47 protein-coding genes and 1 other RNA gene (1 of these 48 only partly in view) are annotated in these 48,551 nt (G+C 51.6%); 7 read left to right on the plus strand and 41 right to left on the minus strand.

What is annotated here, in order from left to right; genetic code table 11:
- The 30 genes from B3007_RS01340 to ybfE all read right to left on the minus strand — a co-directional run.
- A protein-coding gene (locus B3007_RS01340) for a DNA-binding domain-containing protein (RefSeq protein ID WP_301378975.1) crosses the window boundary here: on the minus strand, positions 1–127 show its 5' end (the start). The gene continues 596 nt to the left of window position 1, outside the view; 127 of the gene's 723 nt are visible here — the first part of the coding sequence; it begins with the start codon at positions 125–127; the stop codon falls past the left edge of the window.
- Positions 120–986 (minus strand): DUF692 domain-containing protein, encoded by an 867-nt coding sequence (locus tag B3007_RS01345; protein WP_068436270.1) that lies wholly within the window; start codon positions 984–986, stop codon positions 120–122. Before B3007_RS01345 ends, B3007_RS01340 begins: the two co-directional genes overlap by 8 nt.
- A gap of 8 nt (positions 987–994) precedes the next feature.
- Positions 995–1,375, minus strand: coding sequence for a hypothetical protein (locus tag B3007_RS01350; RefSeq protein ID WP_301378972.1), 381 nt, complete (start codon positions 1,373–1,375; stop codon positions 995–997).
- 139 nt (positions 1,376–1,514) lie between these two features.
- Complete coding sequence (gene hrpA, locus B3007_RS01355) at positions 1,515–5,414, minus strand: ATP-dependent RNA helicase HrpA (protein WP_301378971.1); 3,900 nt, start codon at positions 5,412–5,414, stop codon at positions 1,515–1,517.
- Positions 5,415–5,482: 68 nt separating this feature from the next.
- A complete protein-coding gene (locus B3007_RS01360) occupies positions 5,483–7,162 on the minus strand; it encodes an AMP-binding protein (protein WP_301378969.1) in 1,680 nt (559 codons plus the stop codon).
- 133 nt (positions 7,163–7,295) lie between these two features.
- A complete protein-coding gene (locus tag B3007_RS01365) occupies positions 7,296–8,261 on the minus strand; it encodes an AgmX/PglI C-terminal domain-containing protein (protein WP_297533950.1) in 966 nt (321 codons plus the stop codon).
- Positions 8,261–8,755, minus strand: coding sequence for an ExbD/TolR family protein (locus tag B3007_RS01370; protein WP_068441194.1), 495 nt, complete (start codon positions 8,753–8,755; stop codon positions 8,261–8,263). The genes B3007_RS01365 and B3007_RS01370 overlap by 1 nt, the downstream gene beginning before the upstream one ends.
- The gene (locus tag B3007_RS01375; RefSeq protein ID WP_068441198.1) at positions 8,752–9,261 is read right to left on the minus strand and encodes an ExbD/TolR family protein; all 510 of its coding nucleotides are present in this window, start codon (positions 9,259–9,261) and stop codon (positions 8,752–8,754) included. Before B3007_RS01375 ends, B3007_RS01370 begins: the two co-directional genes overlap by 4 nt.
- Positions 9,262–9,275: 14 nt before the next feature.
- Positions 9,276–9,932: a MotA/TolQ/ExbB proton channel family protein gene (locus tag B3007_RS01380; protein WP_068443141.1), complete on the minus strand. Its 657-nt coding sequence runs from the start codon at positions 9,930–9,932 to the stop codon at positions 9,276–9,278.
- A gap of 102 nt (positions 9,933–10,034) precedes the next feature.
- On the minus strand, positions 10,035–10,349 hold the full coding sequence (locus B3007_RS01385; protein ID WP_068443138.1) for a hypothetical protein: 315 nt from the start codon (positions 10,347–10,349) through the stop codon (positions 10,035–10,037).
- Entirely contained in the window at positions 10,346–11,188 is an 843-nt protein-coding gene (locus B3007_RS01390) for a tetratricopeptide repeat protein (RefSeq protein WP_068443135.1), read from the minus strand. Before B3007_RS01390 ends, B3007_RS01385 begins: the two co-directional genes overlap by 4 nt.
- Positions 11,169–13,976, minus strand: coding sequence for a tetratricopeptide repeat protein (locus tag B3007_RS01395; protein WP_301378965.1), 2,808 nt, complete (start codon positions 13,974–13,976; stop codon positions 11,169–11,171). Before B3007_RS01395 ends, B3007_RS01390 begins: the two co-directional genes overlap by 20 nt.
- Positions 13,976–15,943 carry a hypothetical protein gene (locus B3007_RS01400; protein ID WP_301378963.1) on the minus strand — a complete coding sequence of 656 codons (1,968 nt, stop codon included), beginning with the start codon at positions 15,941–15,943 and terminating at the stop codon, positions 13,976–13,978. Before B3007_RS01400 ends, B3007_RS01395 begins: the two co-directional genes overlap by 1 nt.
- Before the next feature lie 4 nt (positions 15,944–15,947).
- Positions 15,948–16,445, minus strand: coding sequence for a hypothetical protein (locus B3007_RS01405; RefSeq protein WP_301378961.1), 498 nt, complete (start codon positions 16,443–16,445; stop codon positions 15,948–15,950).
- Between the two features lie 3 nt (positions 16,446–16,448).
- Complete coding sequence (locus B3007_RS01410) at positions 16,449–16,943, minus strand: hypothetical protein (protein ID WP_301378959.1); 495 nt, start codon at positions 16,941–16,943, stop codon at positions 16,449–16,451.
- Positions 16,913–17,521: a hypothetical protein gene (locus B3007_RS01415; RefSeq protein WP_301378957.1), complete on the minus strand. Its 609-nt coding sequence runs from the start codon at positions 17,519–17,521 to the stop codon at positions 16,913–16,915. Before B3007_RS01415 ends, B3007_RS01410 begins: the two co-directional genes overlap by 31 nt.
- Positions 17,518–18,228 carry a hypothetical protein gene (locus B3007_RS01420; RefSeq protein WP_301378956.1) on the minus strand — a complete coding sequence of 237 codons (711 nt, stop codon included), beginning with the start codon at positions 18,226–18,228 and terminating at the stop codon, positions 17,518–17,520. The genes B3007_RS01415 and B3007_RS01420 overlap by 4 nt, the downstream gene beginning before the upstream one ends.
- Positions 18,229–18,306: 78 nt before the next feature.
- Entirely contained in the window at positions 18,307–19,488 is a 1,182-nt protein-coding gene (locus tag B3007_RS01425) for a vWA domain-containing protein (protein WP_068443118.1), read from the minus strand.
- 2 nt (positions 19,489–19,490) lie between these two features.
- Positions 19,491–20,333, minus strand: a complete 843-nt coding sequence (locus B3007_RS01430) for an AAA family ATPase (protein ID WP_076514808.1) — start codon at positions 20,331–20,333, stop codon at positions 19,491–19,493.
- Between the two features lie 160 nt (positions 20,334–20,493).
- Positions 20,494–22,689 (minus strand): VWA domain-containing protein, encoded by a 2,196-nt coding sequence (locus B3007_RS01435; RefSeq protein WP_301378953.1) that lies wholly within the window; start codon positions 22,687–22,689, stop codon positions 20,494–20,496.
- Positions 22,690–22,749: 60 nt separating this feature from the next.
- On the minus strand, positions 22,750–23,418 hold the full coding sequence (locus B3007_RS01440) for a YEATS-associated helix-containing protein (protein ID WP_068443108.1): 669 nt from the start codon (positions 23,416–23,418) through the stop codon (positions 22,750–22,752).
- Between the two features lie 263 nt (positions 23,419–23,681).
- The gene (locus B3007_RS01445; RefSeq protein ID WP_301378951.1) at positions 23,682–24,101 is read right to left on the minus strand and encodes a hypothetical protein; all 420 of its coding nucleotides are present in this window, start codon (positions 24,099–24,101) and stop codon (positions 23,682–23,684) included.
- The gene (locus B3007_RS01450) at positions 24,089–24,532 is read right to left on the minus strand and encodes a YcgN family cysteine cluster protein (protein ID WP_301378949.1); all 444 of its coding nucleotides are present in this window, start codon (positions 24,530–24,532) and stop codon (positions 24,089–24,091) included. Before B3007_RS01450 ends, B3007_RS01445 begins: the two co-directional genes overlap by 13 nt.
- Positions 24,529–24,822, minus strand: coding sequence for a YcgL domain-containing protein (locus B3007_RS01455; protein ID WP_301378948.1), 294 nt, complete (start codon positions 24,820–24,822; stop codon positions 24,529–24,531). Before B3007_RS01455 ends, B3007_RS01450 begins: the two co-directional genes overlap by 4 nt.
- A 3-nt stretch (positions 24,823–24,825) precedes the next feature.
- Entirely contained in the window at positions 24,826–25,968 is a 1,143-nt protein-coding gene (rnd, locus tag B3007_RS01460) for a ribonuclease D (RefSeq protein WP_301378947.1), read from the minus strand.
- Positions 25,965–26,492: a toprim domain-containing protein gene (locus tag B3007_RS01465; protein WP_301378945.1), complete on the minus strand. Its 528-nt coding sequence runs from the start codon at positions 26,490–26,492 to the stop codon at positions 25,965–25,967. Before B3007_RS01465 ends, rnd begins: the two co-directional genes overlap by 4 nt.
- 3 nt (positions 26,493–26,495) lie before the next feature.
- Positions 26,496–26,822, minus strand: coding sequence for a YbaB/EbfC family nucleoid-associated protein (locus B3007_RS01470; RefSeq protein ID WP_068442809.1), 327 nt, complete (start codon positions 26,820–26,822; stop codon positions 26,496–26,498).
- A 43-nt stretch (positions 26,823–26,865) separates the two neighbouring features.
- Positions 26,866–29,088, minus strand: coding sequence for a DNA polymerase III subunit gamma/tau (gene dnaX, locus B3007_RS01475; protein WP_301378943.1), 2,223 nt, complete (start codon positions 29,086–29,088; stop codon positions 26,866–26,868).
- Positions 29,089–29,199: 111 nt separating this feature from the next.
- Positions 29,200–29,296: signal recognition particle sRNA small type (gene ffs, locus B3007_RS01480), an RNA gene on the minus strand.
- 90 nt (positions 29,297–29,386) lie between these two features.
- Entirely contained in the window at positions 29,387–29,656 is a 270-nt protein-coding gene (gene ybfE, locus B3007_RS01485) for a LexA regulated protein (protein WP_297533933.1), read from the minus strand.
- Between the two features lie 208 nt (positions 29,657–29,864).
- Between ybfE and B3007_RS01490 the strand changes: the two genes are divergently transcribed.
- Positions 29,865–32,288: a Lon protease family protein gene (locus B3007_RS01490; protein WP_297533931.1), complete on the plus strand. Its 2,424-nt coding sequence runs from the start codon at positions 29,865–29,867 to the stop codon at positions 32,286–32,288.
- 129 nt (positions 32,289–32,417) lie between these two features.
- Here B3007_RS01490 and B3007_RS01495 read toward each other — a convergent pair whose 3' ends face one another.
- The 4 genes from B3007_RS01495 to B3007_RS01510 form a co-directional block, all read right to left on the minus strand.
- Complete coding sequence (locus B3007_RS01495) at positions 32,418–34,046, minus strand: response regulator (protein WP_297533929.1); 1,629 nt, start codon at positions 34,044–34,046, stop codon at positions 32,418–32,420.
- Between the two features lie 47 nt (positions 34,047–34,093).
- Complete coding sequence (locus B3007_RS01500) at positions 34,094–34,669, minus strand: chalcone isomerase family protein (RefSeq protein WP_297533927.1); 576 nt, start codon at positions 34,667–34,669, stop codon at positions 34,094–34,096.
- Between the two features lie 125 nt (positions 34,670–34,794).
- Positions 34,795–35,259 carry a DMP19 family protein gene (locus B3007_RS01505; protein WP_084188703.1) on the minus strand — a complete coding sequence of 155 codons (465 nt, stop codon included), beginning with the start codon at positions 35,257–35,259 and terminating at the stop codon, positions 34,795–34,797.
- Positions 35,260–35,336: 77 nt separating this feature from the next.
- Positions 35,337–36,248, minus strand: coding sequence for an alpha/beta fold hydrolase (locus B3007_RS01510; RefSeq protein WP_068443079.1), 912 nt, complete (start codon positions 36,246–36,248; stop codon positions 35,337–35,339).
- A gap of 123 nt (positions 36,249–36,371) precedes the next feature.
- Here B3007_RS01510 and B3007_RS01515 point away from each other — a divergent pair, with 123 nt between their 5' ends.
- Positions 36,372–36,551 (plus strand): hypothetical protein, encoded by a 180-nt coding sequence (locus tag B3007_RS01515; RefSeq protein WP_068438634.1) that lies wholly within the window; start codon positions 36,372–36,374, stop codon positions 36,549–36,551.
- Here B3007_RS01515 and B3007_RS01520 read toward each other — a convergent pair.
- Genes B3007_RS01520 through B3007_RS01535 form a run of 4 tightly spaced genes read right to left on the minus strand, consistent with a single transcriptional unit; the run spans position 36,548 to position 40,158 of the window.
- Positions 36,548–37,165, minus strand: coding sequence for a tRNA-(ms[2]io[6]A)-hydroxylase (locus tag B3007_RS01520; protein WP_068439593.1), 618 nt, complete (start codon positions 37,163–37,165; stop codon positions 36,548–36,550). The two genes, B3007_RS01515 and B3007_RS01520, sit on opposite strands and share 4 nt — an antisense overlap.
- On the minus strand, positions 37,162–37,578 hold the full coding sequence (locus tag B3007_RS01525) for an acyl-CoA thioesterase (RefSeq protein WP_068439594.1): 417 nt from the start codon (positions 37,576–37,578) through the stop codon (positions 37,162–37,164). The genes B3007_RS01520 and B3007_RS01525 overlap by 4 nt, the downstream gene beginning before the upstream one ends.
- Positions 37,579–37,624: 46 nt before the next feature.
- Positions 37,625–38,386, minus strand: coding sequence for a 5'-3' exonuclease H3TH domain-containing protein (locus B3007_RS01530; protein WP_273087354.1), 762 nt, complete (start codon positions 38,384–38,386; stop codon positions 37,625–37,627).
- A complete protein-coding gene (locus B3007_RS01535; RefSeq protein ID WP_301378938.1) occupies positions 38,386–40,158 on the minus strand; it encodes an ABCB family ABC transporter ATP-binding protein/permease in 1,773 nt (590 codons plus the stop codon). Before B3007_RS01535 ends, B3007_RS01530 begins: the two co-directional genes overlap by 1 nt.
- An 89-nt stretch (positions 40,159–40,247) precedes the next feature.
- Here B3007_RS01535 and B3007_RS01540 point away from each other — a divergent pair, with 89 nt between their 5' ends.
- The 3 genes from B3007_RS01540 to B3007_RS01550 are packed head-to-tail and all read left to right on the plus strand — an operon-like array spanning position 40,248 to position 42,859.
- Positions 40,248–41,318, plus strand: coding sequence for a DUF2817 domain-containing protein (locus tag B3007_RS01540; protein WP_297533921.1), 1,071 nt, complete (start codon positions 40,248–40,250; stop codon positions 41,316–41,318).
- A 59-nt stretch (positions 41,319–41,377) separates the two neighbouring features.
- Complete coding sequence (locus tag B3007_RS01545; RefSeq protein ID WP_068435880.1) at positions 41,378–42,094, plus strand: TorF family putative porin; 717 nt, start codon at positions 41,378–41,380, stop codon at positions 42,092–42,094.
- 12 nt (positions 42,095–42,106) lie between these two features.
- Positions 42,107–42,859, plus strand: coding sequence for an alpha/beta fold hydrolase (locus B3007_RS01550; RefSeq protein WP_068435882.1), 753 nt, complete (start codon positions 42,107–42,109; stop codon positions 42,857–42,859).
- Here B3007_RS01550 and B3007_RS01555 read toward each other — a convergent pair.
- The 3 genes from B3007_RS01555 to B3007_RS01565 are packed head-to-tail and all read right to left on the minus strand — an operon-like array spanning position 42,824 to position 45,283.
- Positions 42,824–43,309 carry a hypothetical protein gene (locus B3007_RS01555; protein WP_068435884.1) on the minus strand — a complete coding sequence of 162 codons (486 nt, stop codon included), beginning with the start codon at positions 43,307–43,309 and terminating at the stop codon, positions 42,824–42,826. The two genes, B3007_RS01550 and B3007_RS01555, sit on opposite strands and share 36 nt — an antisense overlap.
- Before the next feature lie 15 nt (positions 43,310–43,324).
- The gene (gene rhlB / locus B3007_RS01560; RefSeq protein ID WP_302473635.1) at positions 43,325–44,695 is read right to left on the minus strand and encodes an ATP-dependent RNA helicase RhlB; all 1,371 of its coding nucleotides are present in this window, start codon (positions 44,693–44,695) and stop codon (positions 43,325–43,327) included.
- Positions 44,696–44,707: 12 nt separating this feature from the next.
- On the minus strand, positions 44,708–45,283 hold the full coding sequence (locus B3007_RS01565) for an elongation factor P hydroxylase (protein WP_068435889.1): 576 nt from the start codon (positions 45,281–45,283) through the stop codon (positions 44,708–44,710).
- Positions 45,284–45,361: 78 nt separating this feature from the next.
- Between B3007_RS01565 and B3007_RS01570 the strand changes: the two genes are divergently transcribed.
- Together B3007_RS01570 and B3007_RS01575 are read left to right on the plus strand one after the other, a co-directional pair.
- Positions 45,362–46,762, plus strand: a complete 1,401-nt coding sequence (locus B3007_RS01570; RefSeq protein ID WP_068435891.1) for an MATE family efflux transporter — start codon at positions 45,362–45,364, stop codon at positions 46,760–46,762.
- A 123-nt stretch (positions 46,763–46,885) separates the two neighbouring features.
- A complete protein-coding gene (locus B3007_RS01575; RefSeq protein ID WP_068435893.1) occupies positions 46,886–48,487 on the plus strand; it encodes an aldehyde dehydrogenase family protein in 1,602 nt (533 codons plus the stop codon).
- The last annotated feature ends 64 nt before the right edge of the window (positions 48,488–48,551 follow it).

Here is a 48,551-nt window from a genome sequence, read left to right on the forward strand (position 1 = left end):
AGCCACAGACACTGTTAAAAAAGAGCTCCCGATAAATTTTGAGGCCCGGCTGTTCACCGAAGCTTTCATCACCATCAGTGCGAATGTCCTTGGCAAACGCCCTTTGCATCTTCGCCAGATCAGACATGCAGTAGCGCCTCCTGGAGAGTCTTAATCTGCGAGACCTCTGCAAACATTTCGTCGAGGTCAGGAAAATTAAAATCCCGTTCCAGAAGCGTTGGTCTCATCCCGTGTGCATCATAAGCCGCTGATAGCAGTGCCCAGACGGGCTCAATAACATCTGCACCATGGGTGTCTACCAACAAATTCGAGGAAGGATCAGCATCACTGGCGTCCGATGTATCCTGATAGTGGCCAGCGACATGGTAATACCGGATTTTATCGCTCGGCATACTGCGAATGTACTCTTCAGCGTTGTACCCGTGATTTGTTGAATTAACGTAGACGTTATTCACATCAAGGAGTAACTCGCAGTCGGCAGCTTCAAGCACCGCTTTGACGAATTCTGGCTCTGCCATTTCGCGTCCGGGCTCAACATAAGCCGAAACATTTTCTATCACCAGGCGCTCACCAAGAATGTCCTGCACTCTCATGATTCGCTCACTGACGTACTTGACAGCTTCTTCGGTAAACGGAAGCGGCATAAGGTCGTACAGATGGCCATCGTCTGAGCAGTAACTCAGGTGCTCGCTATAGACCGCCACCTTATGCTCTTTCAGAAAGTCTTTTACGTCACGGACGAACGCTTCGTCCAACGGAGCAGGGCTACCAATAGACAACGACAGTCCATGGCAAGCAAATGGATAGCGTTCAGTAAAATAGCGGAATTGGCGGCCCAGACGACCACCAACCCGTAACCAGTTCTCGGGCGCGACCTCAAAAAAATCGACGGGGACTTCAACGCCGTTTTCTATGCGGGACTGCAATTCTGAGATAAACCCTCGGCGCAGACCTAATCCTGCGCCCGTGATCTGGTGGCGATTCATATCAGCGCTCAGCTCTCTTTTTTACCGCCGCACTTACCTTCACCGCACTTGCCTTCTTTTTCAGACTTAGCACCGCACTTACCTTCGCCACACTTGCCTTCTTTTTCAGACTTGGCACCGCACTTACCTTCGCCACACTTGCCTTCTTTCTCAGACTTAGCACCACACTTACCTTCGCCACACTTGCCTTCTTCATCGGCCTTGGCGCCACACTTACCCTCGCCACATTTGCCTTCATGGTGCGCAGCCACTTTGTAACCCTGATTCAGTTCTGCAGAAGCAAACGGGTTTTCAGCAGCATTAACGCCTGCAGCTGAAACAGCGGTAACAAACGCCGTTCCGAGAACAGCAGACATCAGCTTGTTGGTATCTTTGGTAGAGTTTTTCATAGCAGTTTCCTTTTCAGTGTTAGGGGCAAAAGGTGCCCGTATGTATCCTGTACGTTCCAAAGCACAGGTTGGATTCAGTATGTCAGACGATTTTACTGTTACACACCGCATTTTTTGAGCCAACAGTCAGTTATTACGCTCAGAGACCCGCCTGAACGATCTCATGCCAACGTTTGTTAAGGCGCTTAAGCGATACCGGCTCTTGTGTACCCAGCGGTTGCGCGAATAACGACACTCGCCACTCCTCAAGCAGCCACCGGAACTCCTCAAGGGCTTCCTGATTTGCACCGCCACGATCTACCGCTTCTTTCCAAGGCACATAGACCGACTCGAACTCAACCATGGACTGACGATCACGCGCAAGGTTCCCTTGCAGCTTATCAATCCGATACTCCATAGCCCGCAGATAGCGGGTGAAACACTTCAACCTTGGCCATGGCACTTCGACAAGAAACCCCGGAGCCAACAGGCGTTCCAGATGGGCTTTGGTATCACTGAACGCCATGGCCTTATCCATTGTTACGGCGCCCCTGAGGCTCTTAAGCACACCATGCCGAATCTTCAACCACTGAACAAACTGGGTAAGCAGCTCTTCCAGATGTTGATGTAGTCGGCTACGTCGCTGAATTCTTACATCAAATTCTTCAGGCGTCCGCGGCAGAGCCTCATCAAGAGGTAGCATGATATGGGTATACACCGCATCAACAAGCTCGCGAGTAATCTCTCCTTCGGACCCCATACCTTTAGCCAACAGCCAGTGTGGTTTCATTTGCGTCTGGATAGATTGGCGGAGGTCGCGATCCATTCCTGCAAGCTGCTGGCGAATCAGGGCCAACACCCCTTCACGATGCGAAACCTCGGCCTGAGATTCACTATTCTCTGTTGTCAGGACTACCGTGTCGCCGTCGCTCTTAAGGCATGGGTAAGACCTCACTGGCAAGCCGGCCACTTCGGCCTCGGTTGACTCCGGCAATGCGCCGAAATCCCAGTCATTAACCGTATGTCCGGCAAACCGGTCATCAAGAAGGACGTATTCAGAAGTCTCTCCGCTAACATCAACACTCTCAATAAGCGCGGCCAGGTCTCTGCTTTCGGTGATAACATCATCGCCGTTGAGAACCCTGAAGTTCATTTTCAAGTGAGACTCCAGCGCATCACTCATCAGCTCTTCTGGCGTTACACGCTCGGGCCTTAAGGTCTGATTCAGAAATTCCGCCAGCTGGATATAGAGTCCACCCTTGGAAGCTGTAGCCTGATTCAGAAAGCGGGTTGCCGTATCTGGCACAGGTACAAACTGCTTCCGCACTGGCTTTGGCAACGCTTTAATAATGGCTACAACTTTTTGGTGAATAAATCCCGGAACCAGCCATTCTGTCAGCCTTTCATTAACCTGAGGCAGCATCTGAGCAGGAACGGTTAAGGTCACCCCATCGTCGGAACTTCCAGGAGCAAAGGTGTATGACAACGGAAAATTTATGCCATTAATTTCCAGCTCGGCGGGGTAATCTTCACTGGATATTCCGCGAGCAGCATCCGACAGAAGAAATTCACGAGTAAGATACAATTGCCTTTTATCGGCGCCTGACGCACGTTTAAACCAACTTTCCAATGCTCTGCGGGAAAAAACACCCTCAGGAAAATATCTCTCGTAAAAATCAATCAGCGCATGATCATCAATCACAAGATCACGCCGGCGCGATTTTTCTTCGTACTCAGTGACCTCTGCAATCAGTTCAATGTTTTTGCGATAAAATTCAACATCAGATTTAAGCTGCTGCGCGACGAGCGCTTCTGTAATAAGAATCTGTCGACTTTCTTCAGGGTGAGTTTTCGAATAATCGACACGTTTTTTCGGGTTTACAACCAGGCCGTACAGCGAAGACTGTTCAGTCGCTACAACCTGACCTCGCTGCTGTTGCCAATGTGGTTCGAAGTACTGATATTTAAGTAATTCCCGACCACATTCTTCGATCCACTCGGGCTCCACCCTGGCAACCATGCGCGCAAACAGCTTACTGGTTTCAACCAGCTCGGCAGCGACAAGCCATTTGGGCGGTTTCTTATAACCGGCACTCCCCGGCGCCATCACGAAACGTCGGTTACGAGCGCCTATATATTCCTTCTGCTCTGCCCTGAAACCGATATGACTTAACATCCCTGAGAGAATGGCTTTGTGCAACGCGTCATAAGAAGCAGGCTCGGAATTTGTCGATATATCCATATCACGCAGCATCAGATGCAGCTGGCGATGAATATCCCGCCATTCCCGCATCCGCATATATGACAAATAATTCTTCTTACACCACTTGCGAAGTTGATTCTGACTCAATTCCTGGCGCTGTGTCTCGAAGCCATTCCAGAGATTAATCAGCGTTGCAAAGTCGGAATCATCATCCGCCCATTGCCTGTGTTTTTCAGCAGCCGCCTGTTGTTTTTCCTGCGGTCTTTCTCTTGGATCAGCAACGGTCAGGGCTGCGGCGACGATCATCATTTCAGTCGCACAATTTCTCTGCCCTGCGGCAATCAACATGCGCCCGATACGTGGATCGACCGGTAACCGGGCCATGGTCCTGCCCGTGCTGGTAATTTTTCTTGCGTTATCGACGGCACCGAGTTCGGACAGCAATGTATATCCGTCTTTTACAAAACGATCGTCAGGTGCATCAACAAATGGGAATTTCCGGATGTCACCCAAGCGAAGATTCAACATCTGCAATATCACGGCTGCAAGATTAGTTCGACGAATTTCCGGATCGGTAAATTCTGAGCGCGAAAAAAAATCCTGCTCGTCATAAAGCCGGATGCAGGTTCCGGGCTCTATACGGCCGCAACGCCCTGCCCTTTGATTTGCACTCGCCTGAGAAATCGCTTCAACCGGCAGACGCTGCACTTTGGTGCGGTAGCTGTAACGACTGATTCTCGCGACACCGGAGTCGATAACATAGCGAATGCCGGGGACCGTCAGAGAAGTTTCAGCCACATTGGTACTGAGCACGACGCGCCGCCCGCCATGAGGGCGAAATATTCTCTGTTGATCAGCAGAACTCAACCGTGCATACAGCGGTAGAATATCCGTCGCGGGCAATTGCTGACGTCTGAGGAATTCAGCACACTCCCTGATTTCCCGCTCTCCGGGCAGAAACACCAGGGTGTCACCCGGACTACCCTTAGCCTTGTCGATTGAGCGCAATTCTTCGAGCGCCTCAGCTATCCCTTCGAATAAAGAGCGATCTTCCTCGTCATCGTCATTCCGAACCAGTGGACGATAGAGAACATCAACAGGATGTGTCCGGCCCGACACCTGAATCACCGGAGCGTCATCAAAGTGCTGAGAGAAGCGCTCAACGTCAATGGTTGCAGAAGTAATGATGACCTTAAGGTCTGGACGTTTGGGCAGTAACTGTTTGAGGTAACCCATCAAAAAATCGATATTCAGGCTACGTTCGTGTGCTTCATCGATAATGATGCAGTCGTATTCATTCAGGAAGCGGTCGTGCTGCGTCTGAGCCAGTAGAATACCGTCCGTCATGACCTTAATACGGGTGTCATCGCTTGACTGGTCTGTAAACCTCACCTGATAGCCCACTGTCTCACCGAGCGGGCTGTTTAATTCATCAGCAATCCGCTGTGACACCGAACGCGCAGCAAGGCGTCGCGGCTGTGTATGGCCAATCCGTCCATACACACCCAACCCCGCTTCAATACACATTTTCGGTAACTGAGTCGTCTTACCCGAACCTGTTTCACCGGCAATGACGACCACCTGATTTTCAGAAATCAGAGACAGAATCTCTGACCTCTTCTCACAAACAGGCAGGTTCTCAGGGTAATTAAGTGCAGGATTAGTACTTCGGGCTGCAACCGCTTGCTGACTTTTTTCTATTCTGGAGACCAGCTTAGCCAACTGCGTTTGCTGTTTATCAAGGGGTTCTTTTTCAATGCGACGAAGTGCGTTACGGACCGGGTGCCGATCGCGAATAAGACAATGCATCAGGGATTTTTCGAGTTCAGAGAACATCTTGGTTACTTCGGTAGACATGTATCCCGCCAGTCAGAAACAAAAACGCCCCGGAAACCGGGGCGCTCAGTGTAACACGTCGCAAAGCCTTATTTGTGCTTGGCCAGCTCCTCGTCACGAAGCTCACGACGCAGGATCTTACCAACATTCGTCTTCGGCAGCTCGTCACGGAACTCAACGATCTTAGGCACTTTGTACGCGGTGAGATTCTCTCGACAGAAGGCAATAACATCTTTCTCCGTGAGCGATGGGTTGCTCCGGACAATAAACACTTTCACGGCCTCAGAGCTTTTAGGGTCTGGTATACCAATAGCAGCTGCTTCAACAATGTCTTTATGGGAAACAATAACGTCCTCCACTTCGTTGGGATAGACATTAAAGCCAGAGACGATGATCATATCTTTCTTACGGTCAACGATTTTGAGGTAGCCATCGTCGTTGATAACGGCCATGTCACCCGTCTTCAACCACCCGTCTTTGGTCATTGTTTCTTCAGTCGCTTCAGGACGCTGCCAGTAGCCCTTCATGACCTGAGGTCCTTTCACACACAGTTCACCAGCTTCTCCGAGGGGCAACTCATTACCTTCTTCGTCGATCACCATGCAGGCTGTATTCGCAACAGGCATACCAATGGTGCCCTGCTTGATGCGTGTGGTCGGGTTAAAGGATACGACTGGCGAGGTTTCGGTCATGCCGTAACCTTCAGCCACTTCACACCCTGTCACCGCTTTCCATTCATCAAAGGCAGCTTTGGTCAGCGCCATACCACCTGACACAGTCAGCTTGAGTTTACTGAAGTCCAGAGCACGGAAATCTTCCTGAGCGCAAAGCGCCACAAACAGAGTGTTAAGCCCCACAAATCCAGTGAAGTCTGTTTTCTGCAGCGTCTTAATAAAGCCCGGGATATCGCGAGGATTCGGGATCAGGATGCTGTGATTGCCAGTCTGGAGAAGCACCATGCAGTGCATGGTAAACGCGTAGATATGATAAAGAGGCAAAGGACAGATTACCGTCTCCTCACCCTCGTTCATAACCTGTTTGAATACACCATATGCCTGGGCCATATTAGCCATCAGGTTGCCATGGGTAAGCATTGCGCCTTTTGCGACGCCTGTAGTGCCCCCCGTATATTGCAGTACTGCGATATCATCAGAAGTTGCGGGGGCGCTGGTGTAAGGCTTGCCCTTACCTTTGCTGAGCGCTTTACGCAACGGAATGGCGCCTGGGATATTTGCTGCAGGCACCTCCTTCTTCACGTACTTAAGCACTGTGTTAATCAGAGTTCTTTTCAGTGGGCAATGCATATCGCCAACATTAGTCACAATAACATGCTTAATGCCTGTTTTAGGCAGAACACGTTCAACTTTATCGCCAAAGTTCGCTAGAACGACCAAAGCTTTCGCGCCAGAGTCGTTAAACTGGTGTTCCATTTCACGCTCTGTATACAGCGGATTGGTATTCACCACGGTAATCCCTGCACGCATGGCACCAAAAACGACGACCGGGTATTGCAGTACATTCGGCAGCTGAACCGCAATACGATCACCTGCCTGAAGGGACGTTTCATTCTGAAGGAAAGAGGCGAACGCAGCACTTTTTTCATCCAGCTGGGCATACGTCATAGTCTGCCCGAGACATGTAAACGCTGGCAGTTCAGCGTACTTTTTAACGAAACCATCAAAGATTTCGGTAATGCACGAAAACTCATTAACGTTGACTGTCTTTGGATACCCCTCGGGGTAACGCTCCTGGAAAAACTGTTCGTTCATCTCTATCTCCATTCACTGAAATTATCTGCGGCGTAAACCGACATCGTTGCATTCGAGTTTAGCGGCATTGCGTCAAGTGGGCCAGTATCCGATACGGATAAAAAAAGCCCGGCATCTGCCGGGCTTCTGGGTATCAAGGGTTAAAGCGGATTGGATATTCCACCTTAGTAACCTCGACGTTAGGTCGACTTTCAAACGCCATTTGCTGACATTTGAGTTCAACACTGCGGATCAGTCGAGCGTCTTTAATTTCGCTCTTCGCAGCTTTACAGGAAGTCACTGAGCCATCCGGCTGAATCGTCAGCGCAAGAGTTACAGAGCCCTCGAGCGTTGGATTCTTACGTAAAGCCCGGCGATACAACCTGTCATAGTGTACGTTGTATGCCTCAAACACCAGCCTGAGCTCTTCCTGGCTACGTTTCTTCGACTCTTCTGCTGCGGCAACCGCCTCTGCGGCCACCTCAACCGTCGTTGTCGCGCGATCACCAAGGTTCTCTCCTGACGTAACATTAGTCAGCGATGCTACATCAACACCACCAGAACCCCGGCTCGCCGCTGTGCGATCCACTACTGAGCCGACGTTAGTCGCCTGAGTTCCTTTGGTACTGAGCGACGAACTTGAAGTGCTCAGTGCCGTGGTAGGAATCGCCGAACGCAAGTCACTCAAAGCCTGAAGTGCCTCGGTACCCACTGCATCACGTGCTTTCTGCTTGGCTGCCTGACGCTGCTGCTCTGTTGCTTCAACTTTCGGCTTAGGCTCGGGTTTAGGTTTAGGTTCCGGCTTTGGCTGAGGTTTTGGCTCAGGCTTAGGTTCAGGTTTCGGCTCGGGCTCGGGTTCCGGCTTAGGCTCGGGTTTAGGTTGAGGCTTCGGCTCGGGCTTTGGTTTAGGAAGCTCGAGCTTCTTACGCTCAATGACCTTGGCCAGTTGCGGCGGCAGCTCCTCAAGTTCAGACCTGTCTTTTTCAGGCAGATCAATAAACGGAACCACGACACCAACCAACAACATCAATGCCAGCAGGACGCCCAGGATCATCCACAAGCGGCGACCATCTTCGCCATCGGTCCACGGCAACTCAGGAGTGCGATAAATACTACTCATCACGCACCTCCCGGCTGCTTCTGGTTTACCGCCAGTGAGATATTGGCAAAGCCAGACTCGGCACAGGTACTCATAATTCTTTTAAGAACTGAGTATTCCGTTGCCTTGTCACCCACAATCGTTACCGGACGGCTGTCTTCCCCTTCCGCGATTGGCGTACGGCTGGCCTGATATTCAAGTTCAGAGAGCAATGAAGGAATAATTTCTTCTTCACCCTGTTTAATCGCTGACAGTTGCGCTACTGAACGTCCCTGCACAAGCAGATCTGTATCCGTCACCAGAACTGTCAGTTGCTCCTCAGGCTTGTTCTCTGACACAGAAACAGGGAGCTCGACGCTATCCGTGTTCTGCACTTCCACCTCTGACTGATTCACCATGAGGAAGAACACCAGAATGGTGAAAATATCCATCAGGGCTGTCAGATTCAGACCGTTTTTATTGGCATTACGTTTATGGTTACGCTGCATGCGCTTAGCGCGACGTGACATTTTCATGGTGCCACCTCCTGCGCTTCTGCTTCACCCAGAGAAATATCCGGGAACAGCACAGCATCAACCAGGGACGCAGCTACCACGGCAGGGTAAATGCGAACCGTGTCCATCACAGTCACCAGTGTCTGGTAATCCGTATTGGGCTCTGCGAGCAGTGTAATATCTCTTTTTTCTGCAAACTCAGGATTCTTCTTGGCGTTCTGAAGGGCCTTTGAAAGACCTTCGTAGTCAAGTTCTCCGGACTGAGCAGGAATAGAAGCCAGTTCAACTGTCTCTTCCTGATAGGTCCGGGAGAGAGTGAATCCTGTCTTCCTGATCGTCACTTCAAGCGTGACATCCTCCGGGTTAACGGCACCTGGCTCATCGCCAGAAGGTAACCTGAGATCCAGTACGGCCAGCTGTGAAAAAACCATGTTCATCAACAGCACAGGTACCAGTACGATCATCAGGTTCATGAAGGATGTTACGTTGAGTTCCGCCTCTTCTCTGATTTTCTTATGGCGTCTCATCGAACGACTCCTGATTAACCGTTATTTGAAGGAGTGCCGTTTTGTCCTGCCTTTTTATCCGTGATGGTATTTAGGAACTTAACGCCCGCCATCTCGATGCTGTCGACGATTTCAGATGTTTTGGTCTGCAGGTAGCTGTGAAGCAGAATCAGTGGAATGGCTGCAATCAGACCAAATGCTGTTGTGTTCATCGCAACGGAAATACTTTGCGATAGCAGTTCAGCCTTTTCCGCAGCCGGTGCGCTGGCTACTGCGGTAAATGCCGCAATAAGACCCATAATGGTACCCAGCAGGCCCATCAGGGTTGCAATATTAGCAAGTGTCGCGATGTACGGCGTACGCTTCTCCAACTGAGGAATCGCTTCCATCAGACCTTCTTCCAATGCGTACTCAACCTCTTCACGACGTTGAGCAGTCGGGATACGCTGGATGCCAGCGGCAAAGATATTAGCGATATGAGTATCAGAGCTATTGGCGTAGTTGAGTGCTGAGCGCAGATCACGTTTCTGCAGCATAGGGTACATCTCATCGAAAGCACGACGGTTACCCGACTTTTCTTTTGCGAGGACGAGCAAACGCTCAATTGCGACAGCGAGACCGATTACCATGATGATTGCAATCGGGTACATAAACACACCACCTTCCTGAAGGAAGCGAATGATGGAATCCATTGGATATCTCCGGTTCTGATACTATTGTTGTTCTGATAGGCAGCTCATTAAGCTGCACACGGGCTGATTTAACCATTATTTCTCTGCAGAAAAAACCGCAGCTCACTGTATTTCGAGGACTTCGTTTAGCCTTGTGACGTGATCCTCTTTTTCGTTGTAACGCTTACCATAACGTATCTCTCGTTTCAGACTGTCACGGGTTAATGGTCGAAACCAGTGACGGTTGAAGCTGGTAACTGGTTCATACAGCCGCCCCGTTCCGGGAGGCGGCTGCCAGGCATTAATATAGAGGACATTCGGGTTTTCGCTATTTCCACGAATTGTCATGCCCTGTAGACGGACAACATCGTCATCAGCAGAGAGCACTTCTGTACTTATAAGCATCAGAGGTATGAGCAAAGCTATCAGATATCTCATAATGCCTCCTCTTCGACCGTGCCTTGATCAGGAGTTGCTGTTTCAGGGGAGGCAGGGGCTTCACCCGCCTCTTCAGGCATAACCGCATCATCAGCGGGTGCTACTTCCTGAGAGTCTTCTGCATCAATAACACCCTCTGAAGCATTAATGTCGGTTACCTGGCCTTGTATAACCGCATCCGTAGTTTCGTCGGCGGGTGCTTTTAACGAGCTATACCACTCATCAACACTCGCCGGATCAGCCTCGTCGACACCGACTCGACGCGCAAGGTCTATCACCCAGATATTTAACTGCTCGTTATCCGGCATTAATCGACGCGCCTTGCGATAAAATTCAAGCGCGCTTTCAAGGTCGTTACGATACAGATCCAGAAGAATACCTAGATTATAATAGTGACGCCCGTCATCGGGATCACAATCAATGGCGGCGTAATAACTCGCTTGAGCATCATCAAAACGCCCCAATTCACGATAAGCTACACCGCTCAACGCATGAACCGGGCAAAAAGTCGGGTCTATAGTTTCAACCTGCTCATAAGCAGAGACGGCCTCTTCATAATTGCCTCGCTGATAATGCGCGAGTCCCAGGTTACTCCACACTCCCGGATACTGACCAAAAACAACTGACATATCTGCCCAGTGCTGCAAGGCCTCATCAAAGCGTTCGTCTTCCATAAGCGACAAACCATTACGGTATTCGTTTTCAAACCCCTCTGGAAGAGGTTCAGCAACGGGCTGACCATCAGGGCCAAATTCTGCCGAATCCTGGATTACAGGCCTATTCGACGCACAGGCGCTCAATAATAGAATCAGTAACGCACTAGCGAATCTGATCAACATAGGTCACCGCTTTTTCTTGTTTGTCGTATTGGCCCGGCATCAATCTAGCCATAGACCGGAAACTTTTCTTAACCCATTCATCATAGAGGCCATCATAGGTCCTGCTGATATTGGTCTGATGAATATCAATCGCAGCTTCTTCCAGAGGAAATGCCTGATCCTCGAGCAGGAAGGTGTATTCTTCTTCTTCGAGTTCGTCCATGCCCGCTGGACGTTCAGATTCCATCAAACCGCGACTGAACTTGGCATACATATCACCAATATGGAAAGTCGCAGGCGTAGTAAATTCCAGAACTTCCATCTCAACGGCCTGGGTATAACGTTTAAGCGCCCCTTGCATAGCGTTGTTCTTACGCACAATACTTTTCGCCAGAGGCAGAGTTATTTCTATATCGTCGAAGCGGCGCCGATCAAACTCACCCAACTCAAAGGCCGCCTTAGAGGCCAGATAACGAGATCGATCTGTTCTATCATCGCCAGCACGAGAATGGAGACTGATAATTTTGTCTAACCAGAAACGGCGTTTTTCTTCTTCACCTAGTTTTGCGTATATCTGATCAAGCTTATAGTGGGCTTCAATAGCGGGATCAAAAGGACGTTTGTACGTATGTGCATAGCGTCGATACATTACGATAGCGTTATCGTAATCCTCGGCCTTCTCGAAATACTCCGCCGACTGGAAAGCGGCGATTCGTTTCTCCTCATCATCCGTGCCAGAGTCCGAGATAGTCTTCAGTTCAAAGGCTGCCTGTCGCCACTCGCCCTGACCTTCATAAGCAATAATTAGTTTGCTACGAATATCGTTCGAGAATTTACTGTTCGGATGATTTTCACGGAACCCAAGAAGCACCTCTTCAGCTCGGGCAAAATCTTCGATCTGCATCAACAGTGTGGCGGCATCGTATTCCGCATTCTCACGGAGGTCACTCTCTGGCACAACTTCCGCCAGCCGCAACCATTGCGCTACGGCTTCTTCTGGATTTTCTTCCCGCGCAGCTTCGCCCTGTTTATAAATTGCAGCCGCTGACTTCTGGCGAAGATCAGCGCGCTGCTTACGATTCAACTCTGGATACTCAGAGGCAGCAAGAAGCGCTGCTTCTGCTTCTTCAAACTTCCCTAGCTCAAAGGCTGAATGCCCCTGCACCAATGACGCTCCGTAAGAATAGCGCGGAGGCAGTTCAACACCACTTTCCTGTGCAAGCCGGGCCGTAGTTAACGCCTGGCCATAATATTCATCCGCGAGAAGCATCTCTGCAGTATTCACCAAGACGGTTCCACGTCGTTCATCCTGCGGAAATTCGAGCACAAAACGTTTTGCACTGGCTACAGTCAGCTGGCGCCAGCGCGCCTCTTCCTCTGGTGTAGGCTTGTATTTGTTATAAGCCAACAATGCTGCATAACCAGCCTCTGCCGCGTTTTCGTAGAAAGGATACTGATAAGCAACGATTTCAAAGTTATTGCGCGCGTCATCGTAATTGCCGATTTCGTATGAAATTTCAGCCAATAAAAAATGTGCTTTTACAGCATCCGGCGCCTTGGGAAATGAGCGGATATATTCACGATACCAGCCAGCGGCCTGCTCCAATCGCTCGCGTTTGTCACTCGCTGATTTCGTTTGCTGCCCCCAGCCGTGCGCAAATGTAGCGAGATCCCAGATATAGTCGCCCAAAGCAACGGTGATCAGAGTGCGTACTTCTTCACCATGCGTTTCCCAATAAGGTGAACCAACACCGAAACGTTCGATAAAGACCTCTTTGTGCTTTCTGCGCAGCATCGGATAACCGGCTTTTTCATATCCTGAAATCAGACGACGATAATAAAGCGGGGCTCGATCGTCATCTGGGAAACGATCTACAAATGCACGAAGGGTTGATGCCGAGCTTTTGAAGTATTTCTTTTCGTAATACTGATTAGACAGTTCGGCATAAATCCGATATTCGAAATACCGGGTTCCATGTTCATCGTAGAAACGAGCAATTTCGTTCCAGTCGCCGAGATAATCAAACATCAATGCCATGATCCGAAGCGTATCATTCAATACTTCCAGTTCGGCTCCGTCTGCGGCCATCAGCGTTTCATCATCCGGGAAGTGTTCATCAATCATTTCCGTAAAGGAGAGCAGACTATCTTCCAGTCGATTTTGCTTAAACAATGCCCAGCCGCAGAAATACTGCGCATCAAGGTAATACGGATTACCTTCGGGACCGAACTCTACGACCTGGGTGAAGCGACTTTCCGAAGCTTCGAAATCACTAACGTTATAAAGCATTCTTCCCAGTCGGAATTGCGATTCAAGATAGTAAATAGACTCAGGGTAGCGCTCAGTTAATTCTTCCAGCACAGCGATGGCCTGATTCTGTCGACCAGCCAACGAATACGCTTTCGCCAGCTGATAGTAGATGGTGTCGTTGTCTATGCGGTCAGGATAGAGCTCAAGAAGAGTTTCATAGTCACCAATCGACGCCTCTGCCATTTCCCGGTCTTCTTCGACCATTGCATCGATATCATCACCAAACTGATCCATTCGGATCTCGTCCCACTGCAGTTTCAGGCCGGCAATGCGGTGCGCCACACGAACCCGCAACTCAGGATCAGTCGACACTTCGAGATAGGATTTATAGCTGCGAATTACATCACGATGATCAACTCCAAGAGGTTCATCGGACGCTGTGCGAACGGTAAGCGTACCAATGTCTGACAGGTACTTACGTTCGTCTTTTTTACCAAACCAACTACAGCCAGAGCTGACTACTACGAACATTACTAACAGTATGAAACGGTGCAACATTACTTAACCGCCTCCTGTTTTTCATTTTCCGGCTCATATTCGAGTGAGCCAAATTCATTCTGTAGTGAATCGTCGTAGAGCCGAGCCAGCGCCAGGCGTGCCTGTGCGAGATAAAGCGTCAGGCGTTCATCGAGCTCTGTCAGATGCTGTTTTGTCATTTCTGTGAGAAGTGCTTCCTGATCACGCTGGATCCCGGCGACATCAGAGTCCAGCGCGGCAACTCTTTGCTGCAACTGACCGACACGTTCAGGAAATCCGCGCCATGAACTGTCAGCCCAGATCAGGGAGGTACGCGTATTCTCTAATTGACGGAATAACTTGTCAGTTTCAGAGCGCAATATCATATGGTCGCGCTCGGTATCCCATTTACGTTGAGGCTGCGCTTCATATATCGACCAGAGCTGCAGCCCCCTCATTCGCCGCCAGCGCTCTTTGTATGGCGCGAGATCACGGGTCGGCGTACCTATTTTCTGGAGCAGAGTAACCGCAGGAACGACACTTCTTAAACGCTCGATTCGCGCTTCATCACTTCTGGATGCGTAAGAGAAAACCGTTTCATCCTCGTCCAGGAGTCTGTCCTGAACAGCAAGAATGCTCCGAAGAACATCCATCTGACGCTCTTCCAGTTGTTCCAGCAGAGCCTCCCCCCCCATCGCTTCAAGATTTTCCCGGCGCTGGACGAGGATATCTTCCCACAAGGTCAACTCACGCATCGCTTCTGCGAGGTCAGCGCGGATACGATCAAGGTCATGAAGGCGCGCTAACTCTTGCGTAAACGCCTCTTCTTTCAGTAACCCCTGAGCAAAACGCGTTACCTGGCTCTGTGGCAGATCACCAAGCGCCTGTCTCTGCCAGCCCCAATTCTCAGCTTCATTTGACTGGCGCCACTCATGTAGCCAATTTCCCAGTGACTCTTCCTGATTGAGTTGTTTCAGCTCCCCGACCATCTCAGTCAAGCGTTCCTCAACACGTTCATATGCAAGCACAGACTGATTGACAGCATCGACCAGCTCAAGTGTGTGAGGTACTGCAAGGTAGGATTCAACAACCGCAGGATGATATTCATCGTAAAGCTGCTGCAGGATACGCCATGGCTGAATAGCATCTTCATAGCGCCACTGAGCCAAAAGATTCCATCCGTGGTGCAATAAGGCGGGCGGAGTAAATACAGATTCCAGCGTCACGTCCGAAAAATAACGATTAGCCATTGCGTGCTTATCCCGCTCCATCGCAGCTATACCAGAAATCAGCAGAATACGATCACGCAGAGCCGTGCCTTCTTCGTTGTCTGGTAAGTAGAAAATTGCCTCATCGATGGTCGCTTCGATGTCGCGACTTCTGAAATTCTGACGAACCATCGCCAGAATAAGGTTGTAGCGCGCGTAACCCGTCCAGATACTCGCGTCTTCCATGCTCTTAACTACAACCTGAGCTTCTTCTACCCGGTCCTGCTCACTGATACTACTGGCCAGGAGGTAAGAAAGCTCCTGATCATAACGTCGGCTGAGAGCAGGCGATGCAGCAAGTGCATTCCGTGCAGCCTGCTCTGCACGACCATAAAAACCTGCGTTGAAAAGACGTTGCGTCAAAAAATACCAGGCGTCTCCAGATGCACTTCCGCCCTCTTCAAATACAGCGTAAAAGAGATCTTCTGCCTGATCCTCCAACCCCAGCGACAGATAGACGGCAGCCCTCATAACTTCAGCTTCAGTCTCTGGCGTCGTGTCGCTACCAATAAGCTCTTTCCATTCGCGTAGATAGTAAAGCGTCTGGTAATACTCACCGATGAGATAGGAATAATAAAAATTACCGCGCAGAAGTCGTTTCTCAGCGTCTTCGTTGACACCGATACCTTCGATATCATCAAGATCAAAATCGATATCGTCTTCTGACAAGCCCTCTGCGTATAGGCCCACACTGAACAAAGCCAGCGGAGCCAACAGAAGTAGAAGAAATAGTCTCTGCATCAAATTACCAGTACTTCAGCTGTAATCGTGCACTCTGCAGGTCATCCCGGTCGACGATCAGGAGTTCTGTGATAAGCGGTTTACCGGTTTTGCTGATCATTTCAGTGATCGCAAGTTCACGCCCCTGACCCTGGTGGTCGACACCACGAATAGTTACAGACACTTCATGTTTGCCCGGTGCAAGGTTGAGATCACCCAGCGGCTGTACCGCGCCCATACGCAAGGCCTTTACCTGACGTTCAGTATACAGATGCTGAAGTTCAAGCTTGCCATCTACCGAGAGTTCAACTGACAGAGGTTCAAAATATTCACCATGGTTAAGAGTCACATGAAACGCCGCCCGAGTCGTAGCTGGGCTCAGAAGCTCCCGCTCCAGCTCATAGAGGTCACGATTTAGCTCAAGCACCGCTTCTTTTGCTGTCATCACCTGTTCACGTACCGCTGCGTCTTCCGCCATGACGGCAGGGGCAAACAGCATGCTCAGAACTAACAGAAATTTCATTGTCTACTCCGGTTGCTGATAGTCACGGCCCTGGCTCATCCAGCGCATAACCACCCGCTCAGTTTCCTGATAATTATCATTGAGATCACCTGTAATCAGGTGATCAAGGCGCCCATCGGCATTAATTAACATTACCGCTGGTCGCTCATCAAACACCCAACCCTGACGCCATTTCGGCTCGTACTTCAGAACTGGAATACGCATATTGGGCGGTTGCCGCTTTCCTTTCGGGGTCCAGACAAACCATCCTTTCAACCCTTCAATTTCCAGACTCTCAGCAAGAAGCTGATATCTGACGAGACGCTCGGAACATTCATCACAGTCTCCAAGCCATATCAACATCAGATAAGAACCACGGGCTTCCTCGAGTCTTTGACCAAATCCGTTCGTCGCCGGTAACGTAAAGTCCGGAACCATATCCCCCGGTTTCAGACTTTCAGACGCCTGCAGATGCAGGGCCAGACCGATCAGTAATACAAACCGAGTGAGATATCCCACTGTGTGCCCCCATCAGATTCGAGAGACTGAAGGCGCTCATCGTCGACCAGAAACTCACGCACGCCTATCCCCGTCCAGATCCGGTCACCATGAAACTGAACGCTCATGCCTAGCGATGCATAACGACCACTGGTATCACCGGAATGTTGTTCACCTGCATTAAGTTCCGCTGAGAGCACCCACGGCACGGCACGGACTCCGCTGGTGCTGGCGGTCCCCTGAAGGAGCGCGTAACCCGCTCCCGCAGAGTAACGAAGCAGCTCTTCGTCATCGCTTCGTATTTCCTGGCCGTCATTAATCACGGCACGCGTACTGAACTGACCAATCTGAGCCTCACCCAGCAAATACCATTTCTCACCGGCAAAATAGCGCGCCGTGAACAGAATTCCCGGCTGCGGATCATTGTTGTAGGCCAGAGCATTGGAATACCCTACGCTGAAGACACCGTGTTCGACTTCAGTCTCACTCAGATCATCGAGACCGTTCCTCTGACTGCCCGGACTGAACACCTCTGCCGCAGCGCTGAGCGAACACAACGCCATACAAGCAAGCCCCACCGTCCGCAAAAAAGAAGTCATAAACGTAATCTCCAAACTAATGACATAGACCTGTGGGTTGTCATTTCACTGTCAAGTGCTGTGCCTACTTCGCCGCGAGCACCAAAGTCAAAATACCGGGCAACACGCCACATTGATTCAACACCTACCGCACCAACCCAGACAGGCTCAGCCGTGTCAGACCAATGTGTATTGCCTCGCTCACTCTGGGCATAACCGGCAAACGCGCTCCAACTGAAGGTTAAGTAATCTGCTGGTTGAGCGAACTGAGTAACGATGCCAACATCCAGCATTGACCACGCCGAATCACCCTCTGGAGCGCGAGTGTAACGCACAGAGCCATACTCTCCGAGGACAGGAAACAACCATCCGACGGAATAGGCGCTCGCGGTTGAAAGGGTCACTTCGAGTCGATTTTTCCCGGGGCGCGCGTCATTAACTAGCTTCCAGAGTTCATCGCGGGGAAAGGTTTCGAGCAGATGAAGGTCATCGACATGCAGCCAGCCGCTATTCCGCCCATCAGTCGCCTTGACCCAGCTACCGCGACGAGCGACTACCTCAAGGCGACGATATGGGGTGACTTCGTAGATGACAGGAAAGGCCTCAGACGGCCCATTGCGCAGGCCTATGTAGACCTGCTCAGCAGCAACCGGCTTAACAACGCCAAGAGTGATTCCTGTAGCAATCAGCAATGTCAGCAGTGGTGAAAACAAGCGTATCGCCTGCATGTAAAACATCCTGCATTCTTTATTATTTTCCGGGGAAACCTGCCCTCTCTGACAAGCTCCTCCGACTTCTATTTTCAGCTATTTGCTGAGAAATCTCATAGCATCCTCAAGACCTGAAAGGGTCATGGGATACATTTTATCTTTGACCAATGTACGAATCGCCCCCAGCGAGCCGCCATTCCCCCAATGGTCTTCCGGCGCTGGGTTCAACCAGACCAGTTTATCGAAGTGATTCGCCATGCGTTCCATCCAGACCGCGCCCGGCTCTTCATTCCAGTGTTCGACGCTTCCTCCCGCATGAGTTACCTCATACGGCGCCATCATGGCATCGCCCACAAAGATAACGCGGTAATCCTGTCCATACTTGCGCAAAATGTCCCATGTTTCTGTGCGCTCGTTCATACGGCGGATATTATTCTTCCAGACGGATTCATACAGGCAGTTATGGAAGTAAAAGGTTTCCATATGCTTGAACTCGGTACGAGCAGCCGAGAACAGCTCTTCGCACACACGAACGTGAGGGTCCATAGACCCACCGACATCAAAAAAGAGCAGTACTTTCACAGCGTTATGCCGTTCTGGAACCATTTTAATGTCGAGCATACCTGCGTTGCGCGCGGTAGAACTGATGGTGTCATTCATATCAAGTTCATCGGCTGCACCCTGGCGCGCAAACCGACGAAGACGACGCAACGCTACTTTGATGTTCCGTATACCGAGCTGCACATTGTCATCGAGATTTTTGTAATTTCTCTGTTCCCATACTTTCGCCGCTTTTTTATGACGGGAACGATTCTGATCAATACGAACCCCTTCCGGGTTGTAACCTTCAGCACCAAACGGTGATGTTCCGCCTGTACCGATCATTTTATTTCCACCCTGATGGCGCTTTTTCTGCTCTTCGAGGCGCTCCTGCAGGGTTTTCATCAGTTCATCGAAGCCGCCCAGCGATTCAATCTTCGCCATTTCCTCTTCAGAGAGCAGCTTCTCCATCTCTTTGCGCATCCATTCAGCAGGGATACTGGCGTCATCGAACAATGAAGGCAGTGCTTCAATACCCTCAAAGTAGGCGGCAAAGGCCTTGTCGAACTTATCGTAGTGCTTTTCGTCCTTTACAAGGATCAAACGTGCAAGCGCGTAGAACTCTTCAAGGTCTGCAAAGGCTACCCGCGCCTGAACCGCCTCAACGAGGTCAAGGTACTCGCGAATCGAGCAAGGTACTTTTGCGCGACGAACCGTATCGAAAAAGTCGATCAGCATGATCAGCCCCGACGGCGACTCATAAACGCAAGACGCTCCAGCAAGTGCACATCCTGCTCATTCTTCACCAGAGCACCCGCCATGGGTGGAATTGCCTTGGTAGTATCGTGATTACGTAATAACTCGACGCCGAGTTCATCGGCCATCAGCAGCTTCAGCCAGTCAACCAGTTCAGAAGTTGACGGTTTTTTCTTCAGCCCCGGTACTTTGCGCACGTCAAAGAAGACTTCAAGCGCGTCATTGACCAGCTCCGCCTGAATATTCGGGAAATGCACATCAACGATCGCCTTCATGGTTTCGCGATCAGGGAAGTCGATATAATGGAAGAAGCAGCGGCGCAGGAATGCGTCAGGCAATTCTTTCTCGTTATTGCTGGTAATCAGAATAATTGGGCGGTGCTTAGCAACGATGCGCTCCTGAGTTTCATACACGAAGAACTCCATCTTATCGATTTCGAGAAGAAGGTCGTTCGGGAACTCGATATCCGCTTTATCAATCTCGTCGATCAGCAGAACAACAGGCTTATCCGCTTCAAAAGCTTCCCAGAGCTTACCTTTAACGATGTAGTTCGAAATATCATTGACACCATCAACACCAAGTTGCGAGTCGCGCAGACGACTGACGGCATCGTACTCATAGAGCCCCTGATGAGCCTTGGTCGTACTCTTGATGTGCCATTGGATAAGGTCAGTGCCCAATGAAGTGGCCAGTTGCTCTGCCAGCATTGTTTTACCGGTTCCTGGCTCACCTTTCAGCAGGAGTGGTCGCTGCAATGTAATTGCTGCGTTGACTGCCATTTGCAGCTCAGGTGTCGCTACGTATTCACCGGTACCCTGGAATTTCATCAGGACTTAACCTCTCGATCTCTGATTCTTGACTGGCCAGAGTATAAGGAGGCCGCTTTAGTACAGCAAGGCAGGACCAGAAAAAGGCTTTAAAATCAGACAGAAAGGGATAATTGTACAGAAGCCGCCTCCGGTACCGGAGGCGGTCATAATATAAGCGCTATTCTTTTTTGTCGTCCGGGAGGTCGAATTCCCCCCAGTCATCGTCTTCATCGGCTGAATCTGCTGCATCCGCTGCGGGTTCAGAACTCCCCATATCGGTGTCTCCTCCCATAGAAGCAGTGACCTTGCTTTCTTCCTCCGCTGCAGGAATTTCTTCCTCCTCCGCACCGTCAAAGTTATCAAAGTCAGCGGAATCCAGATCGGCGTCATCAAGCTGCCCTGTCTCCAGATCCAACGCTTCGCGTGCGGCTACGTCTTCCGCGCTCTCAGATTTTCCTTTGCGCCTCCCCAGCCACCACCACGCCAGCCCACCTAGAAGTGCCAGATTTGCCACCCCAAGCAGGACGTATACCCACCAGGCAACACCCGACTCCTCTTCTGGCCCAACTTCTTCGACAGCAGACTGCTCACTGTATCTCGCCGCCAGATCAGGAACAATTTCATCAGATACAGGCACGACCTCAGGTTCCGCAGGTGCCTCTTCAGACGAATCAGGTTGTGCTGCAGCAGTTTCACTCACAGTAGGCTCTGGTGCGTTCTGAACAGCCGCTTGCTCACCCCTGATATCAGGTTCCCTGACCTCTTCATTCACCGGCTCTGGATCTGGCGCTTCGGTAACTGGGGTACTTACTTCAGAGACCAAAGGAAAGATCACAGGAATGCTTTCTGGTTTACTCTTAAATGTCTTACCGCTGGCCGACACTCCACGGATGTTTAGCATAACCTCGTAACTGCCTGGGCCTTTGTCGGCGACAAGCGCGAGTTCCCAGGCGCCGCTGCCTTCTGAATACTCCATAGCGTTAATCACCGAGCTACCATCCGGGCTGGATATTCTGGAAATCACCCGCGACAGAGCAGTATCTACGAGGTCACTTTGTGGGTACACACGCACGTTAAGTATCTGCTGCCCGACATCAGGAGTAACATCGACCCGCATCGGCTCAGCCAGCGTTGCCGTCAGAACCTGCTTGCGCTCGAATGTACGCCCCTGAGCATTAATCTCCAGCCTATATTCTCCGGGCTGATTCAACCGACTCAGGGTCTCTCTGAATATCCCATCAACAGGCAGGCTCTCCGGGTCAGACAGCAACTTGCTCCCTGTACGGCCATCCGGTGCAGTGACCTGAAGGCTGACATCCGTCAGTTGCAGAATGGTCTCTTCATTTACTGTTTCGCCTTCATTCTCAAGAGACATTTCAAGCTGCACCGGCACACCAGAAAAAAGGCTTCCCGGCAGGCCAGACACTTTTAGTTTGAGATCAGACAAAATCTGCACCCGACTGTCAGGAGCGACGTCGGCATCGGCGACCCAGTCTCCGGTTTCAGGAGACTTCACAGTAATCAGGTCGAAGTTCAGGTCATGATGCCAGCGGACATCAGCAGATGTCGCTGCAGAATCCTGAGAGATACGCACACCAGAGGGCGACACCAGTTCCGTAGGTTTGCTGGAAGCTGCCCTGAAAATCAGCGCAGTAAATTCGTTAACACTCGGGTCAATATTGAAGGTATTTCCAACAAGCGGAACCTGCTCGCTTGGTACGGCACGATCAAATGCTTTAAGAAATGCTGGCATCAGCTCGTCATTGGTATGCGCTTTCAGCGCGAGACCGTCTGTTTCCATAGCAAGCTGCCCAAGCATAGTAACGTCTGCGGCATCGGACAGGGCAAGAGTGTGAATACGGACATTCTTTGACATGTACTCAGGAAGAACCGTGCTGATAAGCCTTTCGCGAGCGGCTGTATTCGCCGGCGTGTCAGGGGCACCACCGGAGGTATCCATATCAATCCGACCATCGGTCAGGAGAATGACTGTCTGATCAAACTGACTGTTCTGAGTCGCCTCATAAAGGGCTTTATCGAGGGCTTCAACGAGGTTGGTATTGAGACCGACAGAGCTGATATCACCGCTGGCTGCGCGCGCTTTCTGGCGCCAAGCTTCATCTACGGTAGCAAGCGGCACCAACATATTCACGTAGCGCCCGAAGGTCCAGACACCGGCGCGGGCCCCTTCAGGTAATAATTCTGTCAGCAGATTAAGTGCCGGACGTCTGAGGTTTTCAGGATCTGTCTCCTTCATGCTACCGGAGATATCGATCACGATTCTTACGTCCGGAGCCTGAGACTCTTCAGCCCGGACGCTGAGGGTTAAAGCGGTGAAGAACACCGCCAGAAAAATCGCTCGGAAAAGCAGCATAAAAGCTCCGACTCCCTTTAACTCAGTCACCTTCAAGCTCAAGTTCAAGCTCAATCAGAATCAGAGGCTATTTTCGAGAACACGACGACCTTTCTCTGTGATGTGCCAGCGCACACCATTCTTACCACTCACCTTGCCTGCAAGGCTACGTGTAGTCAGTACGTGCAGTGTTTTCAGTACTGTCGACTCTTCCTGATTGCACTCACGACACACCCCTGCCAGTGAGCGGAAGATATACCGACCGTTGGACAGAATTTTGAGGATTTGGGTAGAGGTTGTGTCCAGCTCTTCTGACACATTCGCCATCTGCGGATCGTAACCACTCATGTCTTTTTCGGTTTCAGTATCAATCAGAGGGAGCAGCTCATTCTGAATAATACGAAGATCCTGCTCGACTTCTTCAGAACGCTGACGAGCAACATTCGCTTCGTTGAGAATCCGATCCGACATATTGTCGATAACAAAGCGACTCAGCAGCGCTGAAACCAGACAGAAACCGGTGAAAATGAGTAGCTGAGAGGGGTCGCCCTGACTTTCAAGAACCAGCTCGCTGTTCACCATATCCAGAACAACCGGTACCAGGAACGATGCGCCCACACCTACAACCAGAAATCGCGGAAGACTTGCCGAATCCGGATCTTTATCACCGTAGAGGTAAAAGTTCACCAGACCGCCGAAGATCCCTGCAAGAAGCATTACGGTAGCAAGAATGAATATATGGTTAGCCATTTTCTAAACCCTCAGTAGCACCGCCAGGTGCCTGTGTCACTAATCAGACATGCGTTTTTAATTCTGTGCCCAATCTGGGCACGGTATGAATTAAAACTAGCAAAGTTTTGAGAGTTAGCCAGAAATGTACGTATCAGCTTGTAAGTCACAGCAGAACAAAGATACAGGAGGGACATGGAAGTATGTTCCGTTGTGCCAAAACAGCACGATCACAGCTGCAGATAGAGATTGACAGACAAGCAAGACAGCAGTCCTTGCACCGTTCAGCGGAAAGGGTTTCCCTTAACTGGAGCCGCGTTTTTAGCGCGCAGAGGGGGCGTTTCGCGATCTTTTTCCTGCACGTTTGGCTTGGGCGCAAGCCCTGCTACCAGACCTACCAGAGTCACCAACAGTGCTATCCCTGCCGAGACTGAAAACCAGGTAACAAACTGCTCCAACCCGGCCAGACCCTCCGATATTAAAGCGAATGGTACCGCGATAAACCCCGGCGAAAGCACTTCAACACTGGCATCAGGAACCGGCACTGGCGTGAAGATGATAATGGCACCCACCGCACTGTAAATGTGATAAGCAACTCCACGCTGTTTTACCCAGAACGCCATTTTCCCCCAACACCAGAATGCGAGCAGACCAGCCAGAATATAAATGGCCCAGAAGGCGTAATAATCAGTCAGGCTTTCCATATAATGTGATCTTCCCAATCCTCTTCATTCACAAGATTATCAGCAACGCCTTTCCCTTTAAGGGATACACCAGCACGATGAACGGAGTCTGCATCCCCAGTTAATAGCGGGTGCCACTCTTGCAGTGGCTTACCTTCAGCAACAAGGCGGTAAGCACAGGTCTCTGGCAACCAGTGAAACTCAGAAGCCTGCTCTGGTGTTAACCAGACACAGTGAGGCACGTAGGTCTGCCGCTCCTTATAAACTGTGCATTGGCAGTTGCTCTTATCCATATAGCGGCAGTGAATATCGGTGTAATAAACATCACCACTGTCTTCGTCTTCCAGCTTATGCAGACAGCATAAAGCACAACCGTCGCAGAGGGATTCCCACTGCTGCCGACTCATCTCTTTTAAAGGTGTCGTTTCCCAGAAGCGCCGGTCCGCACTCATTCGTCGTCCTTTCGGCAGAAGAGATCCAGCATATAGGGTTCTTTTGCCGGAGGCATCTGTAGATAAAAGCCCTTCTCTTCGATATCAGCGAGAACCTTTTCAGCATCTGCCCGACCAAGATTTTTCTCTGGCGTCAGCAACAGGGTTAATGCCAGTTCAGGTTTACCAAACATTTCTTTCAACTCATCCGGTACACGAGCCAACCCCTCTTTCTTTTCAACGTAGAGGTACATCTCATCCTTGCGACGTGTTTTATAAACGTCACACAAAACGCGCTTAGTCGCCGTCATAATTTATTGCCTGATCTCTTTCAGGTGCGCCAAGAGGGCATCACCTATTTCTGATTTTCTCCACCCAAGGAGTATGGGTGGCAATTCATTGTCCGGGGTGCGCATTAACGCCTCCAGCGCTTTTTTGTTGGCCAGCACTTCCGGCGGAATATTGAGCGATTCCGCTTTTTTAATTACGCCTTTTTTCAGAAGCTTCATCAGATTACCGTCATCAACAGAAAGCGGCCGTTGCAACAACTCCGGCCATTCATCAGAGTCAGTACTCTGTGCCTGCTGAATAATCTGCAGAACCTGTTTGCCACACTCTTTGATGATGTTTGCCCGTAACCCTGCTTTGAAAAGCTGATCGCGGTTACGTGCTTTAAATCTGGATAAATTCCACAGCGCTGGATCATCCGCCACTTTATTTCGCGGGACATCACGCGCCCGCGCCTCTTCCTCACGCCAGACAGCCAGCTGTTGCAGAATGCTCTGTTCCTGCGGCCTTAGCTTCCAGCCTGACTTCACTCGCTGAAACGCACCTGTGAAGTCTGTATCAGGTTGACTCGCGGCGACTACAAGACGTTCGCACTCTTCCTCAACCCACGCTTCTCTTCCGAGACTCTCGAGCTTTTGTTTCAACCGTGGATAAATCTGAAAAAGATAAAACACATCTGCGGTCGCGTATTCCATCTGCACCGGAGTCAGTGGCCTCTGAAGCCAGTCCGTTCTGGTTGCTTCTTTAGGAATATCCAGATCTAGCAATTCACTGACGGCTCGTTGAAACCCTACAGAACCACCATACCCCGACAGCGCCATCGCTATCTGTGTATCAAACAAGGGGCTCGGTACGGCATCAAAAATACGCTTACAGACTTCAAGATCTTCGGCGCATGAATGGAATACTTTCACAACATCCGGGCTCTGCATAAGAGCTTTGAACTTGCTCCAGTCGTTGATTGCCAGAGGGTCAATCAATGCGCACGCATGTTTATCCGCGACCTGAATTAAGCCAGGTTTGGGATAAAACGTACTGGTTCTGACAAACTCAGTATCCACCGCGAGAAAATCCGCCGAAGACCACCTGATGCAGGCATCGTTAAGTTGCTGATCCGTCGCGATCCATTCCGGCACCGGCACTTCAGTCTGTACTCTAGGTTCAGTCAATCAAGACCCCTTAATATCTCACTCGCACGGTCAACACTGACACGCTCACCAGCCCGCCCCGAGCGCCGGAAAATATATTCTGCGGTCGTCCGCCCCTCAACGGAATCACCGCTGAGTATCAACAACGTCGCCTCTGGGAAGCGCTCAACGGACGCAAGCAGATCATCCATATTTATTTGAGAGGGGCCGACCCCGCTTGCTGGCGACAACTCACCGTGCAAAACAAACAGCGGCCCCTGATAATCAACAATATCAGACAACCGATTGAGTACCGCTTCCGTCGATGCCACCAGAAAGTAATCGGCGCAAGCGCCATTGGCCTGGCACTCCGATTGGCACTGAATACGATTACAGAGCCGACAGAGCCCCGCTTCGTTAATGCGCGTCAGGACCTCCGCCAGCTGCCTGCTATCACCGTGATAGACCAACCATTCCGCCAGCCGCTCTGCTGCCTGCGCACCGATACCGGGCAAGCCATCGAATGCTTCGCAAAGTAGCTGATAGTCACGCGGTCGGCTGGCCATGAATCAGAACGGCAGCTTCATGCCTGCAGGAAGCCCCATGCCTGATGTCAGCTTCGACATATGCTCCTGATTATTCTGTTCGATTTTACGAACGGCATCATTCACAGCAGCAGCAAGAAGATCTTCTAGCAGTTCTTTTTCTTCTTCCATGATGGAATCATCAAGGTCGACGCGCTTAACATCGTGACGGCCAGTCATAACGACTTTCACCAGACCCGCGCCGGCTTCGCCTGTCACTTCTGCAGAAGCCAGTTCTTCCTGAGCCTTCGCCATCTGCTCCTGCATCTTCTGAGCCTGCTTCATCAGGTTGCCCATTCCACCTTTAATCATGCGTACCTCTCTTCAATTCTTCAGGTCAATTCTTTATTAAACGTCAGGTATTCGGGCGGACAGTGTCTTCGATGACCTGCCCGCCTAATTCATTAACTATCTGGTCCACCAGAGGGTCGCTGTCGATTGCCTGACGCGCTGAATACAGCGCATCGGCCAGCAGCCGCTGCCTGCGTTGCTCCGGTGTCTCTCCACGTGTTGCAGTGAGAGTCATTCTGAGTGTCACACCTGGCAGAAATTCCCTCAGAGCCGTTGCGATTCTCTCTCGCTGGGTATCGTTGTACAACGCGCCTTGTGCGGGATCGACATCAAACTCAAGCACAGTGCCTTCCGGCGCCTCTTCACGCTGAATAAGTGCACTGTTTCGGGCAATTGCCATAGGTAATCCAGCGAGCGCCAGATGATCAACCCACATATGCCAGGTATGAGGAGCCAGCTCGGGCAACTCGTCGACACTCGCCATGGCAGACGACTCGGCTTCAACATCTGCCGCTGGCGATGAGCCTGACACTTCCGGCTCACTCACTGGCTCAACCACGGCCTGCGGAACCGGGTTCTCCATAAGGTCGGCCAGAGAGCCATCGCGACGTTCCTGCGTCTCATCACCAGGCATCACTGGTGCCAGCGCAGACTCATATTCGACAGGGACATCTTGTTGGACAGGGATATCGGCTGGAGCCTCAACAGGAGCGCCAGTGGAGCTGCCGGAATGCGCCTCTGCAGGGGTATCAACAGAAGCATCAGCGGCCGTTAAATTTTCCGCAGAGACAGCATGATCTGTAATGATTGGCGTCGCGGATGGTTCCGGTTGTTGGGGCGTAGCTACCATTGATTCTGGCGCCTGCTTTGAATTTACAGGCTCTGAATTTACAGGCTCTGAATTTACAGGCTCTGAATTTACAGGCTCTGAACCCATAGGCTCTGCAGCGGAAGGCGTCGCAATCTGAGGTTCTGACTTTTCTGGCTCAGCAATAGCGGGCTCAGAAGCAGGCGAAACAGAACCGAGAGATTCGAACTGCCCTGCAGGCTCGTTCGGCTCTGATGCAGTACCTGCAGCAGTCTCTGAATCAGACTCCGGAACGACCCCACTACCAACCCCAGAAACAGCTTCAGCCGCTGGAGCTGTCAGTGGCTTTTTTTTTTCGAGCGCCGACGCCAGGTCGAGTTCAGGTACGACATCAGGTGCCGGACGGAATGCCAGCATGCGCAGCAATATCATCTCAAAGCCCTGACGAGGCTCTGGTGCCATCGCGAGGTCCTGTCGCCCCTGAAGCGCGATCTGATAACACAGCTGCAGATCTTCGGCGGGCATCGCCATCGACAACTGCAGGATCGCTTCACGATCGCCTTCGGCATTATCAATGGCATCAGGAACAACCTGAGCGAGTGACGCACGATGCCAGATGTGCAAAAGCCCCTGCAGAATCTCGTCATAATCCGGAGAGTGCTCCGCCATCGAAGCGGTCTCCGCCAGGATTTCGCTGGCATCGGCCTTAGCCATCACTTCGGCCAGCCTGAAGAGCCTGCCGCGATCCATACTGCCCAACATGGAGTTGACCTGCGACTCATGAACCTCACCTTCACCGAAGGCAATGGCCTGATCTGTCAGGCTCAACGCATCCCGCATACTGCCCTGCGCAGCACGCCCCAGAGACCAGAGCGCCGGCTCGTCGTACGGCACAGACTCCGCCTGCAGCACTTTACCCAGATAACCAACAATACGTTCAGGCGTCATATTTTTGAGGCTGAACTGCAGGCAGCGCGAAAGGATAGTCACGGGGAGCTTTTGTGGATCGGTCGTCGCCAACAGAAATTTAACGTGTTCCGGCGGCTCTTCGAGCGTTTTCAGCAAGGCGTTAAAACTGTGGGTTGAGAGCATATGAACTTCGTCAATCAGGTAGACCTTGAAGCGGCCTCTTGTAGGCGCGTACTGAACGTTATCAAGGAGCTCTCTGGTATCTTCAACACGGGTACGGGATGCTGCATCGACTTCAATCAGGTCAACGAAGCGGCCTTCTGCAATTTCACGGCAAGAAGAGCACTCGCCGCAGGGTCTTGCGCTGACGCCCTGCTCGCAGTTGAGGCATTTGGCCAGAATCCTGGCAATCGTCGTTTTACCAACACCGCGGGTGCCGGTAAACAGGTACGCATGATGGAGACGCCCTTCATTCAGCGCATTGATGAGCGCGCGCAGAACGTGCTCCTGCCCGACCATTTCATCAAAGAAACGCGGACGCCATTTTCTCGCAAGTACCTGATAACTCATGAAAATCTATTCGGCCTGAATACCTGTATTCAGCTCGCATAATAACTGGATAAGCGGGTAAAGTCAGTGACAATCTGGAAAGGAAAATACGGAAGAGAAACTGGAGATGACCTCTGCCAGCCACACCCCGGCACACGAGTCGACCACTACCGTTGCTTCCTTCCGGACCTGGCGGGGTTCGCGGTGTATCGTTGCGAGGGGACCGACAAAGGCCACCATAACGCCCCGCGATCAGCGGGGAGGCGTACATTAGCCAAAACCCGCTTCAGAATCAAGGTCTTATGAACAATTCATTGCGTCAGATGTGGAGCCACTGCTCCAGTGCTTTGGTGATTACTTCCGCACGGGACAAACCTAACTCGTCAGCAGCGCCATCCAGAGCGGCTACGACGTGCGCAGGCAATTTCACTTCCAGACGATGCAAGCCAGCATGCTTGTCGCGCAGACGCTGACTGCGTTTATTAAGGCGAGACTGCTGAGTTCTGTCATAGGGGTTACTGCGAGGGCGGCCCGGCCCTGACGAGCTGAACATATCTATCGTTGTTCTGTCTTCCGGCTGGACCGACATGGAGCTACCTTAACTGCACATTCTGAATACTGCGATGACACTTTGTTTGCAACAGATGCCAACAAAGCGTGAATTATCCCCGAGAACCGCACAAAAGCAACTGACAGAGCTTACCAGTGTGCGCTTTTCTCTAATCAGACTTGTCATACTGCGGCGAGCGCAATACTGTAACTGGGTACCTCATTAAAGAAGCGACATCAGAGCGACAATGACACAGAAGCCCCAAGCGTTACCCCACTCTCTTGCCACACAGACGATCCACCCCGATTCTCTCGACTTCAAAACAACTGCGGATATTGAGCCCTTTCACGGGGTTCTGGGTCAGGAGCGAGCCGTCAACGCGATCCAGTTCGGCGTTGCAATGGAACGCCCCGGTTACAACATATTCGTTATGGGAGACACCGGAACCGGTCGCTCGTCCTACGTGCGCGACTATCTGAAAAGCGAGGCCAAGCGTCAGAAGACCCCAGACATCTGGTGCTACGTAAACAACTTCAATAATCCGCGCGAGCCCAAAGTTCTCGCCCTGCTCCCACAGGAGGCCAGTGACTTCCGCGGGCTTATGACCGAATTGATTGATCAGCTGATTGCCAGCTTTCCAGCCGTTCTGGAGCACCCGACCTATCAACAGAAAAAGTCGGCCATTGATTACACATTTAACCGTCGTTATGACCGGGCGATCGAAACGGTAGAGCGGGAAGCGCACAAGCGCGGGGTTGCCGTATACCGGGATTCAAACGCTATCAGTTTCACCCCAATGCGCGAAGGCAAAGCACTGGATGAGACCGAATTTGCTCAGCTCTCCGAAGAAGAGCGGGAAACCTTCCACAATGACATCGCTGAGCTTGAACACATGCTCAGTGAGCAACTTGCAGAACTGCCACAATGGAAACGCGAAAGCAGCAACGAGCTTCGTCGCCTGAATCAGGAAACGATTCGCGAGGCGATCACTCCCTTGCTCGCTCCGATTCGCGAAGCCTTTTCTCATCATGAGCCAGTGATGGACTACATCACGGTGATGGAAGAGCACCTTCCGTCCGTTGTTCTGGAAGAGCTGGTCGAAGAGCGCCTGATGGACCTGCGTGAAGAGTACGCGAAACGCAGCAGCCTTGAAGATTCACTGCTGCCAAATATTGCCACGCATCATGCGCCTGACAGTGGCGCGCCGGTGATCTACGAGCCCCACCCGTCGTACGCCAACCTCGTCGGACGCATAGAGTACGTCAGTGAGCAAGGCGCCTTGGTCACCAATTATCAGAAAATCGCCCCAGGTGCGCTGCACAAAGCCAACGGCGGCTACCTGATTCTGGATGCCGAGAAAGTGCTGTCCGAACCCTTCGTGTGGGACGCGTTGAAACGTGCACTGCAATCCAACGAGCTCAAGATGGAATCGCCCTATTCCGAGGTCGGCCTGCTGAACACAACATCACTCGTGCCAGATGTTATCCCCCTCGATTTTAAGCTGGTGCTTATTGGCTCTCGTCAGATTTATTACCTGCTTCAGGAATACGACGAAGACTTTAAGCGTCTGTTCCGCACACTGGTCGATTTCGACAGTGATATCGAACTGACTGAACCCCACGTTCAGGCCTACGCTCAACTGTTGAAGAGCCGGATCGAAGAGCAGCAATACGCCGACCTCGACAAAGCCGCCGTTGAGCGCATGGTCCGACACAGCGCCCGCCTTGCTGAACAGCAGGATACTTTAAGCGCGTTAATTGGTGATCAGTTTGACCTACTCGCTGAAGCCGACTTCATTCGCAAGCTGGCGCAGGACGAATTAATCACCACAATTCATATCGATCGTGCGCTTAAGGCCAAACAGGAACGTACTGGAAGAGTCTACGACAAGCTTTTTGAGCAGATGCTGGACGGCACAGTGCTTCTCGAGACCACCGGCACCGCCATCGGTAAAATTAACGGACTGACCGTGATGTCACTCGGCGACACCAGTTTCGGCTCACCTGCCAGAATTACAGCGTCGGTATATCCGGGTTCAAAAGGTATTGTCGATATCGAACGTGAAGTCGCTCTGGGTCAGGCGATTCACTCTAAAGGTGTTATGATTCTTTCAGGCTTCCTGGGGAACCGCTACGCACAGAAATTCCCTCTCGCTATTTCTGCTCATATCGCAATGGAACAGTCTTACGGTTACGTCGATGGTGACAGCGCCTCTATGGCTGAACTGATTTGTCTTATTTCGGCTCTGATTCACTCGCCGATTGATCAGAGTTTTGCTATTACAGGTTCGGTCAACCAATACGGTGAAGCCCAGGCCATCGGTGGCGTGAATGAGAAGATCGAAGGCTTCTTCCGTCTTTGCAACGCTCGGGGACTGACCGGCAAGCAAGGGGTAATTATCCCAGCAGCCAATCAGCGTAATCTTGTTTTACATGACGATGTACTGAAGGCCGTCGAGGCCGGTGAATTCCATATTTACTGCGTGCGCCACGTCGACGAAGCCATCCATCTGTTGCTGGACCGGGAGCCTGGTATCGCAGATGCAGAGGGCAATTTCCCAGAAGGTAGCGTAAACGGAGAAATCATCAAACGCCTTGAAGCCATCGCCCGCATGACTGACCCTTCTCGCAAAGATGGGGAGTCGCCGGAAGATGACGCTTCGGTAAAATAAACCGACAGGTGACCGCGGGATTCAAATGGGTTGAAATAGAAGTACAGATACAAAGCGACAGAAATAAAAAGGGCTGAGTTTTCAGCCCTTCTTCTTATCAAGATCAGACGTCACAGCAACACGTCAGCGTCAGGCAATGCGCACCGGGTGACGCCCCTTAATAATTAGCGAAACCAGTTGATCATAAAGCATTGAATAATCCACAGGCTTACTGATAACACAATCCATACCAGCCTCCAGACAGTCCTGCCGCTCGGCGTCAGACACTCCAGCAGTTAGCGCCAATACGGGCAGCTCGCTACCTTCTGAGCGGAGAATTCTAGTTGCTTCCATACCGCCAAGTTCTGGCATATGGCAATCCATAATAATCGCGTCAGCCATTCGCCACGCATCGCTGTCGATAAGCTCCCGGCCGTTATCAAAGACATCAACGTCCAGACCTTTTTTTTCCAGAATTACCTGCATGGTTCTCTGATTGGTTGCGTCGTCTTCACACACGAGAACCTTATAAGCCGGCCGGTCCTGGCTCCCCGTAACCAGCGAGCTATCAATGCCAAGCGGTACCTCCAGCCAGAACGTCGACCCCTTTCCCTGACGACTGGTCACACCGACACTCCCACCCATGAGTGAAGCCAGGTCATGACATAGACTCAGGCCAAGCCCTGTTCCACCATACACTTCTGCAGTAGCTGCAGTCTCCTGAACATAGGGCTTAAACACAGAAGTCAGACGATCTGGCGCAATACCGATCCCTGTATCACTGACCGATACAAACAGGGTCCACTGCTCACCATTTCGGGCTCCATTCAGTCGCACCGCGACCTGGCCACCCGTAGGCGTAAATCTCGCAGCATTGCTGAGAAAATTAGATAAAACCTGACGCAACCGGGCCTGATCACCAATCAGGTTGAGGGGAATATCTTCAGCAACTTCACACGCCAGACGAATTCCTTTCTGGCGTAAAATCGCTTCGTAGGTTGACGCTGTTTTTTCCAGCCAGTAACGAACATTAAATGCGGATTCCTGCAGTCGGAACTTACCCGCTTCAATTTTAGCCACATCAAGCACGTCATCAACTACACCCAGCAGAGTCTGTGTCGTAAATTCGAGCCCCTGCAACAACTCTGTACGCTCCGTTTCATCCGCATCGCCGAGCAACTCAATAATGCCAACCATACCAGTCAGAGGATTACGTACCTCATGGCTGAGGTGTGCAAGGAATCGCGATTTTTCTTCCAGAGCTTCGCTGACAAGTTCACGCTCACGTTCAGCATTCATCGCCAGCGTGGCAAAATGTTCGGACAACAGAATATCCCGGTATCCTCGAAGCGCTGTCGTCAGGGAAACGTAGAGACGCTCTTGCGTGGACTCACTTTTGGCGAGGTAGTCATTAATATCGTAATTCTGAACAACCCGATATTCTGGCGCGAAACCAGCCTGACCGGTACGGAGAATAACCCGGATCTTCTGGTTATTGAGTTCTTCGCGAATGCATTCAACCAGTTTAAGGCCGGCATCATCCTCTTCCATGACGACGTCGAGAAACAGAACTGCAATATCATCGCGGGATGACAGAATATCTTTCGCTGCCGCCGCAGACCTGGCCTGAATGACCGTGACAGGTCGCTGCTCAAAACGGTAGCGGGACAGAACAAGACTCGTAACATCGAGTACCGACTGGTCGTCATCAACAACCAGAACGGGTATTTCGTCAGGTAACAGATCGCTTCCCGAGCGCGTGAGTTCTGTTTCTGTCATTTAGCAATCCTTTGCACTATTTTCTGCACTCAAAGCCCTGTTCCGGCTCAAAGACCCAGCATTTTTTCCCGAAGACTGGTCTGCACCGGGTCATCAGAGAGCCAGATACCAGCCATTGCAGAACGGAAATCCAGCCCCTCAACAACTTCAAGAAGCTCACCGTTACGATAAATCTCGGTTCCGGCGTCGGGGTTATAAACCAGATCAAAGACATCGCCGACCGACAAAGAGTTCCGGAAGGTTTTGATCATAGTTTCAACCTGAGGACGTATCGGACCCAGGTCTCCATGGGTAGATCTGACGAAGCCGTCCATTGCAGACTCTGCAAAACGATCAGCGGTCACCAGGTCCGAAATAATAACGACACGGATATCCAGCGGACTTCCGGAGGCAAGAATCCCGTCTGCGTCAGTCGAAACTTCCGGGAGGTACAATGCGGCGACATACGCATCGATGAAAAAACGAGACCGAACACCGGCACCATTTAAAACCATAGTGTGACCAGAAAAAGTAACCTCTTCTGGTACAGATACACCTTTGAGCTTTACATCTGCTAATGCAGCGGAGGCAGAGAGAGCCAGCGCTGTACACAAAAAACACGATGAGACCATTTTTATAATCATAGGCAATCCCTTTATTGCTGCTACATAGTTTCAGCGTTTGCCCTCGATATTACAAGATAAGCCTCAACTCGCGCCGATACTGACCCAAGCGCCCCTCCTCATAAACAGCCTTGCCACCTGTTTGATCAGTGAAACTCACGCAGGTTTTTCTGAACAAATCGCAGTGTCAACCCGACCAGATTTTCACCGCTGTCGTAGAAACGATCATCCAGAGCTGCGATTTTATCAGCATGTTCGCTTTCGATATTATCGAAAGCATCAATGCGATCATCTTCATCTGAAGGAATATTACGATCAGGAAACAGATCGACTATCTGATCAAGCAGACCAGCCGACACTGGCGCTTTAATACGCTCAAGTGCTTCGAGCGTGTCTTCCGCTTTAGCGCCTGCTTCGTGGTGAACGAACTGCACGAAACCACCGTTCTCCATCTCTCTCAGCAACTGATCGAGACAGAAGACAGTTTTCTCTGCTTCATTCAGGGAGTCATAGCCATTCTCGGCTTCTTTGTCGTAGATCACATCCGTGATCTGCAGGAAGGAATCAGTCTCATCGGCAACATCTAAGGCTGCCTGAATCTCCATGTTCATAGGGTCCTACTCGAAACTCACTTAATTGCCCAAGTAAAAACCACCTTAGCCCAGAGCGCGCAAATTGACAAAGGTTTTCATAGCCCCCGGCCGGAATCGACCAATATGTCATTAATTTGCACCGCTGCGGCCTCTGGCGCTTCCATAGGAAAGCAATGACCACCATCAAATACATGTTGCGAAATACGCTTATTCCGGCCCACGGCACGCTTTACTGCTGGACGGATAAATGGATATGAACGTGTGGCGACAACAATATCGACCGGCACACTGACCGTTCTGACTGCCTGCCAGAGACCACGCGGGTAAGAGCCAAAAATGGAGGCCTCCCAACGAGGGTCGCAGGCCAGTGTTAGTGCACCTGCCTCGGTTGTACGAGTTCCGTAGTGAGCAAATGCGTCCAGTGCTCCAGGAGTCCAGTTCCGGTATAGCGACTTGGTCGACAGGTCTGTTTTCAATGCATCCACAGACGGCCAGTCCGAACGACGCCGGGCGACCGAGCGTACCAGAGACGTTCGTTGCCACAGCCCTGTTTTTCTCATCAGTCTTTGGTAAAAAATAACTTCGCGGCTGAACAGAACCGGATCGAGCAACACAACTCGGGAAAACAAGTCAGGATAACGCGCTGCGGCAAGCAGCGTCACCACACCACCCATACTGTGACCTATCCCCGTTACTGGCCTGTCAATGCGAGCGGCGATACTGTTTGCAACGCGGTCAGCCATATCATTCCAGTCTGGCTGTGCGTTGACATCCGGCCCCCCTGAGGCGCCATGTCCTGGTAAATCAGTGAACAGCAGGGGATGACTTCCATCTGTAACTTCTTCTGCCAGGGGAGCTAACGTGAGTCCGCAAAAACCGTTGCCGTGAAGAAAATGAAGCGGTTCTCCTTCACCCTCAATGCAATCGTAGGTAGCCAGTCCAGCTACCTGCCGGGTGTCCAATGAATGCCCAGCGCAGATTGCGCCATCTAACGGGAGTTTGTTCACTTTGCGATCACTCTGTTAAAGAAATTGTAATCATTGCAGGTCTTAGGAACGATAGCTACTGGTGCAGTTCTGAGAGGGAGTCTAGTTTGATTGTGACATCAGAACGTCCTGAGGAGCCCACCCATGACTGCAGCAGTAACCTTAAAAGCACTTGAAGCCAACCGCATGTTTACCGACTTAAAAGACGCAGAGGCGCGGCTTGAGCAAGCCAGTCGGGACCTTAAGGCTGGCGCTATTGATGAAGCGACGTATCAGCGCGAAACCGATATCTGCATCAAGATCATTCGCGCCTGTCAGGATTAAGCGGCGGCAGGAACGCCGCTGTGGAAACGGAATTCCGGGTCCGGACTCATAATCAGCTCACGCTCGATTTCACGGAACTCGTCAATCCGCCACTGGATATCTGTTCCCGCATACTGTCTGGCAAGTTCCAGATAGTCCTGGTAGTGGCGCCCCTCTGAGCGAAGCAGGGAACGATAAAATTTGGCCAAGGCCTCGTCGAGGTGTGGTACCAGCGCCGCGAACCGCTCGCAGGAACGCGCTTCGATTAAAGCGCCGCAGATAAGCACATCGACCAGCTCATCCTCTCCGCCCTTGCGAACCAGTTCGCGCAACCCAGAAGCGTAACGTGACGACGACACATGACGATAGCTGACACCGCGATCCTTCATGATGCCAACCACTTGTTCGAAATGCAGCAGCTCTTCGCGCGCGAGCTGGCTCATTTTCTTTAGAAGGTCATCGCGATCAATGTAGCGGTACAGAAGATTCATTGCTGTCGAGGCTGCTTTTTTTTCACAGTTAGCATGGTCAATCAGCAGTAATTCCTGATTTTCGAGAGCAACATCAATCCAGGCGGACGGTGTTGGGCATAGCAGGAACTGATTAATCTCTGCCATCACGTCATCAAGGTTCATGCCCCGGCTTCCTCTGCAACCTGTTCAAGAATAGTCCGGATCTCACCTTCGAGCGGAACAGCCTTCTCGGCCACCGGGTCCATCACACAGAAGGTCACCGTGGCGTCGACCACCATCTCAGTTACACCATCTTTCTGGCGGGTTACTGTCTGCTCAAAAACCGCGCTTTTGCCGCCAATTTTTGCCACACGAATCCCGAGGTCCAGAACATCATGGATAACCGCAGGGCGGCGGTAGTTGATATTAGTATTTACCACCACCATCGAAAGCCCAAGCGCAGCGATTTTTTCGGCAAAGCCAGTGTGATCCATAAACTCCCAACGAGCTTCTTCCAGAAACTCCATGTAGCGCCCGTTATTAACGTGCTGGTACACATCAATATGGAATCCACGAACTTTTATCTGAGAAGACATATCTGCTCCGCTGAGGCCTGTCAAAATGGCGGGCAAGTTTAGCCGATCACGACTTTGCCCTCAATGAAGAGAGACTGATCCCTAACTCGAGGTCGGTTCGAAGGGTCGCCAGAACACGAGTCCGGATCGCCGAAGGGATGCCCTGTTCCAGCGCATTTGAAAGACGTTCGGGCAATACCTCTGGCCAGCCGATCGCATGATCCAGGCTACCACAGAGATCAAGAACCTGAGCGGCGCCCTTCTTACCGATGCCCGGCACGCCCGGCAAATGATTTGTCTGATCACCGCACAGAGCCCAATAGTCGGTCAACTGAGCAGGTGCCAGTCCCCAGCGCTGGTGCACAGCTTCTTCATTCCAGAGAAATCGATCAAAGTGATTAAGTACAGATATACGTTCTGACACCAGCTGGCAGAAGCCTTTATCGGTCGACAGAATGGTTACCTGAAGGCCGCTACGGGCAGCCCGGTCCGCCACCGTTGCAACCACATCATCCGCTTCCCAGCCCGACATGCGGTAACTATGAATACCGCTGCGTTCAAGATCCGCTCGCATCTCAGAAAGATCATTGGCCAGCGCTTCAGGCATGGGCGAACGCCCGGCTTTATACTCTGGCCAGATGCGGTGACGCCAGGTCGGCTCCTGATCCTCATACACCATCAACAGATGCGTGGCTTTGCGCCCCCGGACGTTAGCACCAATGATATCGATCACTTTATTGCGGGTTGCTTCAGCCGCAAACTCAGAGTCTTCCACCGCAGCATAGACCCGGCGTATCAGATTCATCGCATCGATTAACAGCAGATGCATCAGCCAATCTCCCCAGAGGCTTGTTGAGCCTGCCATAGCGCCGCGTAACGACCGTTCTTTGCCAGAAGTTCTCTGTGGTTGCCACGTTCTGCGATCTGTCCGTTTTCGAGAACCGCAATTTCATCGGCATCGACAACCGTCGATAGACGGTGCGCAATGATTAACGCGGTATGCCCTTCGGACACCCTGCGAATCTCTTTCATAATGCTGCGCTCAGTTTCAGAATCTAACGATGAAGTCGCCTCATCAAAGACCATAATGGCGGGTCTTTTAAGTAGCATTCGGGCGATGGCAATGCGCTGCTTTTCACCACCAGACAGCTTTAACCCTCGCTCCCCCACGACGGTTTCCAGACCGGCTGGATTTTCTGCAACCAGCCTGTCCAGACTTGCCATCTGTATAACGTCCTGCAGGTCTGCCTCGCTGGCATCCGGGCAGGCATAAAGCAGGTTATTTCTCAGTGTGTCATTAAACAGGACGGTATCCTGCGGAACGATGCCCAGGGCCTGCCGCAACGACGTTTGAGAAACATCGGTTATACCCTGACCGTCAATACGTATCTGACCGGATGTCACATCGTAAAAACGGAACAGCAACCGGGTTATCGTTGACTTACCCGCGCCGCTGCCGCCAACAAGCGCGAGCGTCTTTCCTGCGGGCACAGAAAAGCTCAGATCGTTAAGCACCTGCCGACCGTTGCCATAATCAAAACCGACCCGATCAAACACCACCTCACCGCGAGTCACATTCAGGCCTTTGGTGGCGTTATCGGGCACGTCGGTTTCAATATCGAGCAGAACAAACATCCTCTCAATATTAGCGACCGACGCCTTAATCTCGCGATAAACAAAGCCAAGGAAGTTCAGAGGCAAAAAAAGCTGAAACATAAAGGCATTCACCAGCGTGAAGTCACCCAACGTCATCTCCCCGATGAGCACATAGTGCGCTGCTGACATCAACATGCAGGCCATGGCGACTGAAATAATAAGCGCCTGACCACTGTTCAGGGTAAACAGCGACAAGCGGTTCATTCGTCGGGCTTTTTCCCAGCGGGCAAGTGAACCGTCGTAGTCAGCCGACTCCCGCCCTTCCGCGGTGAAGTACTTAACCGTCTCATAGTTTAGGAGGCTATCAAGCGCCCGGGCATGCGTTGATGAGTCCATCTGATTGGCTTCCCGCACATAGCGCGTACGCCACTCCGTGACCTTCACTGAATAGCCGACGTACAGAACAACGGCCACCAGGGTGATCCCGGCAAACACAGGCGGGTAATTAATTAAGAGAAGAACGATAACCAGACCGAGTTCAAGAAATGTCGGAAGGATATTGAAAATCAGAAAACGCATCAGGAACGAAATGCCGTTAGTCCCTCTCTCAATATCACGCTGCAATGCACCCGTCTGACGATCCAGGTGAAACGAAAGACTCAGGCTGTGAAGATGCCGGAACAACGCCAGTGACATTCTGCGCATCACCCGCTCTGCGACCCGACCAAACAGCAGATCACGGAGCTCCCCGGCAAACACGGTCATAAACCGCACGGTGCCATAAGCCAGCAACAGTAATAGCGGGAACGCCGCCCACCAGTTCTCACCAATGGTGCCAGCTGCATCCAGATGATCGACCTGATACTTGAGCAAAAATGGCATAACCACGCTGGCCAGCTTGGCCAACAAGAGGCAAATCATCGCCCCGATGACCCGACCGCGATACTCCAGCAGAAAGGGCCAGATAGTAGTCAGCCAACGACGAACGCGCAGTTTGTCAGGCATGTCCACCGGTGTTGACTGGAAGCTTCTCATTGGCGGTGTAACCTGTTAGATATAGTCAAAAGGCCAAAGAGCATAAGGTTCACCTCAACGTGATTCAACGCATTTCCCGCCTTAACGCGGCTTTGCCAGAACTGGCAGAACTTGAGTCCCTCATCGAAGAGGGCAAACAGTACATGCGGATTCGTGTACCTGCTCACATACAGCACAAGGGTGAACATCTTCCTTTCTATGTTCTTGAAATGGGCAGTACTGCTAAAGATGCTCCGGTGCTGGCATTGGTTGGCGGTGTACATGGCGTCGAACGCATTGGCACCCAGGTCATTCTGTCATTTATGAAGAGCCTGGTGCGTCGTCTGCACTGGGACCCTGTTATTCGCGATCAACTTGAACACCTCAGGCTATTAATCATCCCTATCGTTAACCCGGGTGGCATGGCTGAGAATACGCGCTGCAACCCTAACGGTGTGGATCTGATGCGCAATGCGCCGGTCGAAGCCGAGGGCAAAACCCCATGGCTGGTGGGCGGCCAACGTATCAGTTCCGCTCTGCCCTGGTACCGCGGCAAACCTGGCCGCCCGATGGAGCCCGAGAATCAAGCGCTAAGCGACGCCATTCATCATGCTCTGCGCGATCAGAAATACTGCATCAGCCTCGACTGCCACTCTGGCTTCGGCACCCGCGACCGGCTCTGGTTTCCATACGCTAAAAGCACTGCCCCATGGCCCGGAATAGGCGCTGCCCATACGCTGACTGAGTTGTTTGAACACAGCTTCCCCAGCCACGAGCAGTATCTGTTTGAGCCGCAGGCGCACAGCTATACCACCAACGGTGACATGTGGGATTACCTCTACGATGATTACCGGGCGATGCAACCAGAAGGTTGTTTTATTCCTATCACTCTGGAAATGGGCTCCTGGCTTTGGGTCAAGAAAAACCCACGACACCTCCTGCGTTATCACGGTTTGTTTAACCCGGTATTACCCCACCGCCAACAGCGGATTCTGCGTCGGCATCTGGTTCTGTTCGACTTTCTGATGTCTGCTGCTCGGACCATGCCGCAGTGGGCGCCTGAATCAGCGGCAGATCAGACGAGAGCCCTTCAGTCTGCACTTGAACGCTGGTATCCGGGAATGAGCGGAAATATCACACCGGCAGTGTGAAGCGAGCGCCGCTTCCGCTACACTAGGCGCCTGATGTATCTGACGGATTTCGTAACCTTATGCCACGTCTGCAATACCTGCTTGTATCACTCACGTCAGCCGCTTTACTGACCTGTCACCATGCCGCATTGGCTGATGTTACCGCCGACCTTGGAGTCACCTCTGAATTTGTGCGTGACGGCATAAGCCAGACCAGCGGCAAAGCCGCCTGGCAGGCAGGCATGACGGCCACCCATAACTCAGGGTTTTATGCTGGCGCCTGGGGCAGTAACGTAGACCACGGCAGCGCAGATAGCCTGCACTCCGAATGGGATGTGTATGGCGGTGCTAACCTGCCGCTCTGGCGAGCATGGTCTGTTGATGCCAGCCTGACGCGCTTCACTTTCCATGGTGACGCTGAAGAAAAAGGTGATGCATACAACGAAACAGCACTTCGTCTGTTGTGGGACAACAACCTGACTCTGGGATACCGGGCGGCAGACGGTTATTACGGCAGCGAATACAACCTGCATACCCTCGAAACAGCCTACACCTTTCAGACCGGGTCTTTTTCAATCGAACTCTACGGCGCCAATCATCGCTTAGACGGTACCGACGAAACGACGAACTTCGGCAGCTCGACGGCTGACGATTACTGGCACTTCCGAGTAGGAGCCGCCAGAACCTGGAATCATTGGGATTACCGCCTGACCCTGGAACGCACTAATCTGGGTGGCGACTTCGATGCAGGCACTCTGATTCAGTTCAGCGTCCACCGCTTCTTCCGTATCTGGTAACAGGATAAACGCTTGAAGCCGTCCTCTGATAAACCTGTACTCGTTTTTCTTCGGGGCCTGATCCGCAGCCGTTATCACTGGCTGGAATTTCCGGAGAGGTTTGCAGAGGACTTTCAGGTTATTCAACCTGAGTTGCCAGGCAATGGCTATCAGTACTCCCAGACAACCCCTTCTGACATTCCGTCTATGATGGAAAACATTCGCGCACAGGTTCGCGCTGAGCACGAGGGGCCGATAACGGTAATTGCTGTCTCTATGGGGGCTATGATTGCTGCAGAATGGGCCCGCCAGTACCCAGACGAGATTGAATCACTCCATCTGATCAATACCAGCCTCGCCAATATGTCTTATCCGTGGGAGCGTATGACGGCCGTGTCATTTTTCAGGCTGCTATTCTGTTTTGGCGACCGCCTGCGACTCGAGCGGACCATTTTTGATCTGACCATAAACCGCGCACTTACCGCTGGTGAATCTGCCCCATGGGTTCGTTTTGCAGATGAACACCCGCTGCGCTGGCGTAACGTATTCGTGCAACTGATCGCCGCAAGTCGCTACAAAGGCCCGACCAGTGCCCCAGTCCATGACGTGTTCTTTTACAATGCGGCAGGCGACAGGTTAGTTAAACCGGGGTGTACAGCGCGCATTGCGCATCGCTGGAAGAAGCCTTTGTTCACACACCCTTCTGCGGGGCACGACTTACCCGCGGACGATCCGAGCTGGTTGGAGCAATCAATCCGCGCTCAGCTCACACCGCGTACCGACTGATACCCAATCGACGCATGGCTGCCCGGCGAGGCAAAGAGCCGGAAATTCATCCTGATCAATGTATATGGTGTCCGCCAGTTCAACACCGCGCGGAAAGGATAGCTGCCCATCCGGCTCAATAAAAAGCGGTAGGCTGGCAATATTGCGGTAGTAGCCAAGCAACGTGGTCTGATCAAACACCAGCAAGCTGAAATATTGGGAATAATCCGCCCCCTTTACCCGCTCAAGACCAATCAGTGTCCGATCATTGTGAACGCCAAAGTAATAGTACGAATTCACATGGTCGCCTTCGCTGTTATGAATCAGCGGGGACCTCATAGATTCCAGGCACAGTTCAGCCTGCTGAGGCGTTACCGCCTCGATAGCAAAATAACTTGCTGCGTCCTGCGGTTCCAGCGCGTAGGTCACTGGAACCAATAGTACGAAAGACAGAAATACCCGCCAGCACATACCCAGCCTTAATCCTCAGGGTTGCGTCAGTTCCAGCTTGGTGCCGAGGTATTTTTCGAGGTCCGGCAGTACGAACGCATCATCCTCTGACACAAAGCTCACCGATACACCTTTGGCACCTGCCCGGCCCGTCCGGCCGATACGGTGAACGTAATCTTCCGGATCTTCCGGCAAGGTGTAGTTAATAACATGACTGACACCGTCAACGTGAATACCGCGACCAGCAACGTCTGTGGCAACCATGATATTTACCCGTCCGTCACGGAAACGCTCCAGTGTACGGACCCGTTTGTCCTGGCTGACTTCACCAGACAGGAGAACAGCAACGTGGCCGTTCTTGTTCAGTTTATCGCACAGATTACGGGTCAGGTCGCGACGGTTGGCGAAGATGATCAGTCTCTCTGGCTTCTCTTCGTTCAGGACCCGCTCCAGCAAGCTATATTTGTCTGAGTCGGCACAAAGATATAGTTTCTGATCAACACGATCAGTCGTTACCTGCTCCGGCTCGATTTCAACCTTCATCGGGTTCGTGGTCCACTGATCAATCAGGATACGCACATCAAAATTGAAAGTTGCGGAGTACAGCAGGGTCTGACGGTATTCTTTTGGCGGTGTCCCACGGACAATCCGCTTCACATCAGGAATGAACCCCATGTCGAGCATGCGGTCAGCTTCATCAAGGACAAGCACTTCAACCTGATCCAGGAACACATCCTGACTCCGCATAAAGTCGATCAGACGGCCCGGTGTCGCTACCAGTACGTCGACCACATGATCCCGCAGCATTTTGCGCTGCGAATCATAGTTCATACCACCGACAACGGTGACAGTATTCAGACCGGTGTATTTACCCAGTGCTTCCGCATCTTTACCAATCTGCAGTGCCAGCTCACGAGTCGGTGCAATAATCAGAGCACGAGGTTCACTGGCGAAGCGCTCTTCCGGCTGGACAGTCAGGAGACGGTTGAAAATCGTCAGCAGAAAGGCGGCTGTCTTACCCGTACCAGTCTGCGCCTGACCAATCATGTCACGACCTGTCAGCGCTGCTGGCAGGCTCTCCGCCTGAATCGGTGAGCAATACTGAAACCCGGACTCATGGATACCGCGCATCACAGAATCAGGCAGCTGAAGATCGTGGAAACGGGTTTTTCCTTCCTGAGGCTCAACTTTGAAATCCGAGAGACTCCATGGAGTCTCGATCACTTCTTTCTTAGGCTTTTTATTCTGTGCCGTGGCCTTATCACCACCAGCGTTGCGCTTAGAGCCATGACTTTTGGCATTTTGCGTTGGCTTATTTTTCTGAGCCGGGGCCTTTTTAGCAGCTGCGGGCTTCTTCGATTCCGGCGCCGGCTTTGAGGCGTTGGATTTGAACAGTTTCTTTAACAAACCTATCTCCGTTCAGATATTTTCTGGCACAAACAGATGCGTACCAAATAGTGTATGGCGGTGATAATAATCCAATAGCGCCTCTTTTAGTATCTCAGCACGCTCTGGCAGCCCGTTTTTGAGATACCATGTCGCCTGTTTGACTACGGCACCACGGAATTTTTGCCGCCCCAGCTCCACCGCATCGGGGTCGCCATCCAGATTATCAGTACTGATGTGAAACTTGCGTCCGCAGGCCTCTGACAGTATCCACTCCAATGCCTGAGGTTTTACTTCGACCTGCTCAAACTCTCTCTGGCGCTCAGCAGAACGGCCGTCGGGCTCATACCAGTAACCATAATCAACTAGCTTACGCCTTTCAGCGCCCGCAATGCACCAGTGTGCAATTTCATGCAGCGCAGATTCGTAGAAGCCGTGGGCGAAAATAACTCTATGGTAAGGCACTTCAGTATCCGCTGGGAGATATTCAGGCTCACCACCACCTGAGACCAGGCGAGTGTTTTCAGAGACGCTGAAAAGCCGATCAAAAATAGATACGAGATCGGCCGGCAAAAGTTCGATGACGTCGGGTTGTTTTAGCAGGTTCATTTTCTTTCTGTTATTCAATATCAAGCACAGGCACAATAGCCGCGCCTGTCAATTATACGGTTCAGCCTCTGTTTCGCTATGTCTACCGCACACTCTACCTCTTACCACCAGCAACCAGCATCAGACCTCAAAGCGATTCTTAAACTTACGGGCCCGATTCTTCTTACACAGCTCGCGCAGGTCGGTATGGGCACCATTGATACCGTCATGTCGGGATACGTGAGCACCCGTGATCTCGCCGCCGTCGCGATTGGCAGTGCCGTCTGGACGCCAATATGGCTATTTCTCGCAGGCGTTCTCGTTGCTCTCTCACCGGCCGTCGCCAAAGCACGTTCAGGTCCATCGGCGTCATCCGCCATACAATCCCTGCTGGCTTCGGGCATATCGCTCGGGCTTCTGACGGGCGTCATTCTCGGCGGTATTACTGCCGCCATTGCTGTAGCTCTTCCCTATTGGATTGACGATGCGCATACGGCAACAACTGCGAAATACTATCTACTGGCCATCGCAACCGCGATGCCCATATCCGGAATATTCCTCGCACTCAGATTCCATGCCGAAGCTGTTGACCAGGCCCATCACGTTACCCGCATCATGCTGATTGGTTTGATACTTAATATTCCGGTGAATGCGGCACTGATCTATGGCTGGGGGCCCCTTCCGGAACTGGGTGGTATCGGTTGCGGCATCGGAAGCGCGATCGTCGTCTGCTTTATGACCTGGGCGCTGCAATGGGACTGCCGACGCTATCGGGCCGAGCAAAGCATACGCCTGTTGTCATTCTATCGCTCAACCGTCAGCGACCATGTAAAAAGCCTGAGCCGTGTTGGACTTCCCATCGGTGTGGCCATATTTTTTGAGGTCAGCCTGTTTACCGTTATTGCCCTTTTCCTGACCGACTTAGGTCCCGTCATCGTCGCAGGTCATCAGGTAGCACTGAACGTCTCATCGGTGACCTTTATGCTGCCTCTCAGCCTTGGCATGGCGTTAACGGTCAGAGTGGGTCACCATCTCGGCCAGCAGAACAATGCACCCGAAGGAGCGCTCAGCCCTGCTCGACAGTGTGCCTGGCTGGGAGTAAAGCTCAACCTGCTGCTGGCTCTCTTTAATGCCGCAGTCATTCTGTCTGGCGCTGGCATTATCGCGAATCTTTATTCCCCAGACCCAGCCGTTGTCTCAATCGGCGCTGCCCTGTTGATTTACGCGGCGATATTCCAGATCCCCGACGCAATTCAGATCGCTGCTGCTGGCGCGCTCAGGGCCTACGAAGATACCTTCGTAGTCATGCTCATTACCTTCCTGTCTTATTGGATCATTGGCTTTGGTACCGGTTGGTACCTTGCTTACGGGCTCGCAGAACCGATGGGGGCCGCCGGGTTCTGGATCGGACTCATTGCCGGCCTAAGCTGTGCAGCAGTTTGTCTGCTGCTGAGGCTGCGCGTCGTAAGTCGCCGCTCCCAAGGCGTCTCTTCCGAGTGACATAGCGACAGACTGGCTCATTTAGCCTGCTCTGCAAGGCCGGAACCGACTTGTTCAGCGCCGGGTTTACTGTGCTAACATCTGGCCGTCAAAAGTTACAGAAACCCGCACAGGTATTTCACCATGAATGTAGCCAATCCAGACGTGGCGTATGAAGTCAGTATTAATCCAGCGACTCTTGAAGAAATTGGTCGTCTGCCACTGACAACTCAGGAAGAGTTCACCACGGTGTTTAATCGGGCGCGCGATGCTCAGAAAATCTGGGCACAGACTTCTTATAAAGAGCGTGCATCTTACGTTCTGAAAATGGCAGATTACATTCGTGATAACGCAGATGAACTTGCAGGCATCATCAGCCAGGACAATGGCAAGCTGAAAATTGATGCCCTGAATACTGAAGTTATTCCATCCATCATGAGCTGTACCTGGTACGCGAAGAACGCGCCTAAAGTGCTCAAAGATGAACTGCTCCCTCCTGCGTCCATGATGTTCTTCAACAAATGGTCGAAGCGCGTTTTTCAGCCAATCGGTGTACTCGGCATCATCAGCCCATGGAATTACCCGTTCAGCATCCCGTTTGGTGAGCTTGTTATGGGCCTGATGGCAGGTAACGCAGTTGTGCTTAAAGTGGCTGCCCAGACGCCTATGGTCGGCGAAGCCATTGAGCGCGTCGTTAAAGCATCAGGCTTACCTGATGGCCTGTTTACTCATGTTGTTGGTTCCGGCTCAAAAGTTCTTTCATCCATGCTTGAGAACGGCGCGGATAAAATATTCTTCACCGGCTCTACCTTCGCGGGTAAGCAGGTTATGAAATCATGTGCAGAGTATCTTGTACCGTGTAGTCTTGAGCTTGGCGGTAACGATGCCATGATCGTTCTTGAAGATGCACCTATCGAACGTGCCGTAAACGGTGGCATGTGGGCTGCCTACCAGAACGCGGGTCAGTCATGTGGTGGCGTGAAGCGGGTTTATGTACACGAAAAAGTGTATGACGATTTCATCAAAATGGCCGTTGCTAAGACCAAAGCACTGCGCCACGGTGATAACGGCCATGACGCTGATATGGGTTCAGTAACCACCGAAAAGCAATTCCAGCAGCTCGAAAAAGAGCTTCAGATGGCGCTGGATAATGGTGCTCAGATCGCAGCTCAGTCTCAGGCCGTCGGCAACCAGAATGGTTATTTCTTCCCTGCGACCCTACTGACTGACGTGACCTCTGATATGGAGTTCATGCAGGACGAAATCTTCGGGCCATTTATGCCTGTTGTGAAAGTCAGCTCTGAGGCGGAAGCAATTGAACTGGCGAATAAATCACAGTACGGTCTGACAGCATCGGTCTGGACTCGTAATAACGCGCACGGCAAAAAAGTTGCCAAACAGCTTCACGCTGGTGCGGTTACCGTCAACGACCATCTGTATACCCATGGATTAAGCAACACCGAATGGGGTGGCCCGAAAGAGTCAGGTATTGGTCGTACACATGGCGCCCTCGGTTTACTTGAAGTGGCTGAATCAAAAATCGTGAACTGGGATATTTTACCGACACTGAGTAAAAACAATGCCTGGTGGTTCCCGTTCGACGAAGCGACCTACGAAACTATGCTGAAGATGACTGCCTACGCGAAGCCGCGCTCTGCGTTCGAATGGATTGGTCTTAATCTGACCGTTATTCCTAAAGTCATGAAGAAAATGATGAGCAGCTGGAAGGTCGACAACGACCGTTAATTAAAACAGTGATCTGTCCTGAAATAAAAAAGCCCCGCACTGCGGCACTGCTGTCCCACAGTTT

The organism is Thalassolituus sp. UBA675, assembly GCF_002297765.1.
GTDB lineage: Bacteria > Pseudomonadota > Gammaproteobacteria > Pseudomonadales > Oceanobacteraceae > Thalassolituus.

Excerpts from the sequence above, each read along its gene's own strand:
- B3007_RS01345 (WP_068436270.1), bottom strand. The coding sequence starts at position 986 with ATGAATCGCCACCAGATCACGGGCGCAGGATTAGGTCTGCGCCGAGGG.
- B3007_RS01350 (WP_301378972.1), bottom strand. The coding sequence starts at position 1,375 with ATGAAAAACTCTACCAAAGATACCAACAAGCTGATGTCTGCTGTTCTC.
- hrpA (WP_301378971.1), bottom strand. The coding sequence starts at position 5,414 with ATGTCTACCGAAGTAACCAAGATGTTCTCTGAACTCGAAAAATCCCTG.
- B3007_RS01360 (WP_301378969.1), bottom strand. The coding sequence starts at position 7,162 with ATGAACGAACAGTTTTTCCAGGAGCGTTACCCCGAGGGGTATCCAAAG.
- B3007_RS01365 (WP_297533950.1), bottom strand. The coding sequence starts at position 8,261 with ATGAGTAGTATTTATCGCACTCCTGAGTTGCCGTGGACCGATGGCGAA.
- B3007_RS01370 (WP_068441194.1), bottom strand. The coding sequence starts at position 8,755 with ATGAAAATGTCACGTCGCGCTAAGCGCATGCAGCGTAACCATAAACGT.
- B3007_RS01375 (WP_068441198.1), bottom strand. The coding sequence starts at position 9,261 with ATGAGACGCCATAAGAAAATCAGAGAAGAGGCGGAACTCAACGTAACA.
- B3007_RS01380 (WP_068443141.1), bottom strand. The coding sequence starts at position 9,932 with ATGGATTCCATCATTCGCTTCCTTCAGGAAGGTGGTGTGTTTATGTAC.
- B3007_RS01385 (WP_068443138.1), bottom strand. The coding sequence starts at position 10,349 with ATGAGATATCTGATAGCTTTGCTCATACCTCTGATGCTTATAAGTACA.
- B3007_RS01390 (WP_068443135.1), bottom strand. The coding sequence starts at position 11,188 with ATGTTGATCAGATTCGCTAGTGCGTTACTGATTCTATTATTGAGCGCC.
- B3007_RS01395 (WP_301378965.1), bottom strand. The coding sequence starts at position 13,976 with ATGTTGCACCGTTTCATACTGTTAGTAATGTTCGTAGTAGTCAGCTCT.
- B3007_RS01400 (WP_301378963.1), bottom strand. The coding sequence starts at position 15,943 with ATGCAGAGACTATTTCTTCTACTTCTGTTGGCTCCGCTGGCTTTGTTC.
- B3007_RS01405 (WP_301378961.1), bottom strand. The coding sequence starts at position 16,445 with ATGAAATTTCTGTTAGTTCTGAGCATGCTGTTTGCCCCTGCCGTCATG.
- B3007_RS01415 (WP_301378957.1), bottom strand. The coding sequence starts at position 17,521 with ATGACTTCTTTTTTGCGGACGGTGGGGCTTGCTTGTATGGCGTTGTGT.
- B3007_RS01420 (WP_301378956.1), bottom strand. The coding sequence starts at position 18,228 with ATGCAGGCGATACGCTTGTTTTCACCACTGCTGACATTGCTGATTGCT.
- B3007_RS01425 (WP_068443118.1), bottom strand. The coding sequence starts at position 19,488 with ATGCTGATCGACTTTTTCGATACGGTTCGTCGCGCAAAAGTACCTTGC.
- B3007_RS01430 (WP_076514808.1), bottom strand. The coding sequence starts at position 20,333 with ATGAAATTCCAGGGTACCGGTGAATACGTAGCGACACCTGAGCTGCAA.
- B3007_RS01435 (WP_301378953.1), bottom strand. The coding sequence starts at position 22,689 with ATGCTGCTTTTCCGAGCGATTTTTCTGGCGGTGTTCTTCACCGCTTTA.
- B3007_RS01440 (WP_068443108.1), bottom strand. The coding sequence starts at position 23,418 with ATGGCTAACCATATATTCATTCTTGCTACCGTAATGCTTCTTGCAGGG.
- B3007_RS01445 (WP_301378951.1), bottom strand. The coding sequence starts at position 24,101 with ATGGAAAGCCTGACTGATTATTACGCCTTCTGGGCCATTTATATTCTG.
- B3007_RS01450 (WP_301378949.1), bottom strand. The coding sequence starts at position 24,532 with ATGAGTGCGGACCGGCGCTTCTGGGAAACGACACCTTTAAAAGAGATG.
- B3007_RS01455 (WP_301378948.1), bottom strand. The coding sequence starts at position 24,822 with ATGACGGCGACTAAGCGCGTTTTGTGTGACGTTTATAAAACACGTCGC.
- B3007_RS01465 (WP_301378945.1), bottom strand. The coding sequence starts at position 26,492 with ATGGCCAGCCGACCGCGTGACTATCAGCTACTTTGCGAAGCATTCGAT.
- B3007_RS01470 (WP_068442809.1), bottom strand. The coding sequence starts at position 26,822 with ATGATTAAAGGTGGAATGGGCAACCTGATGAAGCAGGCTCAGAAGATG.
- dnaX (WP_301378943.1), bottom strand. The coding sequence starts at position 29,088 with ATGAGTTATCAGGTACTTGCGAGAAAATGGCGTCCGCGTTTCTTTGAT.
- ybfE (WP_297533933.1), bottom strand. The coding sequence starts at position 29,656 with ATGTCGGTCCAGCCGGAAGACAGAACAACGATAGATATGTTCAGCTCG.
- B3007_RS01490 (WP_297533931.1), top strand. The coding sequence starts at position 29,865 with ATGACACAGAAGCCCCAAGCGTTACCCCACTCTCTTGCCACACAGACG.
- B3007_RS01495 (WP_297533929.1), bottom strand. The coding sequence starts at position 34,046 with ATGACAGAAACAGAACTCACGCGCTCGGGAAGCGATCTGTTACCTGAC.
- B3007_RS01500 (WP_297533927.1), bottom strand. The coding sequence starts at position 34,669 with ATGATTATAAAAATGGTCTCATCGTGTTTTTTGTGTACAGCGCTGGCT.
- B3007_RS01505 (WP_084188703.1), bottom strand. The coding sequence starts at position 35,259 with ATGAACATGGAGATTCAGGCAGCCTTAGATGTTGCCGATGAGACTGAT.
- B3007_RS01515 (WP_068438634.1), top strand. The coding sequence starts at position 36,372 with ATGACTGCAGCAGTAACCTTAAAAGCACTTGAAGCCAACCGCATGTTT.
- B3007_RS01520 (WP_068439593.1), bottom strand. The coding sequence starts at position 37,165 with ATGAACCTTGATGACGTGATGGCAGAGATTAATCAGTTCCTGCTATGC.
- B3007_RS01525 (WP_068439594.1), bottom strand. The coding sequence starts at position 37,578 with ATGTCTTCTCAGATAAAAGTTCGTGGATTCCATATTGATGTGTACCAG.
- B3007_RS01530 (WP_273087354.1), bottom strand. The coding sequence starts at position 38,386 with ATGCATCTGCTGTTAATCGATGCGATGAATCTGATACGCCGGGTCTAT.
- B3007_RS01535 (WP_301378938.1), bottom strand. The coding sequence starts at position 40,158 with ATGCCTGACAAACTGCGCGTTCGTCGTTGGCTGACTACTATCTGGCCC.
- B3007_RS01545 (WP_068435880.1), top strand. The coding sequence starts at position 41,378 with ATGCCACGTCTGCAATACCTGCTTGTATCACTCACGTCAGCCGCTTTA.
- B3007_RS01555 (WP_068435884.1), bottom strand. The coding sequence starts at position 43,309 with ATGTGCTGGCGGGTATTTCTGTCTTTCGTACTATTGGTTCCAGTGACC.
- B3007_RS01565 (WP_068435889.1), bottom strand. The coding sequence starts at position 45,283 with ATGAACCTGCTAAAACAACCCGACGTCATCGAACTTTTGCCGGCCGAT.
- B3007_RS01570 (WP_068435891.1), top strand. The coding sequence starts at position 45,362 with ATGTCTACCGCACACTCTACCTCTTACCACCAGCAACCAGCATCAGAC.
- B3007_RS01575 (WP_068435893.1), top strand. The coding sequence starts at position 46,886 with ATGAATGTAGCCAATCCAGACGTGGCGTATGAAGTCAGTATTAATCCA.